Genomic DNA, 57,671 nt, shown 5'->3' with positions numbered 1-57,671 from the left:
GCAGTGCGCCGTGGTTGCTGCCCTGCAAGCAGGGCGGCAGCGTGGCTGGCTGCGGGCGCGGGCTGTGCCGGGTGCTGGCACAAACCGCCACCGGCTGACGGGGCCTTGCCTTGCGGTTGCGTCCAAAAACGCCACCTTGGGGCAACTCCCCGCGTTCGGCGGGTGGTCTTTCGACCGGTACTTCCAAGTGCTGGCCTTGCGGCCATGGGCAGGAATCGAACCTGCGACAACCCCTTTCGGGGGGCTCTACCAGACTGAGCTACCAGTGGTGGCAAGCCGGGAGTCGAACCCGGCACGTCCTCTTGCGAGGCGTCACCCGACCTTGCCGTTACCCAGCGTTTGCGGTGTGCGGCATGCGGGGAATCGACAAGGCCTTGATGGCCCGGATTCCCTGCACCGGCGGGGCGAACGTTGGTCCTAACCCCGGCCTGTGAGCGGTCACCGCTTGCACTGGATGTCTTCCTTATTGCCAGATGTGTGCCAGCCAGTGTGTTGTGAGTGAAAAATTTTTAAGCTGTTGATTTGTATGGAGAAATTCTCGAAGGCATTGGATGGGTTTTGTTTGTAGATTTGAATTAACTAGAATGAAAGCTAGCTAAATAGACAAATAGAATGCGCAAACACAAGGTCGTGATCGGTTTCCTGGGCACCCAGCTCGACTCCGGCAGGGGCGCAGGGCGGTGGGAGAAATGGCGCCCCACGGTGTCGCTGGTGCAGCATGAGGACGTGGTGATCGAGCGGCTGGAGCTGCTGTACACCCCGCCGCACCGCGAGCTGGCCCAGCAGGTGCGCGCGGACATGGCCACCGCTTCGCCCGAGACCACGGTCAACCTGGTGCCCCTGCCCATTGCCGACCCGTGGGACTTTGGCGAGGTGTATGCCAAGCTGTTTGACTGGACCCAGACCTACCGCTTTGACACCGAGCGCGAGGAATACTGGACCCACATCACCACCGGCACCCACGTGGCGCAGATTTGCCTGTTTTTGCTGGTGGAGTCGCGCCGCATTCCGGGCGTGCTGGCGCAAACCTCGCCGCCCAAGCGCCAGCAGATGGGCGACCCCGGCAGCTATGCGCTGATCGACCTGGACCTGTCGCGCTACGACGTGATCGCCCAGCGCTTCGGCGCCGAGCAGCGCGATGCAGTGCAATTCCTCAAGAGCGGCATTGCCACGCGCAATGCGCGCTTCAACGCGCTGATCGACGAAGTGGAGCGCGTGGCGGTGCGCTCGCGTGCGCCCATTCTGTTCACCGGGCCCACGGGTGCGGGCAAGTCGCACCTGGCGCGGCGCATGTTCGAGCTGAAAAAGTCGCGCCACCAGGTGGAGGGCGAGTTCGTGGAAGTGAACTGCGCAACGCTGCATGGCGACGGCGCAGCGTCCACGCTGTTCGGCCACAAAAAGGGCGCCTTCACCGGCGCGGCGGCCGACCGTGCGGGCCTGCTGCGCACGGCACACAAGGGCGTGCTGTTCCTCGACGAGATTGGCGAACTGGGCCTGGACGAGCAGGCCATGCTGCTCAAGGCGGTGGAGGAAAAGCGCTTCTACCCCATGGGCAGCGACCGGGAAGTGGCCAGCGACTTCGAGCTGATCGCCGGCACCAACCGCGACCTGCGCACCGAGGTGGCGGCAGGGCGCTTTCGTGAAGACCTGTACGCGCGCATCAACCTCTGGAGCTATGTGCTGCCGGGCCTGGCGCAGCGGCCTGAAGACATCGAGCCCAATGTAGACCACCAGCTGGCCCGCGCAGGCGCCGAGCTGGGCCGCAGCGTGCGCTTTTCCAATGAGGCGCGCGCCGCCTACCTGCGCTATGCCCAGTCGCCCGAGGCCCTGTGGACCGGCAACTTCCGCGACCTCTCGGCCAGCGTGACACGCCTGGCCACACTGGCCGACAGCGGCCGCATTGGCCTGCCCCTGGTCGAGGCCGAAATGGCCCGACTGCGCTGGTTGTGGCAGCCCGCCAGCGACGCGCGCAACGGTTTGGCGCCCACGCACGGCGCATTGGGTCGCAACGATCTTGCGGTCCTGCTGGGCGAAGAAACGGTGGAAGCCATGGACCTGTTCGACCAGCTGCAACTGGCGGCCGTGCTGCAGGTGTGCCGCAAGGCCCGCACCCTGTCCGACGCGGGGCGCCAGCTGTTCCAGGCCTCGCGCGCGCAGCGCACGGTGGTCAACGATGCGGACCGGCTGCGCAAGTACCTGGCACGGTTTGGGCTGGACTGGGATCGTGTCGCTGCCGCTGCCGCTGCCGCTGCCGCTGCCGCTGGGCGATAATCCCGCCCGTGAAGCGCGCCAGACCGCCGCTGGTGCAATCTGGGAAACCAGGCACTGGAGGAACGTCCGGACTGCACAGGACAGCGTAGCAGCTAACGGCTGCCCACCGTGAGGTGAGGATCAGAGCAACAGAGACGAGTCGGAGCAGGCAGCAGCCACCGAAGGTGTTCTATCGGTCACCCGCGCAAGCGGGTACGGCTGGCGCAAGCCAGACGGTTTGTGGCGCAAGCCGCAAAGACCCTAGCCACCCGAAGCGGGCGGCGCCCGCTTCGGGTGAAACGGGCAATCTCTACGCGCAGCAATACCAAGTAGGCCAACGTTGATGTGGTTCCGCAGAGTTGGCGGGTAGGTAGCACCGAGCCGTGGTGGCGACACCCGGCCCAGATTAATGGCGGTCACACTGCGGGCAACCGTGGTGCACAGAATCCGGCTTATCGGCGCGCTTCACACTTTATTTTCTTCTCCCCGCCTGGAGCGGGCGCCGGCGGTGTTGGCCATGCCCAGCGCGGAGCACGCCACGGCTGTTCAGCTTTTCGCGCAGTGGGGCGCGTGTCCCTTTTCCAGCTCCGTGGCCCGCTCCACGGTGTCGGGGTGGCTGCTCAGCAGTGACCAGACAGGGTGCGAAGCCATGTCTTCCGCCATCTTGCGCTTGCGCGAGCGTTCGGGGCTGCTCGCGCCGGGCGCGGCCGCTGGTGCCGCCGCCTTGTCCTGGCTTTCTTTCTCTTCTTTCTTCTTTTTGTTGTCTTCTTCCTCTTCATCCTGCGCAATGGCCAGCAGCAGCTTGCCCATGGGCGCCGTGGGCAGGGCTGCCTGGCCCATCACGGCGATGGCGTAGCAGTCGGCTTCGCGTTCGTGGCTGCGGCTGTAGGCCAGGCCGGTGAGCACCGAGGCACCGGTGGACACAATCGCCGATACGTCTCCGAGCGCAAGGCCCAGCCCCATGTTGAGCACCCCTTGCTCCACCACCATGCGGGTAGTGTGGCGGTACACCACGTGGCCGATCTCGTGGGCCAGCACGCCCACCAGCGCGTCATCGGGCAGGCCCTTGTCGGTGGCTGCTTTAACGATGCCGTCGGTCATCACGATCTTGCCGCCGGGCAGGGCAAAGGCATTGGCACCCATGCCGGAGCGGAACTCCAGGCTCAAAGGGGGCTGGTAGCCGGGGTAGCGCTGCAGGGCGGGGGGCGTGTGCTGCACCAGGGCGTCAAAGCGCGCCTTGAGCTGATCCTGCCGCTCCTTGGGCAGCTTGCTGGGCTTGAGCGTGCCATCGTCCATCTGGCGCAGCACGTTCTCGGCCACGCTGGTTTCCCAGCCCAGGGGCACAAAGCGGGTGAGTTGGGTGGCTGCCCAGGGCGTGCCATAGCGGTAGAACAGCGTGAGGCCGATGACGGCTGCAGCCGTCACACCCAGCAGCACGGGCCAGCGGGTCTGCATGCGCTGGGCCAGGCCCGGGCGTTCACCAGCGGCGGCCAGGGCGGCGCGCCATTCGCTGACGGCATCGATCTCCAGGCTACCGTGGTCCCGCAGGTCCACGACCACCCGGGGTTGGGGCTTGTGTTCGTTCCAGGCCTCCGGCCAGCCCACGTCCTTCCAGGCGAACACAACCGGCTCGGTGCCGGGCTGGGATAGCGGGTGCAGCACCAGCGACGGGCCCTGCGGCGTGGGCCGCAGGCTCACCATCACGGGGCGGGCTCTGCTGCTCTGGCCGTCGAACCAGCGTCCTTGGATCAGGTCTGTGTTCACTGGGACGGGCATGCTCAACCGATGAGGTCCAGGCCCGCAGCGTCGGCCAGCGCATCGCCCAGGCCGTTTTGCTGCTGGCGCACCATCGCGCCCGCCACCTGTTCCACGCCGCCCTTGACATGCAGGGTGACGGATTCGAGTTTCATGCGGTATTCACTCACCCGCGCAAACGGGCGGTACAGCCCCAGCGTGAGCAGGGTGAACAGCATGTTCTTGATGCGCAGCCCCACGTAGCGGCCACTCTTCAGGTGGCACTTGAACCGCGCCACGTGGCTCACGCCGATGTTGTTCCACATCAGCTGGAACATGCGTGCCTCGCGGTACGCCCGGGCGGGGGCCGATGCCAGGATCAGCATGAAGATGCCCGCCACGATGGACACGATGATCACCACAAACATCCACAGGCCCAGGCGGTCGCTCTGGCTGGCCACCAGGGCGATGGAGCTGCCTGCCAGGATGCCGATCAGCGCCGCGAAGCCCACCACACACAGGATGAACACGGCCACCGTGGCCAGCCACACCTTGACGAAATCCATGTACACCGGCTTCCAGCGGCCTTTTTCGGCGCCCACCTGGGCCTTGAGCACCAGCAGGCTCTTGTAGTTGTATTCAAGGCGGATGAAACACAACACCGTCAGCACCAGGCCCAGCAGCAGCAGGCCGCCCATGGCAGGGGTGAACGATGGCATCTTGGGGTTGGCTGCTTCATCTTCGACCTCCTGCAAGACGTCGGCCAGTTCGGGCGACAGGATCTGCATGCCGAAGAACACCCCAAACCACACCAGCGCCAGCGCAAAAAGAGGCCAGCTGGCGAGGTAGACCTCTTTCCAGTGGGCAGTGAACTGCAGGCGCAGGCCGCGCCAGCGCGTGGCGCCCAGGCGAAAACGCATGGCACTGCCCCAGATCAGGGGCGAGAGCACGGCGCCGGTCAGCAGCAAGACACCCACGGCGGCATCCTGCCCCGTGTTGGCCGCGATGTTGTAGGCCAGGGTGATCAGCATCAGCAGCACAAAACCCATCACCATCTTGCGCTGCTGCGCCGTGAATTCGAGCGGGCTGCCCGCCACCAGCGTGTGGCTGTAGAAATACTGCGCGGTGCGGCGCCGGGCCCAGGGGGTGTAGATGCCCAGGGTGACGATGGACAGCAGCACGTTGACGATCCACACCCGGAAATATTCGCCCCCGCTGCCTGTGAATTCAAGCGGATGCGCGTCGATGTTCTGCGGCATGAACGTGGACATCGGCCCCGTTGTGCTGTCTGATGGTGGTTGGCTCATGAACTCCCTCCTGTTTGCCGCGCAGTGTAGCAGCGGTCTGTGGAAGAAAAGTTTAGGCTGAATTGGCCTCTGGCGCTTATCTGTTAAGCGCTGATAGCTATGTTTTTGGTAGCAATCGTTGTGGCAATGGTTCTGCACGCCCCGCCGTTAGCAGCTGGCGCGCCTCTGCCAGCGCACCCGTGGAACTGGCTTTGCCAGGCCACCGGGTGCGTCCCCCTCAGGGGGATGGCGCCGAAGGCGACTCAGGGGGAGTCAGAACCTCTCCCACGGCTGCAAATACCGCCACTGCCCCTCGGGCACCTTGGCCAGCGGCACGCGGCCGATGCGGATGCGCTTCAAGGCGACCACGGCCAGGCCCACGGCATCGCACATGGCCGGGATCTGGCCGGGGCGGATGCCCTTGAGTGCAAACCGCAGCTTGGTCTCGCTTTGCCAGCTCACCTTGATGGGCGGCAGCGGGCGGCCATTGAACGAGAGGCCGTGGCACAGGCGCTGCAGTCCGTTCGATGCGATGTCGCCCTTCACCTCCACGATGCATTCCTGCTCCAGCGACTCAATGTCTTCGGCCAGCTTGCGCGCGATGCGCTTGTCCTGGGTGTAAACCACCAGCCCGCTGGCCTCGGTGGGCAGCGGCGTGAAACATTCCAGCTGCTTGAAATGGCGCTGCAGCACGCGGATGCCCGAGGCGTCTTCGGCCAGGTGGGATGCAGGCCCCAGCAGCGTGGCGGCTGCAGCGGCACCCTGGCTGCGGCTGGCGTGGGCCGCTTGCCCGGCGGGCAGACCCAGGCCCGCTTCAAACCCCACTGGCTTGTGCAGCAGCAAGGTCACCGGGGTCAGCTCCAGCAGGCTGGCGTCTTTTGCCACCGTCACGGCCTGGTCGGGGCGTACGCGCGCGCCGGGGGCTTCCACCACTTGGCCGTCCACGCTCACGAAGCCGCCTTCGATGAACTGCTCGGCCGTGCTGCGCGAGCAGTTCAGTTGGTCGGCCACGCGTTTGGCCAGGCGGATGTGGGTGGGATCAGGGTTCTTGTCGGTCATGGGGTGAGGAGGGTCGGCATGCGCCTGTGGGAATCGAAGGGGCAAATGCGTGATTGTCGGCGGTGCCTTCAAAACGGGCGCTGCCGCATGCCAGTGCCACCGTGGAACCGGCTTTGCCGGGCCACCGGTGGCGTCCCCTGAGGGGGAAGGCGCTTAGCGCCTCAGGGGGCATCAATCATTCCCGGGCTGCTGCGAACGGATGCGTTCTACATGGGCCAGCAGCGAGCGTTGGGCCACGGGCCACATGCGCGGGGGCACGTCGTCATACGCGTGCCGTACCCAGTCGTCCATGCTGCCCTGGGGCAGCGCCTGCATGGCGGCCAGCACCTTGGCCTCGCGGGCCAGTCGGTGGGCCTTCAGCTTGGCAATCGCGCCGCGTGCATCACCCAGAACATAGCCGTGCGCGGGCAGGATGAATTCCACGCCGTGTTCGGCGCACACCGCGTCGAGCCGGTCCAGCGAATCGAGGTAGTCGGCCATGTTGCCGTCGGGCGGGTCCACCACCGTGGTGCTGCCGTTCAGGATGTGGTCGCCGCTGAAGAGCAGGGCATCTTCCACCAGCAGCAGGCACAGGTGGTTGGCCGCGTGGCCGGGGGTGTGAATCACCCGCAGGGTATGGGTTGTTTTGCCCTCTGGCGCTTTTCCATCAAGCGTGAGCAGCTCATTATTTTGTAGCGATCTGTCGGGTGTGAACGCGCTGGCCGCGCGGGCAGTGGGCGCTGAGGGCAGGCCCAGGATGGGGGGGCGGGCTTTGCCCGCCTGCACACACAGTGCCTGCAGCGGCGCGGCGCCGGGCGAGTGGTCGGGGTGCGAATGGGTGCACAAGATCATGCGGATGTTGCCCCCGGCGGCGCGCCAGAGCTTGTCCAGGTGTTCGGTATCTGCCGGGCCCGGGTCGATGGCGATGAAGCCCGTGGCCGGGTCGCCCACCAGGTAGCTGTTGGTGCCGGGGCCGGTCATCACGCCGGGGTTCGGCGCGGTCAACCGCTGCACGTTGCGCAGCAGCGGCACGGGGCGCTCGGTTTGCCAGTCCAGCAGGTGCACGATCTGCCCGTCGGGGCACACCAGCGCCAGCTCGCCGTAGGGCATGTCGCTTTCCATGTAGCGCGCCTCCTTGCCGGCCAAGGTGCCCGCGCGCGGGCAGCTGGTCCACAGGGGCAACTCGTCGGCCAGAGCGTCGAACACGGCCTGCGTGGTGGCAAAAGATGCCAGCCGCTGCAACGTGCGGATGGTCGGGAAGATCATGAAGAATTGCCCCGCCTCATGCCGCGCCAGCGCATCTGCCGGGCGCACCCACACGGGCTCGAATTGCTCGGCTTCGTCGGCCACGGGCTCCTGGCCCTCGGGCATGCGCGCCACGAGAAAAGGCACCTCGAAGCGGCGTGGCAGGTCGCGGTCGGTGGTCCAGTGGGCCAGCAGGAAAACGCTGTCGGCCGCCAGGCGCAGGCCTCGGGCCTGGCACTGCGCGGCAAAAGGCTGGTGGCGGTCGATGCCGGCGATGTCCTGCGCATCGGCCATCCAACCCTTGCGGGGGCCATCGGCATGGCGGGCCAGCAGCACGCCCAGCTCTTCAAAACTCTCGCGGATGGCGGCGATGGCCTGGGTGAGGTGCTGGTCGCTTTGTGTGGGGCGGCGGTCGGCGCAGGCGTGCGATTGCGCATCCAGCGCATCGATGCCACCGCCCGGGAACACATAGGCGCCCGGTGCAAAGCTGGCCTTGTCGGAGCGCCGGGTCATGAGGACTTCGAACCCTCCTTCATGCGGGGTATCGCGCAGCAACAGCACGGTGGCTGCCGGGCGCGTGGCCACAGGTTCGCGGTGGGGGTGCAGTTGTTGGGAGATGCGGGGCATCGGGCCATTATCGAGGTGGCGCGCCGTTGGTGCTCGCCCGCCGCCTTGGAGAACGGCCCTGGTCCCGCCTCTGCGGCGTGGGGCGGTGCTTCAGTGCCCCACAGGCACCGGCCCGCTGCTGCGCACGGGGATGCCGCTGCGCCGGTCGAGCACGCCGCTCCATTGCGTGAGGGCGAGCGACACCAGCACCACCAGCGCACCAATCCACGGCGTGTGGTGCAGGCCCAGGTGCGTCACGATCAGGCCCCCGGCCCAGGCGGCGCCGGCGATGCCCAGGTTGAACGCTGCGATGTTCAGGCCCGAGGCCACGTCCACCGCCTGCGGCGTGAAGCGCTCGGCCTGCTTGACCACATACACCTGCAGCCCCGGCACATTGCCAAACGCCACGGCGCCCCACAACAGCACGGTGCCCAGCGCCAGCCAGGGGTAGGGTGCGGTGAACTGCAGCAACAACAACACGGCCGCCAGCAGCGCAAAGATGATGCGCAGCGCCGGGATGGGCCCCAGCCGGTCGGCCAGGCGGCCGCCCCACAGGTTGCCCACGGCCACCGAAACACCGTACACCAGCATCACCCAGCCCACGGCGCCCGCGCTGAAGCCCGAGATATCCGTGAGGATGGGCGCAAGAAAGGTGAAGGGAATGAAGGTCCCGCCATAGCCGACGGCTGTCTTGGCGTACACCAGCAGCAGGCGGGGCTCGGCCAGCACGCGGGCCTGTTCCAGCAGCGACGCGGGCGGCGTGTGCGCAATGCCGCGCGGCACGAACCACGCGCTGCCGATGAAGGCGACCACGCCCAGGGCCGAGACGGCCAGGAAGGTCTCGCGCCAGCCGAAGTGCTGGCCGATGAAGGTGCCCAGTGGCACGCCGGTGACCAGCGCTACCGTGAGGCCGGTGAACATGATGGCAATCGCACTGGCCGCCTTTTCGCGCGGCACGAGGCCGGTGGCGATGGTCGAGCCGATGGAAAAGAACACGCCGTGCGCGAGGCCGGTGAGTATGCGCGCAGCCACCAGCGTCTCGTAGCTGGGCGCCTGCCAGGCCAGCAGGTTGCCAGCGGTGAACAACGCCATCAGCGACAGCAGCAGCGCCTTGCGCGGGAGCTTGCCGGTGAGTGCGGTGAGCACCGGGGCGCCCACGGCGACCCCCAGGGCATACAGGCTCACCAGCAGACCCGCCGAGGGGATGCTGATGGCCAGATCGGCCGCCACGGTGGGCAGCAAGCCAACGATCACGAACTCGGTCGTGCCGATGGCGAAAGCGCTGAGCGTCAGCGCGAGCAAGGCAATGGGCATGGGAACACTCCTGTGGAATGGGACGGAGTGTGGGGTTTTCAGTCTTGCAGAAAAAGACGGTTACGCTCGATAGATAGTTGACTGTGAATCAACAATCAAGGATGGAAAAATCCATGAAAACCACGCTGGAAGAACTGCAGGCCTTTGTCGCCGTGGTGGATGGCGGGTCGATCACTGCCGCCGCCGACCAGCTGGGTCAGACGGTCTCGGGCATCAGCCGGGCGCTGGCGCGGCTGGAGAAAAAGCTCGACACCACGCTGCTGCGCCGCACCACCCGCCGCACCGAGCTGACCGAGGAGGGGCAGGCCTTCCTGCTGCGCACGCGCGCCATCCTGGCCTCCATTGAGGATGCCGAAGAAAGCATGGCTGCGCGCCGCCAGCAGCCCGCAGGCCGCCTGCGCGTGAACGCGGCCACACCCTTCATGCTGCACGCCGTGGTGCCGCTGGTGCCAGCGTTTCGCAAGGCCTACCCGCAGATCACGCTGCAACTGGACACAGACGAGGCGTACATCGACCTGCTGGAGCGGCGCACGGACGTGGCGATCCGCATCGGCCCGCTGCAGGACTCGACCCTGCACGCCCGCCCCCTGTGCACCAGCCGCCTGCGCGTGCTGGCCAGCCCGGATTACCTGGCGCGTGCGGGCAAGCCCAAAAGCGTGGTCGACCTGGCCAGCCACACGCTGCTGGGGTTTAACCAGCCAGAGTCGCTTAACCACTGGCCGCTGCGGGGCGTGCATGGGGACGCGTGGCCTATCGTGCCCAGCCTCACGGCGTCGAGCGGTGAAACGTTGCGGCAGCTGGCGCTCGCGCATGTGGGGCTGGTATGCCTGTCGGACTTCATGACCGCAGGCGACCGCGAGGCTGGCCGCCTGGTGCAGGTGCTGGCGCGCGACACGGTGGACGTGCGCCAGCCCATCAACGCGGTGTACTACCGCAACACGCAGTTGGCCGCGCGCATTGCGTGTTTTCTGGATTTTTTGCAGGAGCGCATGGGCTAGCCGCGTGCCGGGATGTTCAGACCCTTGATCACTGCCGGGCGGGCCACAAAGACGTCCAGCACGCGCTGCACTTCGGTGAATTGACTGAATTCCACCAGGTCACCCGCGCCGTAGAAACCGATCAGGTTGCGCACCCAGGGCAGGATGGTGATGTCGGCAATGGTGTATGCATCCCCCATCACCCACTGGCGGCCCGCCAGGCGCTGGTTCAGCACGCCCAGCAGGCGTTTCGATTCGGCCACATAGCGGTCACGCGGGCGCTTGTCTTCATAGTCCTTGCCCGCAAACTTGTGGAAGAACCCGAGCTGGCCAAACATGGGGCCGACGCCGCCCATCTGCCACATCACCCACTGGATGGTTTCGTAGCGCGCGGCGGCGTCCTGCGGGATCAGCTGGCCGGTCTTGTCGGCAAGGTACAGCAGGATGGCGCCCGACTCGAACAACGCCAGCGGCTGGCCGCCGGGCCCGTGAGGGTCGAGGATGGCCGGAATCTTGTTGTTGGGGTTGAGCGACAGGAACTCGGGCGAGGTCTGGTCGTTGGTTTCAAAGCTCACCAGGTGCGGCTCGTAGGGCAGGCCCAACTCTTCGAGTGCAATCGATACCTTCACGCCGTTGGGCGTGGGCAACGAATACAGCTGGAGGCGATCCGGGTGCTGTGCGGGCCATTTGTGGGTGATGGCGAAGGTGGAAAGTTCGGGCATGGAGGGGTCCTTGGCTGGTGGCGGCCACAGCGGCGCCAAAAGAGCGCAAGCCTAATGGGGTGGTGAAACCGGCGCAGTCCGAGGTTATTCAGGCACCAACGACGATAATCCGGCGGATGCAGATTCGTTTCACCAAAATGCAGGGCGCGGGCAACGATTTCGTGGTGCTCGACGAAACCCAGGGCCGTCTGGGGCTCAGCACCGCCCAATACCGTTTTCTGGCCGACCGCCACTTCGGCGTGGGGGCCGACCAGATCCTCACCGTGCGGCCGTCGCCAGCGGACGGCATCGACTTTGAATACGTGATCCACAACGCCGACGGCGGCGAGGTGGAGCAGTGCGGCAACGGCGCCCGCTGCTTTGCGCGCTTTGTGCACGACAAGGGCCTGTCGGGTAAAGACACCTTGCGGGTGCAGACCAAAAGTGGCGTGATCGCCCCCCGCCTCACGCCCGATGGCCGTGTCACTGTGGACATGGGTCGCCCGTTGTTCGAGCCTGCCCAGGTGCCGTTTGATGCCAGCGGTTTGACCGCCGTGGCACAAGGTTCAGGACAAAAATGGCCTCTGGCGCTGGATGGTAAATCGCTGACAGCTACTGTTTTAGTAGCGGTGGTCTCCATGGGCAACCCGCACGCCGTGCAACTGGTGGACAACGTGGACACCGCCCCTGTGCTGGAAGCCGGCCCGTTGGTCGAGCGCCATGCGCGTTTTCCGCAGCGCGTGAATGCGGGTTTTTTACAGATCGTGGACCGCACCCATGTGCGGCTGCGTGTGTTCGAGCGCGGCGTGGGCGAAACCCTGGCCTGCGGCTCAGGCGCCTGCGCGGCCGTGGCGGCTGGCATCCGCCTGGGCCTGCTTGATAAAGAGGTGCATGTGGACACGCGCGGCGGCCGCCTCACCATTGCGTGGAGCGGTGCCGGCACCGATTCCGTTTTCATGACCGGCCCCGCCACCACGGTGTTCGAAGGCCAGATCGACATTCCTGACACCCCCCTATGACGTCCCACATCCCACCGATCACCGAAGACGACATCGCCCAGTTCCTCACCAACACGCCGGGCTTTTTCGAGCGCCATGCCGAGGTGCTGGCCAGTGTGCAGATCACCAGCCCCCACGGCGCGCGCGCCGTGAGCTTGCAGGAGCGCCAGGCCGAAATGCTGCGCGAAAAGATCAAGGGCCTGGAGCAGCGCATCATGGAAATGGTGCGCAACAGCACCGAAAACGCGGCGATCGCCAACAAGGTGCACCAGTGGACGAGCGCGCTGCTGCAAGTGCGCGACCCGTTCGACCTGCCCCAGGCCGTGGTCGATGGCGTGCGCACCCTGTTCGACGTGCCCCAGGCTGCGGTGCGTGTGTGGGAGGTGGCCGCGCCGTACATCGACGCCGACTTCACCCAGGGCGCCAGTGATGACGCCCGCGCGTTTGCCTCATCGCTGACCATGCCGTTCTGCGGCCCCAACCTGGGTTTTGAGCCCGCAGCCTGGCTGGCCAACGAGGCGGGCGAGCCGGCCCAGTCGCTGGCCCTGCTGCCGCTGCGCGAAGGCGCCATCGACAGCGCCACGCCCGCCTTTGGCCTGCTGGTGCTGGGCTCGCAAGATCCGCAGCGTTTTGATGCCACCATGGGCACGGAATTTCTGTCGCGCATGGCAGAACTCGCCAGTGCTGCGCTGCTGCGGCTGAAGTAACCCGCGAGCCCGGCACAAACACGGCGGCGGCTCGGCCACGGCAAATGTCTGACATGCCCACCGCGCTCGACCCGCACGTCCTGCGCTACCTGGAGCATGTGCGCGTCGAAAAGCGGCTGGCCGCGCGCACGCTCACGCTCTACACCCTGGACCTTGAAAAGCTCGCGCAGTTTGCGGCGGGGGTCAGCGTGCCGCTGCTGCAGCTGCAGACCGCGCACATCCGCCGTTTTGTGGCGCAGATGCACAGCGGCGGGCGCAGCGGGCGGGGCATTGCGCTCATCCTCTCGGGCTGGCGCGGGTTCTTCATCTGGGCGGGGCGGCAGGGGCTGATTCCGCACAACCCGGTGCAGGACGTGCGTGCCCCCAAGGCGCCCAAGCCTCTGCCCAAGGCGCTGGGTGTGGACGACGCCGTGCGGCTGGCCGAATTCGACAACACCGGCGCCGACCCCTGGCTGGAGGCGCGCGACGCGGCCATGGTCGAGCTGCTGTACGGCTGCGGCCTGCGCGTGGGCGAGTTGGCTGGGCTCGACGCCATCCCCAATGCCGACACCCAGCGCCAGGGCCGTGGCTGGGTCGATCTGCAGGCGGGGGAGGCCCATGTGTTCGGCAAGGGCAGCAAGCGCCGCAGCGTGCCCGTGGGGCGCGCGGCCGCCGAGGCGCTGCAGACCTGGCTGCAGCTCCGGGCCACACCGTTCGGCGGCGAGGGGTCTGCGCGGCTCGACACGGCATTGTTTGTGGGCCAGCGTGGCAAGCGGCTCGCTGCGCAGTCGATCTGGCTGCGCCTGCGCCAGCGCAGCCAGCAGGCGGGGCTGACCACGCCGGTGCATCCGCACATGCTGCGCCACTCGTTCGCCAGCCACCTGCTGCAAAGCAGCGGCGACCTGCGCGCGGTGCAGGAGCTGCTGGGCCACGCCAACATCACCACCACGCAGGTCTACACGCGGCTCGATTTTCAGCACCTGGCCAAGGTGTATGACGCGGCGCATCCTCGCGCTAGAAAGAAGCCCCCCTGAGGCGCTTCACGCCTTCCCCCGGAGGGGGCCGCACCCGGTGGCCTGGCAGAGCCAGTTCCACGGGAAGGATTGGCACTCCCCCTGAGCGGCTGCGCCGCTTCCCCCAAGGGGGACGCACCCGGTGGCCTGGCAAAGCCAGTTCCACGGGTGCACTGGTGGGGCTGCGGGCACTGTCACGGAACCAAGACGCAAGTTGAGGCCTCCGAGCAGGGGGCGCTTGCTGTAGGGCGCTTTGGAGTGTGTTGCCATGCTGCTGAACTGGATCAAATCAAACCGTGGGTTCATCGTGCTGCTGTTGTGCTTCGGCATCTTTCGCACGGCGGTGGCCGACTGGAATCCCATCCCTTCGGGCTCCATGCGGCCCACGCTGCTCGAAGGCGATGTGGTGTTCGTCAACCGCCTGGCCTACGACCTGAAACTGCCGCTGACCGATGTGGTGCTCGCCCGCCTGGGCGAGCCCGAGCGGGGCGATGTGGTCACCTTCTCGTCACCGCGCGATGGCACGCGGCTGATCAAGCGCATTGCGGCGCTGCCCGGCGACACCGTGGAGATGCGCGACGAGGTGCTGTACCTCAACGGCGAGGCCGCACGCTATGACGCACCCGAGGCCGTGACCGAACACCTGGCCGAGTTGGGCGCGCAGGTGCCTGCCACCCGCTGGACGGAGCATGTGCAGGGCCACGAGCGGCGCGTGCAGTGGCTGCAGGGCGTGACGGCGCACCGCAGCTTCGGCCCGGTGACGGTGCCCGAGGGCGAGTACCTGGTGCTGGGCGACAACCGCGACAACAGCGCTGACTCGCGCTACATCGGTTTTGTGCCGCGCCACCTGCTCATCGGGCAGGCGCGCCGGGTGCTGGTGTCGGCCGACATCCTTGCGAACTGGGCGCCGCGCCTGGGCCGCATCGGGCATTCCCTCTGACGGCGGCATTCAGTGCGCGCGGCGTAGGGCAGGGTCGCACTTGCAGGGTCAGCGTGGGGCGCATTCACGCGACAATCGCTCCATCATGAAAACCCTTCGCCTTCGCCCTGGCAAAGAGCGCTCGCTCTTGCGCCGCCACCCCTGGATCTTTGAATCGGCCATCGCCAAGGGCGGTGGCGACAGCGGCGAGACCGTGCGTGTGGAGTCGCACGAAGGCCAGTTCCTGGCCTGGGCCGCTTACAGCCCTAGCTCGCGCATCCGCGCGCGGGTGTGGAGCTTTGACGAGGCGCAGCGCATTGATGCTCCGTTTTTCATAGCTGCTTGCGCACGTTCCATCATCGCCAGAGCCCGTTTTGATGTGCAAAGTGATGGCGTGCGCCTGGTGCACGGCGAATCCGACGGCCTGCCCGGGCTTATCGTGGACCGTTATGGCGATACCTTGGTGGCTCAGTTCACCAGCGCGGGCACCGAGCGCTGGAAGGATGTGATCGCCGACGCCCTGTTGCGCGAAACGGGTCTGACCAAGCTGTATGAACGCTCGGACGCCAGCGTGCGCACCCTCGAAGGCCTGGAGCCCGCCACCGGCTGGCTGCGCGGCGGGCCCATGGGCGCGGGCGGCGACAGCGAGGGGCCACCGCTCGAACTCGCCATCCACGAACACCAGTGGCGCCTGACGCTGAACATCGCCGAGGGCCACAAGACCGGCTTCTATTTAGACCAGCGCGACAGCCGCAAGCGTTTTGCCGACTACGCGCAGCGACTGGGCTTCAAGCATGTGCTCAACTGCTTTTGCTACACCGGCGGCTTCAGCGTGGCCGCACTGGCGGGCATGCGGGCGGCGGGCGCATCTGCGGAAGGGCATGTGACCTCTATCGACTCGTCCGGCCCTGCGCTGGAGCGCGCCCGTGCCCACGTGGCGCTCAACGGCTTCGACCCGCATCGCGCGAGCTTCATAGACGCGGACGTGAACGCCTCGCTGCGTCAGTTCCTCAAGGAAGGCCAGCGGTTTGATGCCATCGTGCTCGACCCGCCCAAGTTTGCGCCGACCGCAGCGCACGCCGAACGCGCGGCCCGCGCCTACAAGGACATCAACCGGCTGGCGCTGCAACTGCTGACCCCGGGCGGGGTGCTGTTTACCTTCTCGTGTTCGGGCGGCATCAGCGCCGACCTGTTCCACAAGATCGTGGCGTCGGCGGGCGCGGATGCGGGCGTGGACGGTTTCATCCTGGAGCGCCTGGGCGGCGCGCCCGACCACCCCATGACGCTGGAGTTCCCGGAGGGCGAGTACCTCAAGGGACTGGTGGTGATGCGAAAATCCTGATGATTTTGGCCATCAGCGCTTATCCATCATGCGCTGATAGCTATCAAATTGGTAGTTTTTGCGGTGCATCGCGTGCCAGGTAATCTGCGGCGAACTGCACAAACCAGTCGATGCTCTCGGGCTGCGCCAGCGCGTCGCGGTGGAGCACCCGCCCGGCCGGGTGGCCCAGCAGCAGCTTCTTGATCGGTAGCTCGAGCTTCTTGCCCGTCACGGTCTTGGGGATCACAGGCACCTGCAGGATCTCGTCGGGCACGTGGCGCACCGACAGCGCGCTGCGCAGCGCCTGGCGAACGCGCTGGCGCAGCGGCTCGTCGAGCATGGCGCCTGCGCGCAGCTGCACGAACAGCGCCAGGTACGACGGCCGGCCCAGGTATTCCAGATCCACCACCAGGCTGTCGAGCACGTCATCCAGCCCCTCGACCACGCGGTACAGCTCGGCCGTGCCCATGCGCACGCCCTGGCGGTTGATGGTGGCGTCCGAGCGGCCGTAGATGATGCCGCCCACGGCCTCGGGCCGGGCCACCAGCCGCAGCCAGTCGCCCTGGCGCCACACGGGGCGCTGTTCGGCGTCGTGAAAGGTGTCGAAGTAGCTCTCCTTGTAGCGCGTGCCGCCGGTGTCGCCCCAGAAGTACAGCGGCATCGATGGGATGGGCCGGGTGCAGACCAGCTCGCCCACTGCGTCCAAGACCGGCTGGCCCGCGTCGTTCCAGGCCTGCACGCTGGCGCCCAGCGCGCGGCACTGCATCTCGCCCAGGCGCACGGGCAGTGTGGGCAGGCCCACGATGAAACCGCCTGCGATGTCGGTGCCGCCGGAAACCACGTTGAGCCAGAAGTCGTTCTTGACCTCGCGGTAGAGCCAGCGGTAGGCCTCGGGCGACAGCGGTGATCCGGTGGAGCACACGGTGTGCAGTGCCGACAGGTCGGCCACCTGCCGGGGCACCACGCCCGCCTTGAGGCAGGCGTGGTGGATGGCGGCCCCTACGCCGAAGGTGGTGACGCGCAGGCGGCCTACCAGGCGCCACAGGAAAGCCCAGTCGGGTTCGGCGCCGGCGCTGCCCGCGCCGGTCACGCAGCCGTCGTAGAGCACGATGGTGGCGCCGCCCAGCAGTCCCATCACATGCGCGTTCCACACCATCCACGAGGTGTTGACCGCCCACAGCACCCGGTCTTCGGGATGCAGGTCGTTGTGCAGCACCATCGCCACCAGGCTGTTGGCCAGCACGCCGCCATGGCCGTGCACGATGGCCTTAGGCAGGCCCGTGGTGCCGGACGAGTACAGCGTCCACAGCGGGTGGTCGGGCGCAAGCGCGACCGGCTCAAGCGGGGCATTGCCCGCCACGGCCGCGGCCCAGGGCACCACGGTGCGGGCCTGTGCCTGCGCGGGGGGGGCCGCCGCCGGGTCGAGGCAGGGCACCCAGACCACATGGCTCACGGTGGGCAGCTGGTCCAGGATGTCGCCCAGCGCGGCGCGGCGGTCAAACGGCTTGCCCGCGTAACGGTAGCCATCCACCGCGACCAGCACCTTGGGCTCGATCTGGCGGTAGCGGTCGCCCACGCTCACGGGGCCCATGTCGGGCGCGCACAGCGCCCACACCGCACCGATGCTGGCGGCCGCAAGGAAGGTCACCACCGCTTGCGGGATGTTGGGCAGGTAGCCCACCACACGGTCGCCCGGCTGCACGCCCAGCGTGCGCAGCGTGTGCGCCAGCGCGCCCACCTGGCGGCGCAGTTCGGGCCACGATATTTCTCCTGCACCGCCGGACTCGTCCTCGAGCACGATGGCCGGTGTCTGTGGCTGCGTGCCTCCGGGCGTGTGGCGCAAAAGGGTGTCCACCAGGTTCAGGCGCGCGCCTTCGAACCATTGGGTGGCGGGCATGGGGTCGTCCGAGCGCATGCGGCGCGGGGCTTGCGCCATGGGCACGTCGAAGAAGGCCAGCAGGGCGCTCCAGAACGCTTCGGGTTCGTCCACCGACCACTGCCACAGGGCTTCATAGCCGTCAAAGCGCAGGCCACGCTTGTGCACGAGCCAGGCCTCAAAGGCGGTGATGAGGGCGCGCTCGCGGCGTGCGGTATTGGGTTGCCAGAGCGGGGTGTCCGGGGTTTCGTTGGGGGCCGAGGCTGTTGGGGGCAGGGCTGTCAGGGTGGTCATGGGACGGTTCTTTCGCCTTCTCAGGTGTCCGCAGTGAAACCGATGTTTTTCACGTGCACCCGCCATTGCTCGGCCTCGGCGCGCAGCCGCGTGACCAGCTCTTGCGGCGTGGACGAGCGTGCCGTCATGCCGAATTCCGCCAGGCCGCGCACGAAGTCCGGCTGGGCCACGGCAGCGCGCATGGCGTCGGCAACGCGCTGCACCGTGGCGGCGGGCGTGCGCGCGGGCACAAACACGCCAAACCACTCGGTCATGTCCAGTGCAAAGCCCTGTTCGCGGTAAGTGGGCAGGTCGGGGGCGAAGCTGCTGCGCTCGGTGCCCGAGACGGCCAGCAAGCGCAGCCGGCCGGATTTGAGGTGCGGCAGGTAGCTGCCCAGCACCGTCGAATAGGCCGGCACCTGGCCCCCCATCAGGTCCTGCAGCCCGGGCGCATCGCCGCGGTAGGCAATGTGGGTGAAGTCGATGCCCGCCATCTTGCCCAGCACGCTGCCCACCAGATGCGGCGTGGAGCCCGACGCGGGCGAGCCGAAGCTGGCCTTGCCGGGGTTGGCCTTGGCCCAGGCGACAAAGTCCTGCAGCGTGCGCACGCTGTCGGGCACGGCCGGCCCCACCGCCAGCGCAAACGGGAAGGTGCAGGCCATCGACACGGGCGCCACATCTTCCAGCGCATAGGGCAGCTTGCGGTAGGTGTAGGGGTAGACGGTGAACGGGGAGGGCGGCGACAGCAGCAGCGTGGTGCCGTCAGGCACGGCGTCCTTGAGCGCGCTCACGGCGATCTGGGTGCCCGCGCCGGGCTTGTTGTCCACAAGCACGTTGGCGGCATAGGTGCCGCGCAGCTTCTCGGCCAGGCGCCGGGCCACGTTGTCGGTGCTGCCCCCAGGCGGAAAGCCCACCAGCAGGCGGGCCAGGTCGGAATGTTGCTGTGCCTGTGCGGCCGGGACGATGCCCGTGCCCAGCGCGGCCAGGCTGGCGAGTTGGACAGCGAACTGTCGGCGGGTAGTCATGGTTTGTCTCCTGGTTTTTGGTGTGCCACTGCGGTGGCGCGGTGCGACTGTGCCGCAAGGGCGCAGGGGCTGCTTTCCAATTACTGCGGTGGGTATCGCAAAGCTGCGGACCTAGGGGAAAACCTGGGCGTCGCGCGCGGTGGGGTGAGACCCCCGGGGCGACTGGGCACGCTACGAGCGGCGGTAGTCCGAAGGCGTCACGCCCCAGTGGCGGCGAAACGCATGGCTGAAGTGGGCCGCCGAGGGGTGGCCGGTGAGCAAGGCGATCTCCAGCAGGGGCTTGCGCGAATCGCGCACCAGCCGTGCGGCCAGCTCCATGCGCTGAAAGTGCACCCAGGCGTGGGGTGTGGCGCCAAACGACACCTTGAAGGCGCGCGCAAAGTGAAACGGGCTGAGCCCCGCGATGTCCGCCAGGCGGGCCACCGGCCAGGGTTCGTGCAGGCCGGCCATCACGGCCTCGGTCAGCTGGCGCATCTGCCGCGAGGTGAGTGTGGCGCCGGTGCGCGGGCGCTCGCCGGGCAGTGCGTAGTTTTCGACGAGGTGGATGGCAATGCCCATCGCGATGTGTTCGCCAAACGTGGGTTGCAGTGAGGCGTTGTTGTCCAGCGATGCCAGCAGCAGGTCGGCAAAGGCTGCGAGCACCGGGTCCTTGCGGCCAAAACACTGGCCCAGCGCCACATCGCCGCCTGCGGCACGCTGCAGCCAGGCGGGGGCCAGGTCGATGTGGATGTTGTCGCGCACGGCCGAGCTGCGCCAGAAGCTCGGGGTGTCGCCGGGCAGGATCACGGCCTCGCCACGCTGCCAGAGCCTCTCTCCCACCAGCTCTCCATGGCGTTGCAACAGCTGCGTGGGGTTGCCCCGGCGCACCAGGATGACGCAGTTGCTGTGGGCGGGCACGTACAGGTCGCCCACGGGGCCCACCTGGTGCCACACCGCGAGGCCCTGCCAGGGGCGCCCGGCGCTGGAGCGGTGGACGTGGTCCGGCAGCGCCTGCCAGGGGTGGTCCAAGCGCTTGTCGGCCAGCGCCCGCCAGTGCGCCGTGTCGAAACCTTCGATGGAGGGTGGCGTGTGGCGGGTAGGGGTGGGCGGTGTCATGGTGGAAGAGGCCCAAAAAGCGCCTCCAGGGGCCTATCGTAGAACGTTCCGGCCCACTGCTGCCCCGCGTTTCCCGGGGTGGAGCGGGGGGGCAGGGGGCGTGACCGGGCGCGAACAGGGGCTTGATTCCGCCGCTAAACTCCCCACCTTTGCGGCTCCGGCCCGGGCTGTCTTGCCTGCGGTGCCCTTTGCAATCCACAAGGCCTTCTTCCATGTCCCTCATCCCCGTCACCATCCTCACCGGCTTTCTGGGCGCTGGCAAAACGACCTTGCTCAAACGCCTGCTGAGCGAAGCCCATGGCCAGAAGATCGCCGTGATCGAGAACGAATTCGGCGAAGAGAACATCGACAACGACATCCTCGTGACCGAGTCCAAGGAGCAGATCGTGCAGATGAGCAATGGCTGCATCTGCTGCACCATCCGCGAAGACCTGCGCGAGACGCTGCAATTGCTGGGCGCCAAGCGGCGCAAGGGGCTGCTGGACTTCGAGCGCATCGTGATCGAAACCACCGGCGTGGCCGACCCTGGCCCCGTCGCGCAAACCTTCTTCATGGACGAAGAGATCGCCGAGACCTACCTGATCGACTCCATCATCACGCTGGTCGACGCCAAGCATGCGCCGCAGCAGCTCAACGACCGCCAGGAGGCGCGCCGCCAGGTGGGTTTTGCCGACCAGATCTTCCTGTCCAAGACCGACCTCGTCAGCGCCGAGGAAACCGATGCGCTGATCCACCGCCTCAAGCACATGAACCCGCGCGCACCCATCAAGGCCGTGCACTTTGGCGAGGTGCCGCTCCAGGAAGTGCTGGACCTGCGGGGCTTCAACCTCAATGCCAAGCTCGACATCGACCCGGACTTCCTCAAGGAGGAAGAGGCGCACGGCCATGAGCACCACGACCACGATCACGCGCATGGCGAGCATTGCGACCACCCCTCGCACCAGCATGACCATGGGCATGGCCACCACCATCACCATGACGACGATGTGAAGAGTTTTGTCTACCGCTCCGACCGGCCGTTCGACCCGGCCAAGCTGGAGGACTTCCTGGGGGCCATCGTGAATATTTACGGCCCGCGCATGCTGCGCTACAAAGGGGTGCTTAATATGAAGGGCACCGAACGCAAGGTGATTTTCCAGGGGGTGCACCAGCTCATGGGCAGCGATCTGGGGCCACAGTGGGCGGAAGGCGAGCCGCGCACCAGCAAGATGGTCTTTATTGGCATTGACCTGCCCAAGGACATCTTTCTGCAGGGACTGGAACAAAGCCTGGTGTGATGCGGGAAGGTGCTGGAGAGGCCGGAAGGCTGCCGGTTTGTGTTGTATCTGCAACGTTTCCGTTTGCGTCAGCCCAGGTCGATACAATCGCGCCCCGGTAAAACCCCGGAAGGCTTGCCACCCGCCCTTGGCTGTGAATGCAGCTAGGGCCCGCCCGTATTGCGAGGAGACCAGGAAGTGAAAGCCGACACCAGCAAATCCAAGGGGGCCACCAAGGCAACCCCTGCCGCGGCGAAAAGCGCCGCCGCCCCAGCGGCACCTAAAGTTGCTGCGAAGGCCCCTGCCAAGGCTGCTGCGGCGCCCAAAATGGCCGCGCCTCCCGCAGTGGCAGCACCTGCTCCAGCCCCCGTGCTGCAAGCCGGTTCGCAGGTACCCGTGCGCACGACCCGGCCTTCTTCCCGATTGGCCCAATTGACCGTACCATCCATGGCACAGACAGTGGCGTCGACCGCTGCCAAAGCCAGTTATTTACACACCATGCCCACGACCGCGCAAGCGCAGCCCACCTACACGGCTGCCAAAAAAGACCCCAAGCTGGCGAACAACTGGAAAACCAAGTCCGCCGCTGAGTTGACCGACGCAGAAGTCATGGCCATGCCTGACAGCGAGTACATGAACGACAAGCAGATGGCGTTCTTCCGCCTCAAGCTGGTGCAACTCAAGCAGGACATCCACAACAGCGCCGGTGAAACCACCGAACACCTGCGGGAAGACACCGTGGTGGTGCCCGATCCCGCCGACCGCGCGACGATCGAAGAAGAACACGCCCTGGAACTGCGCACCCGTGACCGCGAGCGCAAGCTGCTCAAGAAGATCGAGCAGTCCATCGCCCGCATCGACGCGGGTGACTATGGCTACTGCGACGAAACCGGCGAACCCATCGGTGTGGGCCGCCTGATCGCTCGCCCCACTGCCACGTTGTCCCTGGAAGCCCAACAACGCCGCGAACTCAAGCAGAAGATGTTTGGTGATTGACCGGGCCACCGGGCCTGATCCATCCCCAAGCGCACCCTGAGCCATGAGCAAGGAAGAAACCACCCCCGGCGGCCTGCTATCGAAGGTGGTTCGGTTTGTGAAGAACCCGACGGTGAACTGGACCGAGCTCGACTCCATCCAGGACGACCGGGAGAGCCAGTACAGCAAGCAGATGCTCAAGGAGATGATCGAGCGCAAGCGCCGTAACGATTTTGTGCGGCGCCGAGAGTTCGATCAGCTGCGCAAGCTGCGCCAGCGCGAGGTGCTGCAGGGCCAGCGCGTGGAAGATGCGGCGGGGCGCCCATCGTTCTTTCAAAGCAGCATGGCTTCGCCCGACGACCGCGCGGTCACGCTCAAGAAGATCGACGAGATCGAAGCGCAGATGTCGCAGCAGTGGTGGAAGAGCAAGCAAGGTGCTGAGGCGCCCACCCAGCCCGGTGCGATGCCGGCTGCTGCCAGCGGCGCCGCGACGTCCGACTCCGAGCATGCGCGGGCGTATGCACCCACGGCGCCCGGCAGCCTGCCCGCACCTCTCGAAAACAAGCCCGGTGTCCAGCCGCTGTTTGCCGATGACAGCATGGCCATTGGCCGGTTTGGCGGCACCGATGCGCAAATGCTCCCGGGCGAAGGCCCTGGCGAAGCGTCCTTCAGCCCTGCGGCAGCTACTGCGGCAACGCCAGCGCCCGCATCCGAACCGGAGGAATTCGTGCACGAACCCGATCTAGAAGAAGCCGCCATCCGGTTTGCCAATGGCGACCATGCCGGGGCTGAGTCCGGCCTGCTTGATGTGCTGGCGCAGCACCAGCAGGACGCGCCCGACGACCAGCTTGAAATCTGGATGACGCTGTTCGACCTGTACCGTGCGACCGGCCAGCACGACCGGTTTGACACCCTGGCCATCGACTTTGCGGCCCAGTACAGCCGTTCGGCACCACTGTGGTTCTCCATGCTGGAGCAGTTGGGCATGGCGCCACCGCCCGCTGCGGCGGCACCCGGCGCCCCAGCGGCCGCACCGGTGGGCGCGGTGCGCCGTGATTTCAGCTGGAATGCTCCGCCCACCCTGGCCGTGTCTTCGGTGGCCGCGCTCCAGGCCTCCTTGGCACGTTCCGCGTCGCCCTGGACCTTGTCCTGGGCACGCCTGGGGGCCATCGACGAAGCTGCAGTGCCTTTGCTGGCGGAGCAGTTCACGCGGTGGGCCGAGCGTGATGGGCAACTGGTGTTTTCGGGGGTTGAAAAGCTCAATGCCCTGCTCGACGCCAAAACCCAGTCCGGAGACCGCTCCACCAGCCCAGAGTGGTGGAGCCTGCGCATGGCGGCGCTGCGGCTCATGGGCAAACCGGATGAGTTCGAGCTGGTTGCGCTTGACTACTGCGTGACCTATGAAGTCTCGCCGCCTTCTTGGGTGTCTCCGCGCTGCGGGTATTCGGACAACGAGGGGGCGTCCTCGGGTTCGGCGCCGCTGGCGGCAGACAGCGATTTCATGGCCTCCGATCTGGGGGATGCATCGGCCCCAGCTCCGCTGGAGACGGGCCCCGTGGCCCAGCTCAGCGGGCACATCGATGGTGATGCCACGCCGCTGCTGGAGGCTTTCCAGGCCTTCCTGCGCCCAGGGGTGCCCCTGACGATCGCCTGCGACAAGCTGATCCGTGTGGACTTTGCCGCTGCGGGCTCGGTGCTCAACTGGGCGGCCGAGCAGCAGGGCCACGGCCATGTGATCCAGTTCCACAACCTGCAGCGGCTGGTGGCGATTTTCTTCAACGTGATCGGTATCAACGAGCACGCCTGGGTGGTGCCCCGGAAGAATTGACTCCCCCGGAGTCGCTTTGCGCCTCGGCGCCTCCGACAGAGGCGGTGGCCCTTGGAGTTGCGCCTCTCCGTGCCTCTCTCGCTGCGTGGTAGGGGGGGCAGTGCACGCAAGCGAAGCGCCTCATGCGCGGCTTGGCGGCCCCTGCGCGGCGGTGCTGGCCTGGGCCGCTTCGGTTTCATGGCCTGCGTGCAGTGGTGTGGATGTGCTGGTAACACGCAGCGCAGCTCCGCTTTGGCTTGAAAGCGGTGCACGCGCCCTCAACTGCCGCAGCTATGGACTCATCAAACGACAACCACCCGGTGTTCCACGGCACCACCATCCTGAGCGTACGCCGCCAGACGCCCCAGGGCGTGCAAGTGGCGATTGGCGGGGACGGCCAGGTCACCTTGGGCAACATCGTGGTCAAGGGCACGGCGCGCAAGGTGCGCAAGCTGTACCACGGCAAGGTGCTGGCGGGTTTTGCAGGCGCCACGGCCGATGCATTCACCCTGTTCGAGCGCTTTGAAGCCAAGCTCGAAAAACACCAGGGCCACCTGGTGCGGGCCGCCATTGAACTCACCAAGGACTGGCGCACCGACCGCGTGCTGCGCCGCCTCGAAGCCATGCTCGCCGTGGCCGATCTCGAAGCCTCGCTCATCATCACCGGCAACGGCGACGTGCTGGAGCCCGAGCAGGGCATCGTGGCGATTGGATCGGGCGGTGCCTACGCGCACTCGGCCGCCAAGGCGCTGCTCAACCACACCGACCTCTCTGCGCAGGACATCGTCAAAAAGTCGCTGGAGATTGCGGGCGAGTTGTGCATCTACACCAACATGAACCACACCATCGAGACCTTGTAGGTCGGTTGGTTTGCAAGGCGGTTTTCACCGCATTTGATACGTTTTTGATAGCTGCTAGCGCTTGATAGATAAGCGATAGAGCCCAATTTGACTGGAATTTTCGCCATGTCGTCCATGACCCCCCAGGAAATCGTCTCCGAACTGGACCACCATATCGTGGGCCAGGCCAGCGCCAAGCGTGCCGTGGCCATTGCACTGCGCAACCGCTGGCGCCGCCAGCAGGTCGAAGGCAGCCTGCGCCAGGAGATCACGCCCAAGAACATCCTCATGATCGGCCCCACCGGTGTGGGCAAGACGGAGATTGCGCGCCGCTTGGCCAAGTTGGCGGACGCGCCCTTCATCAAGGTCGAGGCCACTAAGTTCACCGAGGTGGGCTATGTGGGCAAGGATGTGGATTCCATCATCCGTGACCTGGCGGAGATGGCCGTGAAGCAGACCCGCGAGTCCGAGATGAAGAAAGTGCGTGCCCGTGCCGAAGATGCCGCAGAAGAGCGGATCCTCGACGTGCTGATTCCCCCGGCCCGGGCGGCGGCAGGCACCGAGCCCGCCGCCGACAACACGGCCCGGCAGGTGTTTCGCAAGAAGCTGCGCGAAGGGCTGCTGGCCGACAAGGAGATCGAGATCGACGTGGCCGAAGGCCGCCCGTCGCTGGAAATCATGGGGCCCCAGGGCATGGAAGAGATGACCGAGCAGCTGCGTGGCATGTTCAGCCAGATGGGGCAGGACAAACGCAAGACCCGCAAGCTCAAGATTGCCGAGGCCCTGAAGCTCCTCGCCGACGAGGAGGCCGGAAAACTCGTCAACGAGGAAGAGATCAAGGCCCGGGCCATCGCCAATGCCGAGCAGAACGGCATCGTCTTCATCGACGAGATCGACAAGGTGGCTGCGCGCCAGGAAACCAGCGGCGCCGATGTGTCCCGCCAGGGCGTGCAGCGCGACCTGCTGCCGCTGGTGGAGGGCACCACGGTGTCCACCAAATACGGCATGATCAAAACAGACCACATCCTGTTCATTGCGTCGGGGGCGTTCCACCTGTCCAAGCCCAGCGACCTGATCCCGGAGCTCCAGGGGCGGTTCCCCATCCGGGTCGAGCTGGAATCCCTGTCCGTCAAGGACTTCGAGGCCATCCTCACGCAGACCCACGCATCACTGGTCAAGCAGTACCAGGCCCTGCTCGCCACCGAGGGTGTCACGCTCGAATTTGCTCCCGAGGGCATCACGCGCCTGGCGCACATCGCCTTCGAGGTGAATGAACGCACCGAAAACATTGGTGCGCGCCGCCTGTCCACCGTCATGGAGCGCTTGCTGGATGAGGTGAGTTTTGATGCGACCCGCCTATCGGGTCAGACCATCACCATTGACGCTGCCTATGTGGACGCCCGCCTGCAGACACTGAGCCAGGACGAGGATCTTTCGCGCTACATCCTGTGACCACTCGGTCAAGCCTTGAGAGGTCACTTTCATAGGCCTCTCTAAGTGCTTATTTTTCAACGACTTTTGGCTTTTTGGTGGCTGCAAAGTCGCGTCTAAGTTGTTGATTTCATTGCAAAAGTTTGTTGGACACCCCCTTGTTCGGTGTGCTTTTCCTGCTACAGTGCAAAAAAGTGCAATTAAGTGGTGAAAAGTGCCCTCAAGGTCCATTGCACGGACCCGCGAGGCGCAAAACCGAATTGGGAATCTGTCCGTGTTTCAAGGTGCCTCGTCGCTGAGTCTCGATGCGAAGGGTCGGCTGTCTGTGCCGACCCGGCATCGTGACGTCCTCGCGGCCACGGCATCCGGTCAGCTCACCATCACCAAGCACCCCCACGGTTGTCTCATGGTCTTCCCCCGCCCCGAGTGGGAGAAATTCCGTGAGCGTATCGCCCAGTTGCCCATGTCCGCCCAGTGGTGGAAGCGCATCTTTTTGGGCAATGCCATGGATGTGGACATGGACGCCACGGGCCGCGTGCTGGTTTCTCCCGAGCTGCGTGAAGCGGCCGGTATCTCCAAGGACACCATGCTTTTGGGCATGGGCAATCATTTCGAACTTTGGGACAAGGCCACCTACGACGAGCAGGAGGCCAAGGCCATGCAGGGCGATATGCCGGATGTCTTCAAGGACTTCTCCTTTTAAGGCGCACCGTGACATCTTCCTTGCAACACACCACCGTCCTGCTCAACGAGGCTGTGGACTCTCTCCTGGGCGGCGCAGGCCCTGAGCCTGCAGGCACCTGGGTCGATGCGACGTTTGGCCGTGGCGGGCACTCTCGTCTCATCCTGCTCAGGCTGGGGCCACAGGGGCGCCTTGTGGCCTTCGACAAGGACCCCGAAGCCATCGCCGAAGCAACGCGCATCACCGATGCGCGTTTTTCCATTCGGCACGAAGGTTTTCGCCATTTGGCCGATCTGCCTGCTGGCAGCGCTGCTGGCGTGTTGATGGACCTGGGGGTGAGCTCGCCCCAGATCGACAGCCCCGAGCGGGGCTTCAGTTTCCGTTTTGACGGCCCGCTGGACATGCGCATGGACACCACGCGCGGCGAAAGCGTGGCCGATTGGTTGGCCACGGCCGAAGTCGGTCAGATTGCGGAGGTGATACGTGACTACGGTGAAGAACGGTTTGCTGGCCCCATTGCAAAGGCGATTGTTGCTCGGCGCGAAGAACGGGGTCCTCTTTCAACCACCTCAGAACTGGCCGATCTCGTGGCTGGCACGGTCAAAACCCGCGAGCCGGGCCAGAACCCTGCAACGCGCACATTTCAAGCTCTTCGGATTTTCATCAACGCCGAGCTTGAAGAGCTGCAACAGGCGCTAGAGGCCAGCCTCTCGGTGCTGCAGCCGGGCGGGCGCCTGGTGGTGATCAGCTTTCATTCGCTGGAAGACCGCATCGTCAAGCAGTTCATCGCCAAACACTCCAAGGAGGTCTACGACCGCCGCGCGCCCTTTGCCGCCCCCCAGGCCATGAAACTGGTGGCGCTGGACCGCATCAAGCCCAGCGCCACCGAGGTGGCCGGCAACCCCCGCTCGCGCAGCGCGATCATGCGCGTGGCTGAGCGCACGGCGGTGGTCTGACATGACGCGGCTCAACGTGGTCCTGCTGCTGGCGGTACTGGCCAGCGCGATCTATCTGGTTCACACCCAGTACGAGTCGCGCCGCCTGTTCACCGAGCTGGACCGTGCCATTGCCGAGGCCCGCCGCCTGGAGACCGAGCACCAGCGCCTGCAGGTGGAAAAGCGCGCGCAGGCCACGCCACTGCGGGTGGAGAAGATCGCCCGCGCTCAACTCAACATGCGCACGGCCACGCCGGCCATCACGCAGTATGTGTCTGACCCACAGGGGGTGGCGGCCGCAGCGGCTGCCAGCGGTGTTCCGCCCCGGTCCGAGGGGGCGCAGCCATGAGCCGCAGTGTGCTCTACACCTCCAGCCCGCTGCTGGCCAGCAAGACGCCAGTCTGGCGCAGCAAGTTCATCGTGGCCGTGATTGCGTTGGGCTTTCTGGGGCTTGCGGGGCGCGCCGCCTATGTGCAGGTGTTTGGCAACGCGTTTTTTCAGCGCCAGGGTGAAGTGCGTTTTGCGCGCACGCTGGAGCTGCCCGCAAACCGCGGCAAGATTGTGGACCGCAATGGGTTGATCCTCGCATCCAGCGTGCCGGCCTCCAGCATCTGGGCCATTCCGGAAGACGTGGACCAGGACAAGCCAGAAGTGCGCGCCAAGCTCAAGCAGCTGGCCAAGCTGCTCGACATGCCCCAGGCGGAGCTGCAGAAAAAGCTGGCCGATGAGGACAAGACCTTTGTCTGGATCAAGCGCCAGCTCGACTGGGATGTGGGCCAGCAGATTGCGGCCCTGGACATCAAGGGCATCTACCAGCGCAAGGAATACAAGCGCCAGTACCCCGAGGGTGAGGCGGCGGCGCACGTGGTGGGATTCACCAACGTGGAAGACCATGGCCAGGAGGGCATGGAGCTGGCCTTCGACAAGGATCTGGCAGGAAAGCCGGGCTCGCGCCGTGTGATCAAGGACCGCCTGGGCCGGGTGGTCGAAGGTGTGGGGGAAACCGTGCCACCCGTGGATGGCAAGGACATGCAGCTTTCCATCGACAGCAAGGTGCAGTTTTTTGCCTACCAGAAGCTGCGCGACCAGGTGGCCGCGCACAAGGCCAAGGCGGGCAGTGTGGTGGTGCTTGATGCGCACACGGGCGAGCTGTTGGCGCTGGCCAATTACCCGAGCTATGTGCCCGACAAGCGCCAGAACCTGACCGGCGAACAACTGCGCAACCGCGCGTTGACCGACGTGTTCGAGCCCGGTTCCACCATGAAGCCGTTCACCATCGGCCTGGCGCTGGAGACGGGCCGCGTGCGCCCGGACACCATCGTGGACACGAACCCTGGCCGGATCAACATCACGGGCTCCACCATCTCCGACACGAGCAACCATGGGGTGCTGACGGTGGAAGGTGTGATCCAGAAATCCAGCAACGTGGGCACCACCAAGATCGCCATGCAGATGCCTGCGCGCGAGATGTGGGAAACCTTCTCGGCTGCGGGTTTTGGACAGAAGCCGCAGCTGCATTTCCCCGGTGTGGTCACCGGCCGATTGCGCCCGTACAAGACCTGGCGCCCGGTGGAGCAGGCCACCATGTCCTACGGCTATGGCCTGTCGGCCAGCCTGTTCCAGATGGCGCGGTCGTACACGGTGTTTGCCAATGGCGGCCGGGTGATTCCGGCCACGATGCTCAAGACCGCGGAGCCCGCAGTGGGCGTGCCCGTGTTTTCGGAGCGCACGGCCGACCAGGTGCGCAAGATGCTGCAGATGGCCGCAGGCCCGGGCGGTACGGGCCAGAAGGCGCAGACGCTGGGCTACTCGGTGGGCGGCAAGTCCGGCACCGCGCGCAAGCAGGTGGGCAAAAGCTACGCCTCGGGTAAATACCGCGCATGGTTCACGGGCATGGCACCCATCGACAAGCCGCGCATCATCGTGGCCGTGATGATCGACGAGCCCAACAACGGGGTGTATTACGGTGGCGCGGTGGCTGCTCCGGTGTTCAGCGAAGTCGTGCAACAGACCTTGCGAATGATGGGCGTGCAGCCGGACATGGCGGTCAAGCCGCAAATTGTGGCCAAAGAGGTGGAGGAATCGCTATGACAACGGCATTGCCTTTGCTCGCCTCGGTGCGCGACGCCGTGACCTGGCTGCGCGAACGGGTGACCGGCACGCTGCAGACCGACAGCCGCCAGATTCGCCCCGGCGATGGTTTCATCGCCTGGCCGGGTGCTGCCACCGACGGCCGCGCGCACGTCGGCGATGCGTTTGCGCGGGGGGCTGTGGCTTGCCTGGTGGAGCACGAGGGCGCCGACGCGTTTGTGCTTGAAGGCTTGCCTGTGGCGGCGCTCCATGGGCTGAAAGCCGCCACCGGCCCCATTGCGGCCGACTGGTTCGAGCAACCCACGCAGCATCTGGATGTGTTGGCCGTGACGGGTACCAATGGCAAGACCAGCACGAGCTGGTGGCTGGCCGAGGCACTTAATGTGCTATCAGAAAATGAGCTTATTCCGCAAGGTGGATGTGCGCTGGTAGGCACTTTGGGGATGGGGACACCGCCCGCACTCACCAGCACGGGCATGACCACGCCCGACCCGGTGCGGCTGCAGCGTGCGTTCCAGCAGTTCACCGATGCCGGCCGCACGGCCTGCGCCATTGAGGCCTCGTCCATTGGCTTGGCCGAGCACCGCATGGCGGGCACGCGCATCCGTGTCGCGTTGTTCACCAACTTCACGCAGGACCATCTGGACTACCACTCCGGCATGGCGGCCTACTGGCAGGCCAAGAGCATGCTCTTCGACTGGCCTGGCCTGCAGGCTGCCGTGGTCAACATCGACGATGCGCGCGGCGCGGAGTTGCATGCCACGCTGGCGGACCGTCCGCTGGATCTGTGGAGTGTTTCCATCACCGGCCCGGCCCGCCTGGCGGCGCGCGACATCTGCATGGGGGACGGTGGGCTGCGCTTCACGGTGGCCGAAGGCGTGCACACGCATGTGCTGCAGACGCGCGTGATCGGGCAGTACAACGTCTCCAACCTGCTGGGTGTGCTGGCCGGGTTGCGTGCGCTGGGCGTGCCGCTCCAGCACGCGCTGTATGCCTGCGCCCAGCTCACACCCGTGCCGGGCCGCATGGAGCAGATCCACAGCCCTGGCCAACCCCTGGTGGTGGTGGACTACGCGCACACGCCCGACGCACTGGAGAAGGCGTTGCAGGCCCTGCGCCCGATCGCGCAGGAACGTGGCGGCGAGCTGTGGTGTGTGTTCGGCTGCGGTGGCGACCGCGATGCAGGCAAGCGCCCGCTGATGGGTGCTGTGGCGCAGCACCAGGCCGACCGTGTGGTGGTGACCAGCGACAACCCGCGCAGCGAAGACCCCGCGGCCATCCTGCACCAGATTTTGCAAGGCACCATCGCCAGCAGCGTGGTGCGCGCCGAGCCCGACCGTGCCGCTGCCATTGCCTTGGTCGTGGCCGAGGCTGCGCCCGCCGATGTGGTGCTGATCGCTGGCAAGGGCCACGAAGACACCCAGGAGACGGCTGGTGTGCGCCTGCCGTTCTCCGACATGGCCCACGCGCAGGGCGCGTTGCAGGCCCGAGGAGCCCGCACATGACCGCCACCCCAGGTGTGATGATGACCTTGCAGCAAGCGTTTGCGCTGCTTGCCTCGCGCATTCCTTCGGCACGCTTGGTGGGGGATGGCGCCACGCCGCTGGTGCGTATGCATACCGACACGCGGACGCTGCAGGCGGGGGATCTTTTTGTGGCGCTCAAGGGCGAGCGTTTTGACGCCAACGCTTTCCTGTCCGACGCCCGCTCCGGTGGCGCAGCCGCTGCCATCGCCCACGGTGGCCTTGAAGCCGCAGGCCTGCCGGGCATTGAGGTGCCAGACAGCCTCGCAGCGTTGGGCGCGCTGGCTGCGGGGTGGCGTGCGCAGTTGGGTCTTCCGTTGATCGGCGTGACCGGCAGCAATGGCAAGACCACGGTGACGCAGATGATCGCGTCCATCCTGCGCGCGTGGAAGGGCGAAGCTGCCTTTGCCACGCAGGGCAATTTCAACAACGACATCGGTGTGCCGCTGATGCTGCTGCGCCTGCGCGCCAGCCATGCCGTCGCCGTGATCGAAATGGGTATGAACCACCCGGGCGAGATCGCCCTGCTGGCTGCCATGGCGCAGCCCACGGTGGCGCTGGTCAACAACGCACAGCGCGAGCACCTGGAGTTCATGCACACGGTGGAAGCTGTGGCCCGCGAGAACGGCTCGGTGTTTGCCAGCCTTCCCGCCGACGGCGTGGCCGTGTTCCCTGCGGGCGATGCCTACACAGCCCTCTGGCGCTCGCTGGCAGCGGGGCGCCGCACCGTCACCTTTGGCGATGGCGGCGATGTGGCCTGCGCACAGGCTGCGTGGGGCCAGGGCGCCTGGGCGGTGACGCTGGCCACGCCACAAGGCGAAGTGGCCACCCACCTGCATATTGCAGGGCGCCACAACGTGACCAACGCACTGGCGGCTGCGGCCTGTACGCTGACAGCGGGCGCGCCCCTGGCCGCCATTGCGCAAGGGCTGAACGATTTTGTGCCGGTCAAGGGCCGCTCGCGTGCTTTCAGCGTGCACAGCGCTGGCCGGGAGATCACCGTGGTGGACGACACCTACAACGCCAACCCCGACTCCATGCGTGCCGCCATCGACGTGCTGGCCGAGCTGCCCGGCCCGCAACTGCTGGTGCTGGGCGACATGGGCGAGGTGGGCGATCAGGGCCCGCAGTTTCACGCCGAGGCGGGTGCCCATGCCCGTGCTGCGGGCATCCCCCTGCTGTTCGCGCTCGGCACGCAGTCGGTGCATGCCGCCACGGCCTACGGCGGTGCCCGGCATTTCAACGATATGAGCGCACTGCTGACGGCCGTGCGCGATGCCCTGTCCACCGTGGGCAGTGTGCTGGTCAAAGGGTCTCGATTCATGAAGATGGAACAGGTGGTGGAGGCCATTTCCGCCACAGCGACCGCCGCAGCGCAGCCGCAAGAACAACAACAAAAGCAGAACCGGGCACTGGAGGGACACCATGGCGCAACACATTGAGACCGCTCGCGCGGCGACATCGCAGGTTGGGCAAGCCGGGGAGGCACCATGCTGCTGATGCTGTCGCAATGGCTGCAGGGCCTGTCGCCCGAGTTCGGCTTCTTCCGCGTGTTCCAGTACCTCACCTTCCGTGCGGTGATGGCGGCGATGACGGCGTTGCTCATTGGCCTGATCGCAGGCCCCAAGGTGATCCGCGTGCTCACCTCGCTCAAGATCGGACAGCCGATCCGTGGCTACGCCATGCAATCGCACCTGTCCAAGAGCGGCACGCCCACCATGGGCGGCGTGCTGATCCTGCTGTCGATTGCGATTTCGACGCTGCTGTGGTTTGACCTGTCCAACCGATTCGTGTGGATCGTGCTCATCGTCACGCTGGGCTTTGGTGCCATCGGCTGGGTGGACGACTGGCGCAAGGTGGTCAACAAGGACCCCGAGGGCATGCGTTCGCGCGAGAAGTATTTCTGGCAATCGGTCATCGGCCTGATTGCCGCGCTGTACCTGGTGTTCAGCATCTCTGAGAGCTCCAACGCCAAGGTGTGGGAGCTGTTCGTGGGCTGGGTGCAGTCGGGTTTCTCGCTCGACCTGCCGCCCAAGGCCGGGTTGCAATTGCCGTTCTTCAAGGAAGTGAGCTACCCATTGGGCGTGCTGGGCTTCGTGATCCTCACCTACCTCGTCATCGTGGGTTCCAGCAACGCCGTGAACCTGACCGACGGGCTCGACGGCCTAGCCATCATGCCGGTGGTGATGGTGGGCTCGGCCCTGGGCGTGTTCGCCTATGTCACCGGCAGCTCGGTGTATTCCAAGTACCTATTCTTCCCGCACATCCCCGGCTCGGGCGAGCTGCTGATCTTCTGCGCGGCCATGGCGGGCGCGGGCCTGGCCTTCCTGTGGTTCAACGCGCACCCCGCCCAGGTCTTCATGGGCGACGTGGGGGCGCTGGCGCTGGGCGCGGCCCTGGGCACCATCGCCATCATCGTGCGCCAGGAAATCGTGCTGGCCATCATGGGCGGCATCTTCGTGGTTGAAGCGCTGTCGGTGATGCTGCAGGTGACCTGGTTCAAGTTCACCAAGAAACGCTACGGCGAAGGCCGCCGTCTGCTCAAGATGGCGCCGCTGCACCACCACTTTGAAAAGAGCGGCTGGAAGGAAACGCAGGTGGTCGTGCGCTTCTGGATCATCACCATGCTGCTGTGCCTTGTCGGCCTGTCCACGCTGAAACTGCGATGAACCCGGACGATCCTCTCATCCCCGCTGCGCCACCCGCTCCCCCGGTGGCAGAGCCTTCCGTTGCGGCGGCGGGTGGGGAGCCGCCTGCCGGGCAGCCGGATGTGGACATGCCACCAGCGCAGTCGATGGAGGACGTGGTGCCTGACGAGACTGGCGTTGCCCCTCCCGATGCGCAGTCCTTCTTCGAGCCCCAGGACGCCACGACCGACATGACGGAGTCTGCGGCCACAAGCGAGGGCACGGCGGTGGCACCCGGGCCCGCCACAGGCGCACGCGCTGGCAACGCGGCGGCGAATGCCTGGGACCCAGAAAAGCCCCCGGCCGTGTCTGCCGCCAAGGCCGCCGCTGACTTTGTGGCGCAGATTTTTGCCGAGGTGGCCGCGCCCGAAACTGCGTCGGCCCCGCTGCATGAAGCCGAAGAAGAAACCGCCGAGGCAGTAGCGACCGATGAAGCTGCCCAGCCCCTGGGCCGGCCCGGTGAAGACCTGCGTCCGATGCAGGGCCAGAACATCCTTATCCTGGGCCTGGGCGCCTCGGGCCTGGCCATGGCCCGCTGGTGTGTGCGTTGCGGTGCCGAGGTCACCGTGGCCGACACCCGCGCCGCGCCGCCACAGTTGCCCACGCTGCAGCAAGAGCTGCCCCAGGCGCGTTTTGTCGCGGGTGCCTTTGATGCCAGTCTGGTCGAAGGCAAAGACCTGCATGCGGTCTACCGCTCGCCGGGTTTGAGTCCCCAGACAATTGCTCCTGTTTTGGTAGCTGCTAGCGCATGTGGAATAAGCGCTGGAGGTGAGTTGAGCTTGTATTCCATGGCGTTGGCCGCGCTGCGCGCTTCGCACGGCTACGCACCGGCCGTGCTGGCCATCACGGGCACCAATGGCAAGACCACGGTCACATCGCTCACCGGCCAGCTGGTGGAGCGTTCGGGCCAAAGCGTGGCCGTGGCCGGCAACATAGGCCCCACGCTGCTTGATACCCTGGCGGGCCACATCGACGCTGGCACGCTGCCCGATGTGTGGGTGCTGGAGCTGTCGAGCTTCCAGCTCGATGGTGTAACGGGCTTTGAACCCACGGCGGCCACCGTGCTCAACATCACGCAGGACCACCTGGACTGGCATGGCGACATGGCCGCCTACGCGGCGGCCAAGGCACGCATCTTTGGCCAGACAGGGCTCATGGTCCTGAACCGCGAAGATGCCGAGGTCATGCGCATGCTTCCACCTCCAGTGAAGGTCAAGCTGCAAAAGCCCCAGGTGCGCGAGCACCTGACGTTTGGTGCCGACATGCCCCAGCGCCCCGGCGACTTCGGTATCGAGGTCGTCAGTGGCATGCCCTGGCTGGTGCGTGCCATGGATGCGGATGAAACCCGCAAGCGCGGCCGCAATGAAGTGGCCGAGGACCTGCACATCCAGCGCCTGATGCCGGCCGATGCCCTGCGCATCCGGGGCCGCCACAACGCGGTGAACGCGCTGGCTGCACTGGCCCTGGCCTCGGCTGCAGGCTGCACCTTGGCCCCGCTGCTGTACGGCCTGCGCGAGTACCGGGGCGAGCCACACCGGGTGGAGCCCGTGGCCATCATCCACGGGGTGGAATACTTTGACGACAGCAAGGGCACGAACGTGGGCGCCACGGTGGCGGCCCTCATCGGCCTGGGCGCAGAGCGCCGCATCGTGGTCATCCTGGGCGGCGATGGCAAAGGGCAGGACTTTTCGCCGCTCGCAGCGCCGGTGTCACGCTATGCACGTGCCGTGGTGCTCATCGGGCGCGATGCGCCGCAGATCCGCGCCGCGCTGCAGGACTGCGGCGTGGCACTGCTGGATGCCGAGACACTGCCCCAAGCGGTGGCGCTGGCCTCGCAGCGTGCCCATGCGGGCGATGCGGTGCTGATGTCGCCCGCCTGCGCCAGCTTTGACATGTTCACGGGCTACGAGCACCGCGCCCAGGTGTTCTGCGACACCGTGCGCGCCTTGGCCGACGACGCCGGGCAGTCCGTGGAAGGTATGGCATGACGGCCGACGTGCGCAATTCCACGTTGCTGCAGCGGGTGACCGGCTGGTTTGGAGGCCTGCCTGGCAAGGCTGCGGACGTATTGCCCGTGCGCGTTGGCGGCACGGAGTACCGCCAGTCGTCCAGCACGCCGGCCAGTGTGCTGGGCTTCGACCAGGCCTTGCTGTGGGTGGTGGTCGCGCTGCTGGCCTGGGGTCTGGTGATGGTGTATTCGGCCTCCATCGCCATGCCGGACAACCCGCGTTTTGCCAATTACGCGTCGACCCATTTCCTGACCCGCCACATGATGTACCTCGTGGTGGGTTTTGTCGTGGCGCTGCTGGCCTTCCAGGTGCCCATGGCGCTGTGGGAGCGCATGGCGCCCTGGCTTTTCGTGGTGGCGCTGCTGCTGTTGATTGCGGTGCTGATCCCCGGTGTGGGCAAGGTCGTCAATGGCGCGCGGCGCTGGCTGTCGATCGGGCCCATCGGTTTCCAGCCGTCCGAGGTGGCCAAGTTCGCGGTGCTCATCTATGCGGCCGACTACATGGTGCGCAAGATGGAGGTGAAGGAGCGCTTTTTCCGCGCCGTGCTGCCCATGGGCGCCGCCGTGGCCATCGTGGGCGTGCTGCTGCTGGCCGAACCCGACATGGGTGCCTTCATGGTGGTGGCAGTGATCGCCATGGGCATCCTTTTTCTGGGGGGTGTCAACGCCCGGATGTTCTTCCTGATCGCAGGGGTTCTGGTGGCAGCTTTCGGCGTCATGATCGCCAGCTCGCCCTGGCGCCGTGAACGGGTGTTTGCCTACCTCGACCCCTTCAGCGAGGAGCACGCCCTGGGCAAGGGCTACCAGCTTTCCCACTCGCTGATCGCCATCGGGCGTGGCGAGATCTTTGGCGTGGGCCTGGGCGGCAGTGTGGAAAAGCTGCACTGGCTGCCCGAGGCCCACACCGACTTCCTGCTCGCCGTGATTGGCGAGGAGTTCGGCTTGGTCGGCGTGGTCATCCTCATCGTGCTCTTCCTGTGGATGACGCGACGCATCATGCACATTGGCCGCCAGGCCATCGCGCTGGACCGCGTGTTCGCGGGGCTGGTGGCGCAGGGCGTGGCGATCTGGATCGGCTTTCAGGCCTTCATCAACATGGGCGTGAACCTGGGCGCGTTGCCGACCAAGGGGCTCACGCTCCCGCTGATGAGTTTTGGGGGATCCGCGATCCTGATGAATCTGGTGGCGCTCGCGGTGGTGCTGCGGGTGGACTATGAAAACAAACTCCTCATGCGCGGAGGCCGCGTATGAGGAGTTTGTTTCACCAAAGCAAGCTGCTGCAACGCGTCAGCGTTGGCGGGTGCGCAGCAACCGATGCGCGGAGGCCGCGTATGAGGAGGTTGTTTCACCAAAACAAGCTGCAGCAGCGTGCAACGCTGCCGAATGCGGAGCATTCGATGAGAGGAGGCCGCGTATGACGCAGAAGACGGCCCTCATCATGGCGGGTGGTACGGGCGGCCATATCTTCCCGGGCCTGGCCGTGGCCGAGGAACTGCGCGCGCGCGGCTGGCGCGTGCACTGGCTGGGCACGCCGGGCAGCATGGAGTCGCGCATCGTGCCCACACACGGCTTTGCGCTGGAGCTGATCGATTTTTCGGGCGTGCGCGGCAAGGGCCTCGTCACGCTGGCCCTGCTGCCGCTGCGCCTGTTGCGTGCCTTCTGGCAGGCGCTGGCCGTGGTGCGGCGTGTGAAACCCGACGTGGTGGTGGGCCTGGGCGGCTACATCACCTTTCCGGGCGGCATGATGGCTGTGCTGGCGGGCAAACCGCTCGTGCTGCACGAGCAGAACTCGGTGGCCGGCATGGCCAACAAGGTGCTGGCCGGTGTGGCAGACCGGGTTTTCACCGCTTTTCCCAACGTGTTCAAAAAGGGGCAGTGGGTGGGCAACCCGCTGCGCACCGCCTTCACCAGCAAGCCCGCACCGGCCGAACGCTTTGCACAACGCACCGGCCCACTACGCCTGTTGGTGGTGGGCGGCAGCCTGGGGGCGCGGGCATTGAACGAGATCGTGCCGCAAGCCGTCGCGCTGATGCCTGCCGACCAACGCCCCGTGGTCATCCACCAAAGCGGTGCGACGCAGATCGATGCACTGCGTTCCAACTACGCCGCGGCCGGCGTCGAGGCGGAATGCACTCCCTTCATCGACGACACCGCGAGTGCCTTTGCCGATGCCGACATCGTTGTTTGCCGCGCGGGCGCAAGCACCGTGACCGAGATCGCTGCCGTGGGCGCGGCGGCGGTTTTCGTGCCGTTCCCTTCGGCGGTGGACGACCACCAGACCACCAATGCGCAGTTTCTTGCGAACGCGGGCGGCGGCTGGCTGGTGCAGCAGCGCGACCTCACGCCCGAGGGTTTGGCTCAGATGCTATTGAATACAGAGCGCTCTACCTTGATGGATAAAGCGCTGAAGGCAAAAAACATGCAAAAAATCAACGCCACCCGCGAAGTGGTGACTGCCTGCGAGGAGTTGGCATGAAACACGCCATCCGCCACATCCATTTCGTCGGCCTGGGCGGCGCCGGCATGAGCGGCATCGCCGAGGTGCTGTTCAACCTGGGCTACCGCATCTCCGGTTCCGACCTGGCCGACAGCGCCACGCTGCGCCGCCTGCAGGGCCTGGGCATCAAGACCTGCCTGGGCCACGCGGCGGCGCACATCGACGGGGCCGATGCGGTGGTCACCTCCACCGCCGTGACGCCCGACAACCCCGAGGTGCTGGCTGCGCGCGAGAAGAAGATCCCCGTGGTGCCTCGCGCGCTCATGCTGGCTGAATTGATGCGCTTGAAGCAGGGCATCGCCATTGCCGGCACGCATGGCAAGACCACCACCACCAGCCTCGTGACCAGCGTGCTGGCCGAGGCGGGGCTGGACCCGACGTTTGTGATCGGGGGCAAGCTCAACAGCGCGGGCGCCAATGCCAAGCTGGGCAGCGGCGACTACATCGTGGTCGAGGCCGACGAGTCCGACGCGTCGTTCCTGAACCTGCTGCCCGTGATGGCGGTGGTGACCAACATCGATGCCGACCACATGGAGACCTATGGGCACGACTTCAGCCGGCTCAAGGGCGCATTCGTCGATTTCCTGCACCGCATGCCGTTCTACGGCACGGCGGTGTTGTGCGTGGACAGCCCGGCCGTGCGCGACATCCTGCAAAGCGTGACCTGCCCGATCACGAGCTACGGCTTCTCCGAAGACGCCCAGGTGCGCGCCATCGATGTGCGTGCCGAAGCCGGTCAGATGCGATTCACCGTGCAGCGGCGCAACGGCGTCACGCTGCCCGACATGGAAATCGTGCTCAACCTCGCGGGCGAGCACAACGTGCTCAACGCGCTGTCGGCCATTGCCGTGGCGGTGGAGCTCAACATCCCCGACGAGGCCGTGCAGCGTGCGCTGGCCGGCTTCAAGGGCGTGGGCCGGCGCTTCCAGCATTACGGTGATCTGCCCGCGAAGGACGGCGGCACGTTCACTGTCATTGATGACTACGGCCACCACCCGGTGGAGATGGCCGCCACGCTGGCGGCTGCGCGCGGCGCCTTCCCGGGCCGCCGCCTGGTGCTGGCCTTCCAGCCGCACCGCTACAGCCGCACGCGCGATTGCTTCGAGGATTTCGTGAAGGTCATTGGCAACGCCGACGCCGTGCTGCTGACCGAGGTGTATGCCGCCGGCGAAGCACCCGTGGTCGCCGCCGATGGCCGCTCGCTGGCCCGCGCACTGCGTGTGGCGGGCCGTGTGGAGCCGGTGTTCGTCGACAACGTGGCCGATCTGCCGCAAGCCATTGCCGACAACGCGCGCAACGGCGATGTGGTGATGTGCATGGGCGCAGGCTCCATTGGTGCAGTACCCGGCAAGGTGGTGGAGATGCTACAAAATAGTGAGCTAAAAGCGCTTGAAGGGAGCGCGCTATGACCATTTTTGATTCAAATATGGATGTGAAGTCACTCGGCAAAGTCGCCGTGTTGATGGGTGGCGACTCGGCCGAGCGGGAGGTCTCCCTCATGTCCGGCAGTGGCGTGCTGCAGGCCCTGCGTTCGCGGGGTGTGGACGCGCATGCGTTCGACCCTGCGCAGAACGCGCTGGGCGATCTCAAGCGCGATGGCTATGCGCGCTGCTTCATTGCACTGCATGGCCGCCATGGTGAAGACGGCACAGTGCAAGGCGCGCTGGAGCTGCTGGGCATTCCCTACACCGGCCCGGGCGTCATGGCCTCGGCCATCGCCATGGACAAGGTCATGACCAAGCGGGTGTGGCTGGCCGAGGGCTTGCCCACGCCACGCTATGTGTGGCTGGCGCCCGACCGCCAGCAGCGCGAGGTGGTGCGCACCGTGCCCGATGAGCTGGGTTTGCCACTGATCGTGAAGCCGCCCCGCGAGGGCTCGTCCATTGGCGTGACCAAGGTGCGTGGCTATTCGGACATGCAGGAGGCCGTGGCGCTCTCGGCGAAGTACGACCCCGACGTGCTCTGCGAAGAGTTCATCGACGGCGAGGAAGTGACCTGCCCGGTGCTGGGCCAGGGGGCAGACGCCCGCGCGCTGCCGGTGATCCGCATCGTGGCGCCCGATGGCGCCTACGACTACCAGAACAAGTACTTCACCGACGACGTGAAGTACCAGTGCCCGAGCGGCCTGCCCGAGGCCGAGGAACGCGAGATCCAGCGCATCGTGCTGGAGGCCTACCGCACGCTGGGTTGCCGGGGTTGGGGCCGCGCAGATCTGATGATCCGCGCCAGCGACCGCAAACCCTTCCTGCTGGAGATGAACACGTCCCCTGGCATGACCGGTCATTCGCTGGTACCCATGTCGGCACGGGCCTCGGGCATCAGCTATGAGGAACTGTGCCTGCGCATCCTGGCGGATGCAGCGTTGGACACTGCCCCAAGGCCGAAGGACGCCTGATGACCAACAGCCTGCCAACACCCCTGGACGTCAAGCTCATGAACCTGACCGCATCGGTCTTGTTCGTGGGCTGCGCCATGGCTGTGCTGGCGGCGGGTGCGTGGTGGGTGTTGCGCTACCCCGGCTTTGCCATCGCACGCATCGTGGTGCAGGGCGAGCTGGTGCACAACAACGCGGTGACCTTGCGGGCCAATGTGGCGCCGCACCTTGCAGGAAACTTTTTTACGGTGGACCTGCGGGCGGCCCGCAATGCCTTCGAGCAGGTGCCTTGGGTGCGCCGCGCCGACGTGCGGCGGGAGTACCCCGGCAGCCTGCGCGTGGAGCTGCAGGAGCATGACGCCGTGGCGTACTGGGGGCCCGAGAGCGGCTCGGCCCTGGTCAATCGCCAGGGCGAGGTGTTTGAGGCCAACGTGGGCGACGTGGAGCAGGACGGCTTGCCGCGCCTGCTGGGCCCTGTGGGCAGTTCGCCCGAGGTGCTGCTGATGCATGGGCTGCTGCAGCCGGTGTTCAAGCCGCTGGGCCTGGAAGTGGAGACGCTGGAGCTGACCGGGCGGGGCGGCTGGAGGGCCACGCTCGACAGCGACGCGGTGGTGGAACTGGGGGGCGGTACGCCGCAGGAGGTGGTGCAGCGCACGCAACGCTTCACGCGCACCCTGACGCAGGTGGCGGCGCAGTACGGGCGCCGCGTGGATGCCCTCGAGTCCGCCGATCTGCGGCATGCGGGGGGCTATGCGTTGCGCATGCGCGGTGTGAGCACCGTGGTTCCCGATGCCGCAGCGGCCGCTGGCGTCGTGCGCAGGAGGTGATGGCATGGATCAGCGGTGCATGGCGCAAAAAGCAGGTCGGTTCGTGAATGAGGCCGTGGGGCGGCGGGACAGAACAGAGAAGGGCAGAGACTGATATGGCAAGAGAATACAAAGACGTTGTGGTGGGGCTGGACATCGGCACCGCCAAGGTCATGGCCGTGGTGGCTGAGGTTCTGCCCAATGGCGAGCTCAAGCTCGCAGGTCTGGGCGTGGCCCCGAGCAACGGCTTGAAGCGTGGTGTGGTGGTCAACATCGACGCCACGGTGCAGAGCATCCAGCAGGCCCTCAAGGAGGCCGAGCTGATGGCCGACTGCAAGATCCAGCGCGTGTACACCGGTATCACTGGCAGCCACATTCGCGGCCTCAACTCCAGCGGCATGGTGGCCGTGAAGGACAAGGAAGTCACCTCGGCCGACGTGGCGCGTGTGGTGGAGACGGCCAAGGCCATCAACATCTCCAGCGACCAGCGCCTGCTGCTGGTGGAGCCGCAGGAATTCGTGATCGACGGGCAGGATGTGAAGGAGCCCATCGGCATGAGCGGCATCCGCCTGGAGGCCAAGATCCACATCGTGACCGGCGCGCAGAGTGCGGCCGAGAACATCATCAAGTGTGTGCGCCGCTGTGGCCTGGAGGTCGAGCAGCTCATGCTCAACCCCCTGGCCAGCAGCCAGGCCGTGCTGACGGATGACGAGCGCGAGCTGGGCGTGGTGGTGGTGGACATCGGTGCGGGCACCACGGACGTGGCGATCTTCACGGGCGGTGCGATCCGCCACACAGCGGTGATTCCGATTGCGGGCGACCTCATCACCAGCGACATCGCCATGGCATTGCGCACTCCCACGAAGGACGCAGAAGACATCAAGGTCGAGAGTGGCTACGCCAAGCAACTGCTGGCCGACCCCGAGAGCCAGGTCGAAGTGCCCGGCCTGGGCGACCGCAGCCCGCGCATGCTGAGCAAGCAGGCACTGGCGGGTGTGATCGAGCCGCGGGTGGAGGAGATCTTCTCGCTCGTGCAGCAGGTCATCCGCGAGTCGGGCTACGAAGAAGTGCTGTCCTCGGGCATCGTGCTTACGGGCGGCAGTTCGGTGATGCCGGGAATGATCGAACTGGGTGAGGACATCTTCCTCAAGCCCGTGCGGCGCGGCATTCCCAAGTATTCCAGTGCCCTGTCCGACATGGTGGCCCAGCCCCGAGCAGCCACTGTCATGGGCCTGCTCGAAGAAGCTCGCCTGGCACGGCTGCGCGGCTTCAAGGTGGCGCAAAAGAGCGGCTCCATGAAGACCGCGTTCGGGCGTTTCAAAGATTTCATCGTGGGGAATTTCTGACCATGAAATACCTAGGAATGAGCGCCGCCGGGCCGCCCCAAGGCGGGCAAGCCCCAATGGGGGGCAGCGCAGCACACGCAGTGGCAAGCGTGGGGGCCTTGTGGCTGGCGCGAGGGAGTCCCCACCAAACGCCGCGCGAGCGATGGCGATGTACAGGACCGCCGCGCTCTTCCCTACCAGGTACCCCAATCCCCATTTGGCAATTGCATACGAATATAGAAACAGGAGCTCCAACATGACCATCGAAATGATCGAAGCCGAAGAATTCAACCAGGGCACCCAGATCAAGGTGATCGGCGTGGGCGGCGGTGGCAGCAACGCCGTCGAGCACATGATCGCCCGCAGCGTGCAGGGCGTGGAGTTTGTCAGTGCCAACACCGACGCGCAGGCACTGACGCGCAGTTCGGCCCACCGTGTCATCCAGCTGGGCGGCAGCGGCCTGGGTGCGGGCGGCAAGCCAGAAAAGGCGCGCGATGCGGCCGAAGCTGCGGTGGACGACATCCGTGACGCCATCCAGGGCGCGCACATGCTGTTCATTACGGCCGGCATGGGCGGCGGCACCGGGACCGGGGCTGCTCCGGTGATCGCACGCGTGGCCAAGGAAATGGGAATCCTGACGGTGGGTGTGGTCACCAAGCCTTTCGATTGGGAAGGTGGCCGCCGCATGAAGAACGCCGACGATGGCCTGGCCGAGCTGGAAGCCAACGTGGACTCGCTGATCGTGGTGCTCAACGAGAAGCTGCTCGACGTGCTGGGCGACGACATCACCCAGGACGAAGCCTTTGCGCATGCCAACGACGTGCTCAAGAACGCCGTGGGTGGCATTGCTGAAATCATCAACGAGTACGGTCAGGTGAACGTCGACTTCGAAGACGTGCGCACCGTGATGGGCGAGCCTGGCAAGGCCATGATGGGCACGGCCACCGCCAGCGGCCCCGACCGCGCGCGCATCGCTGCGGAGCAGGCCATTGCCTGTCCACTGCTGGAAGGCATCGACCTGTCGGGCGCCAAGGGTGTGCTGGTGCTGGTCACGGCCAGCAAGGGCAGCCTCAAGCTGTCCGAGTCGCGCCAGGCCATGAACACCATCAACGCTTATGCCTCGACCGATGCACACGTCATCTTCGGCGCGGCCTACGACGAAACCCTGGGCGACGAGATCCGCGTGACCGTGGTGGCCACGGGGTTGTCGCGCGTCAACGCACGCCGCCAGCCTATCTCGGTGGTGCAGGGTGGCTTGCGCACGGGCACGGACAACATGGCCTATCAAATGCCCGTGGCTGGTGTCGGCACCCTGGGTGGTGCGGTGGGTGTGCAAGGCGGCCACGCTGGCAGCGCACAGGCCGACTACGGCAGCATGTCGGTGCCCAGCGTTTGGCGCACCAACCGCACGCAGGCGGCAGCCCGTGTGGACGCACTGTCGTCGGGTGGTATGGATGACCTGGAGATCCCGGCCTTCCTGCGCAAGCAAGCCGACTGATCGGAGGTCTCCGGTGGCCCACAGGGTGACTGTGGGACCCCAAGAATGAAAGAGGCCCTGCCAGCGTGAGCTGGCAGGGCCTCTTTTTTGTTGGCAGTGTGGGCTCTTGTGCTGGCTCAGGCCCTTGAGGCCCTCAGCACCCCTGGCTTAGAAGGACTCCCAATCGTCGTTGTTGTCTGCGGCAGGCTTGGGGCTGCTGGCCTTGGGGGGCAGCGCTGCTGCCGGTGCCTTGGCGGCTGGAGCGGGTGGGCGGGGGGCCGCAGCCTTGGCCAGTGCGGGGCGTGGTGCCGCGGCGCGTACGGGGGCCGGTGCCGGACGGGGTGTCGCCGAAGGCACGGGCCGGCTTGCCGGCATGGGGGCAGGTGCCGAGGCATTGCTGCCATTCACCCGGAACAACGCGACCACCTGGGTGAGTTTCATGGCCTGCTCGCGCAGGCTGTCTGCGGCGGCGGTGGATTGTTCCACCAGGGCCGAGTTCTGCTGCGTCATCTGGTCGAGCTGGTTCATGGTGGTGTTGACCTGCGCAATCCCCTGGCTTTGCTCAGAGGTGGCGGAGCGGATCTCTCCAATGATGTCGGTCACGCGCTGAACGCTGTCCACGATCTCGGTCATGGTGGCGCCCGCATTGCCCACCAGTTGCGTGCCCGATGCCACTTTTTCGACCGATGCGCCAATCAGGGTCTTGATCTCCTTGGCGGCTTCTGCACTGCGTTGGGCCAGGCTGCGCACCTCGCTGGCCACCACGGCAAAGCCCCGGCCCTGCTCGCCCGCACGGGCGGCTTCCACTGCGGCATTCAAGGCCAGGATGTTGGTCTGAAAGGCAATGCCATCGATGACACCGATGATGTCGCTGATCTTGTTGCTGCTGGCGTTGATGTCCTGCATGGTGGCCACCACCCGCGACACCACCTCGCCCCCGCGTGCCGCGACGGCAGCGGCCGACGTTGCCATCTGGTTGGCGGTCTGTGCGGATTCCGAGGTCTGCTTGACGGTGCTGGTCAGCTCTTCCATGCTGCTCGCGGTGCTCTGCAGGTTGCTGGCCGTGTCTTCGGTGCGGTGGGCGAGGTCATTGTTGCCCTGGGCAATCTCGCTGGACGCGGTGGCGATGCTGTCGGTGGCGGAGCGTACGTCGGTGACCAGCTTGCGCAGCGAGGTGACCATGTGGGCCAGGCCGTCGAGCATCGAGCCCGGGTGGGCCGTGGGGATTGGGGTATCGAGGTTGCCCTGGGCCACTTCCGACATGATGGCGATGGCGTCGGTGGGCTCTCCCCCGATCTGGCGCAATACCGACCGCGACACCATCATGCCAATGGCGCCGACGACCAGAAACACGACCACCACCATGGCCAGGCTCGACAGCAGGGCTTGGCGCAGCAGCACATCCACGTCGTCGGTGTAAAGGCCTGAGCCAACCATCCAGTTCCAGCCGTCCACCCGGACGATGTACTGCAGCTTGGGCTGGGGTGTCGTTTGACCCGGGCGGGCAAACATTGTGGGGACAAAGGCCTTGCCGTCCTTGCTGTTGCGGATGCCGTTCACGAGCAGGCCAATGATGTCCACCCCCGAACCATCCTTGACCTTGCCCAGCATGTCCTGCCCGTCCCACTCGGTCTTGAAGGGGTGCATCACCCCGACGCCCTCGGTGGTCCAGATGTAGAAGTACTCGGTTTTTCCGTCGGCACCGCCATAGCGGGCAATGCGCAGGGCGTCCTTGGCGGCCTTCTGTGCTTCTTCCTGGGGCATGGCGCCGCTGGCGGCCTTGGCCTGGTAGGCGGCGACGATGCTGTGGGCGGACTGGACGGCCGTGGTCAGCAACTCCTTGCGCGACTCGCTGATCAGCCGTCGTTCCTGCAGCAAGGACATGATGGCCATGATCAGCAGCGCAGCCAGTGCGGTGCCGATCATGAGCATGATTTTCATTTTGAAGCTGAGCTTGCTCATGGGAGTCTCCTGTGGGGCGTTTGCGGTGTGTTCATGTTGTGTCTTTTAAGGCCCGCCGACCCCAAATTGTGCGGCGAACCCTGGGGCATGTGCTGTAGGTGAAAACGCGGCGGTGGTTCCGGGGGCGGTGTTGGTGAGGCTGGCAAGACCTCAGCGTGTGCGGGGCGGGGCGCCAGAAACTAAAATGCCGAGATGCTCCAGCAACGCACCCTCAAGACACTGACCCGGGCCGTAGGCGTCGGGCTGCACAGCGGCCAGCGGGTCGAGTTGACCCTGCGGCCCGCGCAGCCGGACACGGGTATCGTGTTCCGGCGGGTTGACCTGCCCCAGCCGGTGGACATCCCGATCCGGGCCGAAGCGGTGACGGACACGCGGCTGGCGTCCACCATCGCGGTGGGCAATGCCAAGGTACACACGGTGGAGCACCTGATGTCGGCCTGTGCGGGCCTGGGCATCGACAATCTCTATGTGGACATCACTGCGGAAGAGGTGCCCATCCTTGACGGGTCTTCGGCTTCCTTCGTTTTCCTGCTGCAGAGCGCGGGGGTCGAATTGCAGAACGCGCCCAAGCGTTTCATCCGCGTCACCCGGCCTGTGGAAGTGCGCGAGGGCGAGGGCGCCAACGCCAAGTGGGCGCGCCTCACTCCCTACCACGGCTACAAGCTCAGCTTCGAGATCGACTTTGACCACCCTGCGGTGGATTCCACCGGCCAGCGTGTGGAGTTTGACCTGGGGGCGGGCAACTACAGCCGTGACATTGCCCGCGCACGCACCTTTGGCTTCACCCGCGATGTCGAAATGATGCGCTCCAACGGCCTGGCGCTGGGCGGGGGCTTGGACAACGCCATCGTGATGGACGACTACAAAGTGCTCAACAGCGACGGCCTGCGCTACGACGACGAGTTCGTGAAGCACAAGATCCTGGACGCCATGGGCGATTTGTACCTGATTGGGAAACCGCTGCTGGCTGCGTACAGCGCGTTCCGTTCGGGCCATGCCATGAACAACCTGCTGCTGCGCGAGCTGCTGGCCCAGCGCGATGCCTGGGAAGTAGTCACCTTCGAGGACGAGCGCCAGGCTCCAAGCGGCTTTGTGCAGCCTGCGCGCGCCTGGTAGCGATGAAGCACTCCCTGAGTCGCTTCGCGCCTTCCCCCTCTCTCGTTGCGGGAGGGGAACAACGCCGTCGCTGCGAGGCGCCTCTTGCTGGGCATCCCTGGCCCATGCCGCGTCAGTTTTCAAGGCGCGGGGGATTCGTGAAATGCTGATCTTCCGCTGGCTGGCCATGCTGCTGCTTCTGGCGGCTGCCGTGTCGTTTGCGTTTTATGCGGGCACCGGCCAGGCGCGCTACAAGCGTCTGGGGCTCGTCATCCTCAAATGGACGGTGATCGCAGCCGTCTTCTTCTTTGCGGTGATCCTCATCGGCCGTTTGGCCTGACCGTACGGCCGAAGTGCGGCTGGGGCCTCTTTTTCTTCTGGCCTATACTCGCGCCTGCTCCGGGGTGTGCGTAAGCGCTGAGATGCGAGGCGGCTGAAGAAATTCGGCAGGCCTCGCGAACCCGACGAACTTGATCCGGTTCATACCGGCGGAAGAAGAGCCGACCTCCTTGTCTCCGTGCCCGCAGTCCCTGCTGGCACGCGATGCCTCAGGTGCCGCCGCACCCGAGGGGCGCACAGGTCCATTCCGGAGCAGCACCTACCGCCACCGGAACCAGGAGACCTGCCCATGAACGCCCCCGACCCCCACGCCAAGCTGGCCACCCCCGAGAAGTTCGCCGAGTTGCTCGCAAGCACGCGCGAACCCTTTCCTGCATCGCGCAAGGCCTACCTGCCCGGCCACCTGCACACCGGTCTGCGCGTGCCCGTGCGCGACATTGCGCTGACCAATGGCGAACTGGTCAGCGTGTACGACACCTCCGGCCCGTATACCGACCCCGAGGCTGCGATCGATGTGCGCAAGGGCCTGTCCAGCGTGCGAGGTGGCTGGATCACCGGCCGTGGTGATGTGGAGCACTACGAAGGCCGCGCGCCTGTGGCGCTGGACGACGGCCAAAAGAGCGAAGACGCCACCCGCCTGGCCCAGCTGCGCGCCGAGGCCGCCGCGCTGCAGCGCAAGCCTCTGCGGGCCAAAAGTGGTGCTAATGTGACGCAGATGCACTACGCCCGCAAAGGCATCATCACCCCCGAGATGGAATACGTGGCCATTCGCGAAAACGGCAAGCGCGAGTGGATGGAGCAGTACATGGCCGACGCTGGCCGTGAGCAGCGCCTCATGGGTAACCCCCTGGGGGCCAGCATCCCGCGCATCATCACCCCCGAGTTCGTGCGCGACGAAGTGGCCCGGGGCCGCGCCATCATCCCCGCCAACATCAACCACCCCGAGGTGGAGCCGATGGCGATTGGCCGCAACTTCCTGGTCAAGATCAACGCCAACATCGGCAACTCGGCCGTCACGTCGAGCATTGAAGAGGAAGTGGAAAAGCTCGTGTGGGCGATCCGCTGGGGCGCTGACAACGTGATGGACCTGTCGACCGGCAAGAACATCCACACCACGCGCGACTGGATCGTGCGCAACAGCCCGGTGCCCATCGGCACCGTGCCGATCTACCAGGCGCTGGAGAAGGTGGGTGGCGTGGCCGAAGACCTGACCTGGGAAATCTTCCGCGACACGCTCATCGAGCAGGCCGAGCAGGGGGTGGACTACTTCACCATCCACGCGGGTGTGCGCCTGGCCTACATCCACCTCACGGCCAACCGCCGCACGGGCATCGTCTCGCGCGGGGGCTCCATCATGGCCAAGTGGTGCATGACGCACCACCGAGAGAGCTTCCTGTACGAGCACTTCGAGGACATCTGCGACATCATGAAGGCATACGACGTGTCGTTCAGCCTGGGTGATGGCCTGCGCCCCGGCTGCGCTTCAGACGCCAACGACGAAGCCCAGTTTGCCGAGCTGCACACGCTGGGCGAGCTCACGCAAGTGGCCTGGAAACACGACGTGCAGACCATGATCGAAGGCCCCGGCCATGTGCCCATGCACATGATCCAGGCCAACATGACCGAGCAGCTCAAGACCTGTCACGAGGCGCCTTTCTACACTCTGGGCCCGCTGACGATCGACATCGCACCGGGCTACGACCACATTGCCTCGGCCATCGGCGCGGCCATGATCGGCTGGATGGGCACGGCCATGCTGTGCTACGTGACACCCAAGGAGCACCTGGGCCTGCCCGACCGCGACGACGTGAAGCAAGGGATCATTGCGTACAAGATCGCCGCCCACGCTGCCGATGTGGCCAAGGGACACCCGGGCGCCCGCTCGCGCGACGACGCGCTGAGCCAGGCGCGCTTCGACTTCCGCTGGCAAGACCAGTTCAACCTGGGCCTGGACCCGGAGACCGCCAAGGAATACCACGACGAAACCCTGCCCAAGGACTCGGCCAAGGTGGCGCATTTCTGCTCGATGTGTGGACCGAAGTTCTGCTCGATGAAGATCACGCAGGAAGTGCGCGACTTTGCTGCGCAAAAAGGCATGGCGGAGGCGGATGCCCTGGCCCAGGGCATGGAGACCAAGGCGGTGGAATTCCAGCGCCTGGGCGGGCAGCTCTACATTCCTGTAACACCGGCTGCATAAGCCCGCCTACTACCCCCGGGGATTCCCTGCACCAGGGCCCGGGGCCGTGCTTACCCTGTGCGGCAGACGACAGCGCTCGCTCTATAGTCCCGCCCACCCCCGGTTCAGAAGATCGGGAGGATGGTGTGTGGCACTAAATTTGCTATGCTGAGTTGTCTGTTAAAAAATGTAAGGAAGAGCCATGAATGCTCTCGGCCGCTTCTCCATCCGCACGCGCCTTTACTTCGGGACCGTTTTTTCCCTGATTCTTCTCGTTGTCATTGGCGCCATGGGTTATGTGGCGCTGGACCGCACGCGCGGCACGCTGCAGGTGCTGTTCTCGCAGCGAGTGCAGACCCTCACGGACATGTCGGATCTGCGCACCACGCTGGGGGACCTGCGCCGGACCGAAAAAGACATCATCATCAATTTCAACAACTCGGTGGAGGTCTCGGCCTTGCGCGAGTCCTGGGCCAAGACCCTGGCCGCCCTGCGCAAGAGCCTGGCCGATGTGCGCCAGGTCCAGTCGGGCGACACGGAGTTCGTCGCGTCCATCGATAAATCCCTGGACGAGATCAAGCAGTACGAAACTGGCATCTCGCCGATCTTCGAGCAGATTGAGCGTGCCCAGCTCGATGGTGCAGGCGGTGGTGCCTACGCAGACCGCCTGAAAGTGCACATGGAGGCCACCGACAAGCTGTTCTCCAGCCTGTCCGCCACGGCCCGTGCGCGGATGGATGAAGCCCGCGAAGGTGTGGAGTCGCGCACCTCCACGATGTCTGCCCTCATTGGCATCGGGCTGCTGCTCGGGCTGGCGGTACTGATTCCGCTCACGTTTTTCAGCGTGCGCTCCATTACCCGGTCCCTGGGCCAGGCGCAGGAGCTGGCCGACCGCATTGCCAGTGGCGACCTCTCGCGGGACGTGGCGGCCATGAACCAGGACGAGGTCGGCCAGCTGGTTTCGGCCATGGGCCGCATGCAGGATGCCCTGCGTGGCCTGGTGCGCCAGGTGCAGGACTCGGCAGGCAACATCACCACCGCCAGCTCCGAGATCGCCAGCGGCAACCACGACCTGAGCCACCGCACCGAGCAGACAGCGGCCAACCTGGAGGAAACAGCCTCGTCCATGGAGCTGTTGACCAGCACCGTGCAGCAAAGCGCGCAGTCCTCCCGCCAGGCCAGCGACTTCGCCTCGTCGGCCGCCGAAGTGGCCGCGCGTGGTGGTGCCGTGGTGTCGCAGGTGGTCACCACCATGGACCAGATCACCACCAGCTCGCGCAAGATCGCCGACATCACGGGCGTGATCGACTCCATTGCATTCCAGACCAACATCCTCGCGCTCAACGCCGCCGTCGAGGCCGCGCGCGCCGGCGAACAGGGCCGGGGTTTTGCCGTGGTGGCGAGCGAGGTGCGCAACCTTGCGCAGCGCAGTGCCGAGGCGGCCAAGGAGATCAAGGGCCTGATCGGTTCGTCGGTGGAACGCGTCGAAGACGGCTCGCGCCTGGTCAGTCAGGCCGGGCAGACCATGACCGAGATCGTCAGCAGCGTGCGCCGGGTGTCCGACATCATTGCGGAGATCACCGCCTCGTCGGCCGAGCAAAGCGACAACATCGGCCAGATCAGCCAAGCCGTGGGCCAGCTCGACCAGATGACGCAGCAGAACGCCGCGCTGGTGGAAGAGTCCACCGCTGCTTCCGAGTCGCTGCGCGAACAGGCCCTGCACCTGAGCAGCGCGGTCAGTCAGTTCAAGCTGCAGGACGGCGGTGTTTCCACACCATCGGCCTTCAGCGCGGCAGCAGCAGCGCCCTCTGCACCAGCCGTGGCCCAGGCGCCGCGCCGGCCCGCGCTGCGGATACGGTAGTTTTAGGTATTTTTGGCAGCTGGCGCTTGTCCATCAAGCGCTGGTAGCTATCAAAATAATAGTAGATGGTGGCTTGCCATGGTTTTGCGCAACCCCACAGCGCTTGCAACTGGCGCGCCCCAGGCCAGTGCACCCGTGGAGCTGGTTTTGCCAGGCCACCGGCTACGTCCCCCTTCGGGGGAAGCCGCGCCGCGGCTCAGGGGGCATCTCAGTCCCTGGTTACCCGCAGCACTTCTTCACGGCTGGTAATGCCCGCGGCAATCAGCCGCTCGCCATCGTCGCGCATCAGGGCCATGCCACCCGCCAGCGCTGCGGTGCGAATGTCGGCTTCGGACGCCTGGTTGTGGATCTGCGCGCGGATCGCGTCCGTGGTCACCAGCAGCTCGAACACGCCGGTGCGGCCCGTATAGCCCGTCTGGCCGCAGTGATCGCACCCGCTGCCCTGGCAATGGCTGCAGTACTTGCGCACCAGGCGCTGCGCTAGCACCCCCAGCAGCGAGGACGACAGCAGGAACGGCTCCACCCCCATGTCGGTCAGGCGCGTCACGGCGCTGGCGGCGTCGTTGGTGTGCAGCGTGGCCAGCACCAGGTGGCCCGTCAGTGAGGCCTGGATGGCGATCTGCGCGGTCTCGAAGTCGCGGATTTCACCGATCATGATGATGTCCGGGTCCTGCCGCAGGATGGCGCGCAGGGCCTTCGCAAAGGTCAGCTCGATCTTGCTGTTGACCTGCGTCTGCCCCACGCCCGGCAGCTCGTATTCGATGGGGTCTTCCACCGTCATGATGTTGTTGCGCGTGGCGTCCAGGCGCCCCAGGCCCGCATACAGCGTGGTCGTCTTGCCCGAGCCCGTGGGCCCGGTCACCAGGATGATGCCGTGCGGCTGCGAGATGAGGCCTTCGAAGCGGCGCAAGGTGTCGCCCTGCATGCCCACGGCTTCCAGGCTGAGCTTGCTTTCGCTCTTGTCCAGCAGGCGCAGCACCGCACGTTCGCCGTGGGCGCTGGGCAGCGTGGACACGCGCACGTCGATGGCGCGGGTGCCCAGGCGCAGGCTGATGCGGCCGTCCTGCGGCAGCCGTTTTTCACTGATGTCGAGGTCGGCCATGATCTTCAGGCGCGAGATCAGGGCGGCGTGCAGGGCGCGGTTGGGCTGCACCACCTCGCGCAGCGTGCCGTCCACCCGAAAGCGCACGCTGGAATGGCGCTCGTAGGGTTCGATGTGGATGTCGCTTGCTCCGTCGCGCGCGGCCTGCGTGAGCAGGGCATTGAGCATGCGGATGATGGGCGCGTCGCCGGCGGACTCCAGCAAGTCCTCCACGGCGGGCAGTTCCTGCATCATGCGCGAGAGGTCGGCATCGCTCTCGACCTCGCTCACCACCGTGGCCGCACTCGATTCGCTGTGCGAATACACGGCACTGATGCGCTGGGCCAATGCCGGGGCGTCGAGTGGCAGCAGCTGCTGCACGGCGTGCTTGCGCAACACCTCCGACAGCGCCCCCGCGTCGGGGTGGGGGCCATGCCACAGCACCAGGTGGTGGCCGTCGTCCTCCAGCAGCAGCTGGGCGGTGCGGGCAAAGGCGTAGGGCAGGGGATGGCGCATGGGTGTGGGTCCCTCAGAGCGCCTGGGGCGAGACCGTGGCGTTGAGTGCCAGACTGCGCACGGTGGCGGCTGCCGCATTGGCAGCGTCTTCGGAGTTGTAGGGGCCGACCCGCACGCGGGTGAGCGTGCCACGGTTGGTGTCTACCGATTGGATGGACAGGGGCAGGGCCGCGCTGCGCAGCTTGGTCATGGCGGTGCGCGACTCCGCGTCCTTGCCGAACACGCCCACATTCACGTAGTACTGAGGTGCCGGGGCCTGTGCCTGGACCGCCGGGGCGGCGGGTGCGCTGCTTTGCGGTGCAGGTGGGGTCGGTGGTGCCACGGGGGCGAGCGGCTGCAGGGGCACCGGCACGGCGGGCTGCACGGACGCAGGACTGGGGGCCGAAGGCGCCCGCTCGGGCAGCGCGGGCAGGATGGGGGCGCCAGAGACCGTGCCCATCATCAGGCTGGGGCCAGGCTGTGTGGTGTGCTGCAAGGCACGGATGGCCTCATAACGGTCCACGACCAATGCGTCGCTGGTGGCGTTGTCACGCACTACGATGGGGCGCAGGAAGATCATCAGATTGGTTTTGCGGCGCGAGCGGTTCTCGCTCTTGAACAGGCTGCCCACCACGGGCAGGTCGCCCATCAGGGGCACCTTGTCCTCGCCCTGCGAGTAGGTGTCCTCCAGCAGGCCGCCGATGACGATGATGCTGCCGTCGTCCACCACCACGTTCGATTCGACCGCACGTTTGCTAGTGGTGGGGCCGGTGGCGTTGGACAGGGTGGAGCGGTCGATCTTGGAGATCTCCTGGTAGATCGCCATCTTCACGGTGCCGTTCTCGCCAATTTGCGGGCGCACCTTGAGCATCAGGCCCACGTCCTTGCGCTCCACGGTGTTGAACGGGTTCACGGTGCCACTGTTGCCGGTGTTCGCATACGAGCCCGTGACGAAGGGCACGTTGTCGCCGATGAGGATGCGCGCCTCCTCGTTGTCCAGCGTCATCAGGTTGGGGGTGGAGAGCACATTGGCGTCGCCGCTGTTCTGCAGGAAGTTGGCCAGCGCGCCCAGGTAGTACTGGCCGTTGACGCGCGGCGCTAGCGCCAGATTCATGCCGCCGCCCAGCCCGGTGGCTGCTGTGGCGATACTGGTGGCGCTGCCTGACGCGAGCGCGGCCGTCAACCCCAGGATGTTGGCGCCGGCCGCACCGGAGTTGGTGCCGATCACGCCCACGGTGCCATCGCCCTGCTTGCCCAGGATGCCCTGCCACTGGATGCCGAACTGGGCCACCTTGTTGGCCGACACTTCCACGATCAGGCTTTCGACCAGCACCTGCGCACGCCGCCCGTCCAGTTTGTCGATGACCGCGCGCAGCTGGCGGTACAGCGGCTCGGGTGCCGTGATGATGAGCGAATTGGTGGTGGGGTCGGCCTGGATCTGGCCGCCCGTGGAGGGCTGGTTGTTGTTGGTGCTGCTGGTGCCCATCGTGTTGCCGCCAGTGCCCAGGCCCCCTGTATTGCTGCCCGACAGCCCGCTGCCCGTGTTCAGGATGCTGCCGCTGTTGCTGCCGCCGCCCAGGCCACCGCTGGGGGCAACCGGTGCGGCGGCGCTGCCACCTGCGCTGCCGCCACCTGTGTTGCCGCCCGTGCCCATGGCGGCCATGGCCGCGCGCAGCGTGGTGGCCAGCTTGGTGGCGTCGGCGTTCTTCAGGTACACCACATGGATGTTGCCGGTGGATGCGCTGCTGCCGGGTGCGGGGGCCTGGTCGAGCTGGGCTACCAGCGCCCGCACCTGGGCCACGCGGGCCGGGTTGGCGGCCCGCAGGATCAGCGAGTTGCTGCGCGGCTCGGCAATCAGCGTGGTCTTGAACGAGGTGTCGGCCTGCCCCTGTGCTGCGACCGGTGCGGCGCCGCTGCCGCCATCGATCAGGCGCGCCACCAATGGCGCGAGGTCGGTGGCGATGGCGTTGCGCAGCGGAATCACCTCCACGTCGCTGGCGTTGGAGACATCCATGGCCGCCACGATGCGCGCCAGGCGCTGCAGGTTGTCGGCGTAGTCGGTGATCACCAGCGAGTTGTTGCCGGGGTTCACGTTGATGGTGTTGTTGGGGCTGATCAGCGGGCGCAGCACCGGCACGAGGTTGGCGGCGTTCTCGAAGTTGAGCTTGAAGATCTGCGTGACGATCTGCCCGCCACCGGGGGCGCTGCCAGAGCTGCCCTGTACCACGCTCACGCTGCCGCCCTGCAGCTTGGCGTCGGCTTCGGGCACCACCTTGTACAGGCCTGCAGCCTCCACCACCGTGAAGCCCTGCAGCCGCAGCGCTGCCAGGAACTGCTGGAAGGCGGCGGCGGGTGTCACGGCGCGTTCGGTGACTAGGTTGAGCTGGCCCTTCACGCGCGGGTCCACGACCACATTGCGGCCCGTGATGGTGGCCATGGTGCGCGCCACGGCTTCGATCTCGGCGTTGGCGAAATTCAGGGTGACGGGCTCGCCGGCGCGCACGCTGCCCGTGCCGGTATCGATGGCGGTTTGGGCAACAATTTGGCCACTGGCGCATGCCAGTAATGCGCTAGCTGCTATTGCTTTAAGAGCAAAACCCAGACGTGGTGACAACAAGGAGTTCATAGGTTCAACCCACGGTGATGATGGAGCGCGCGCCGCTGCGCCGTCCAATGATGTTCAGAAGATTCGACAGGGCTGCTTCGCGCTCGGGGGCGGCACTGGCTTCGCCCGCAAAGCGCAGGCGGTTGCCCACCCACTGGCCGGAACCATTCAACTGCAGGTGCCCGTCCAGCGTGCTCAGGGTGAGCGTGGGCACCTCGCCGCCCTGCACCGCGAGCCGGTAGCTGCCCATGGGGCGCAGGGTGGACAGGCGGGATGACATGGCCCGGGCATCCAGCTGCACCTGGCCCGCCAGGGACATGCGCCCGGCACTCCACCGAAGGGTGAAGCCGCGGGTCTGCAGCGCCAGCTGGCCCTGGGGCTGCAGGGTGTTCCAGGGCGTGCCCAGCCCGGTCAGCACGGAGGCTGGCCACAGGCTCTCGCCGTCGATCACGGTCAGGCGCGTGCCAGACCAGCCTGCACTCGCTTGCAGCTGCAGTGGTGTGGGGGTGCAGCAACTGGCATGCAGCTGCGCGTGCAGGCCACTCCAGCTGGGGCGAATTCGCCAGTCCAGGCGGCCGGGCAGGGCGGCGCTGTCCTGGCTGGCAGCGCCCCCCGTCAGCACCAGCTGTGCAGAGCCCGTCCAGACCGTACCCCGCGATTGCAGCAGCTGCACCTGCCCGCCCGTGGCGCTGGCCACGCTTTGCGCCAGCCAGTGCGCTGGCGCAAACACCACCACGGCAGGCAATACGCCCGCTACGGCGCCTGTCAGCGCCCAGGCCCATGCGCTGCGGGGCGCGCGGGTGATGGGTTTTCTGTGTCGGAGGGAGGTGGCCACTGGGAGAGGGGGTCTGGTGCCGGTGGGTCGATTCAGGGCTGGGCTGGCGGCAGGGCCAGCACCAGGGTTCCGTCCCAGCGTGGCATCGCAGCGGCCGCGCCGCCCAGGGGGACTGGGGCGTTGGGCGCGGGGCTTGCCGCGGCGGTGCTGCG

The 57,671-nt window shown here is 66.2% G+C and carries 45 protein-coding genes, 1 other RNA gene and 1 riboswitch (1 of these 47 only partly in view); of the genes, 32 read left to right on the top strand and 14 right to left on the bottom strand.

Translation table 11 applies throughout. From position 1 onward, the window contains the following. Positions 1–612 precede the first annotated feature (612 nt). Together rtcR and rnpB are read left to right on the top strand one after the other, a co-directional pair. The gene (gene rtcR / locus ASE39_RS16885; protein WP_057271912.1) at positions 613–2,271 is read left to right on the top strand and encodes an RNA repair transcriptional activator RtcR; all 1,659 of its coding nucleotides are present in this window, start codon (positions 613–615) and stop codon (positions 2,269–2,271) included. A 10-nt stretch (positions 2,272–2,281) separates the two neighbouring features. Then, positions 2,282–2,721: RNase P RNA component class A (gene rnpB, locus ASE39_RS18695), an RNA gene on the top strand. Between the two features lie 75 nt (positions 2,722–2,796). On the opposite strand, the gene ASE39_RS16880 is transcribed toward rnpB, so the two are convergent. The 5 genes from ASE39_RS16880 to ASE39_RS16860 form a co-directional block, all read right to left on the bottom strand. Next, the gene (locus ASE39_RS16880; RefSeq protein WP_035197019.1) at positions 2,797–4,026 is read right to left on the bottom strand and encodes a M48 family metallopeptidase; all 1,230 of its coding nucleotides are present in this window, start codon (positions 4,024–4,026) and stop codon (positions 2,797–2,799) included. Positions 4,027–4,028: 2 nt separating this feature from the next. Further along, the gene (locus ASE39_RS16875) at positions 4,029–5,291 is read right to left on the bottom strand and encodes a YjgN family protein (RefSeq protein WP_057271911.1); all 1,263 of its coding nucleotides are present in this window, start codon (positions 5,289–5,291) and stop codon (positions 4,029–4,031) included. 252 nt (positions 5,292–5,543) lie between these two features. Continuing rightward, entirely contained in the window at positions 5,544–6,329 is a 786-nt protein-coding gene (locus ASE39_RS16870; RefSeq protein WP_057271910.1) for an rRNA pseudouridine synthase, read from the bottom strand. A gap of 171 nt (positions 6,330–6,500) precedes the next feature. Next, positions 6,501–8,180, bottom strand: a complete 1,680-nt coding sequence (locus ASE39_RS16865) for an MBL fold metallo-hydrolase (RefSeq protein ID WP_057271909.1) — start codon at positions 8,178–8,180, stop codon at positions 6,501–6,503. 90 nt (positions 8,181–8,270) lie between these two features. Next, on the bottom strand, positions 8,271–9,473 hold the full coding sequence (locus ASE39_RS16860) for an MFS transporter (protein WP_057271908.1): 1,203 nt from the start codon (positions 9,471–9,473) through the stop codon (positions 8,271–8,273). Positions 9,474–9,586: 113 nt separating this feature from the next. On the opposite strand from ASE39_RS16860, the gene ASE39_RS16855 reads away from it, so the two are divergent. Continuing rightward, entirely contained in the window at positions 9,587–10,471 is an 885-nt protein-coding gene (locus tag ASE39_RS16855) for a LysR family transcriptional regulator (RefSeq protein WP_057272110.1), read from the top strand. Here ASE39_RS16855 and ASE39_RS16850 read toward each other — a convergent pair. After that, the gene (locus ASE39_RS16850) at positions 10,468–11,172 is read right to left on the bottom strand and encodes a glutathione S-transferase N-terminal domain-containing protein (RefSeq protein ID WP_057272109.1); all 705 of its coding nucleotides are present in this window, start codon (positions 11,170–11,172) and stop codon (positions 10,468–10,470) included. The two genes, ASE39_RS16855 and ASE39_RS16850, sit on opposite strands and share 4 nt — an antisense overlap. A gap of 116 nt (positions 11,173–11,288) precedes the next feature. Between ASE39_RS16850 and dapF the strand changes: the two genes are divergently transcribed. The 5 genes from dapF (at position 11,289) to ASE39_RS16825 (ending at position 16,109) form a co-directional block, all read left to right on the top strand. After that, positions 11,289–12,170, top strand: coding sequence for a diaminopimelate epimerase (dapF, locus tag ASE39_RS16845; protein ID WP_057271907.1), 882 nt, complete (start codon positions 11,289–11,291; stop codon positions 12,168–12,170). Continuing rightward, positions 12,167–12,856, top strand: a complete 690-nt coding sequence (locus ASE39_RS16840; RefSeq protein ID WP_010462386.1) for a DUF484 family protein — start codon at positions 12,167–12,169, stop codon at positions 12,854–12,856. Before dapF ends, ASE39_RS16840 begins: the two co-directional genes overlap by 4 nt. A gap of 44 nt (positions 12,857–12,900) precedes the next feature. Continuing rightward, positions 12,901–13,869, top strand: a complete 969-nt coding sequence (locus ASE39_RS16835; protein ID WP_057271906.1) for a tyrosine recombinase XerC — start codon at positions 12,901–12,903, stop codon at positions 13,867–13,869. Positions 13,870–14,116: 247 nt separating this feature from the next. Beyond that, positions 14,117–14,788: a signal peptidase I gene (lepB, locus tag ASE39_RS16830; RefSeq protein ID WP_057271905.1), complete on the top strand. Its 672-nt coding sequence runs from the start codon at positions 14,117–14,119 to the stop codon at positions 14,786–14,788. Positions 14,789–14,873: 85 nt separating this feature from the next. Next, on the top strand, positions 14,874–16,109 hold the full coding sequence (locus tag ASE39_RS16825; RefSeq protein WP_057271904.1) for a class I SAM-dependent methyltransferase: 1,236 nt from the start codon (positions 14,874–14,876) through the stop codon (positions 16,107–16,109). Between the two features lie 43 nt (positions 16,110–16,152). On the opposite strand, the gene ASE39_RS16820 is transcribed toward ASE39_RS16825, so the two are convergent. From ASE39_RS16820 to ASE39_RS16810, 3 genes are all read right to left on the bottom strand, one after another. Next, positions 16,153–18,258, bottom strand: a complete 2,106-nt coding sequence (locus tag ASE39_RS16820; RefSeq protein WP_057271903.1) for an acetoacetate--CoA ligase — start codon at positions 18,256–18,258, stop codon at positions 16,153–16,155. A gap of 20 nt (positions 18,259–18,278) precedes the next feature. Further along, entirely contained in the window at positions 18,279–19,262 is a 984-nt protein-coding gene (locus ASE39_RS16815) for a Bug family tripartite tricarboxylate transporter substrate binding protein (protein ID WP_057271902.1), read from the bottom strand. 171 nt (positions 19,263–19,433) lie between these two features. After that, complete coding sequence (locus tag ASE39_RS16810; RefSeq protein WP_057229095.1) at positions 19,434–20,357, bottom strand: AraC family transcriptional regulator; 924 nt, start codon at positions 20,355–20,357, stop codon at positions 19,434–19,436. A 212-nt stretch (positions 20,358–20,569) separates the two neighbouring features. Between ASE39_RS16810 and ASE39_RS16805 the strand changes: the two genes are divergently transcribed. The 20 genes from ASE39_RS16805 (at position 20,570) to ftsZ (ending at position 45,091) form a co-directional block, all read left to right on the top strand. Further along, on the top strand, positions 20,570–21,634 hold the full coding sequence (locus tag ASE39_RS16805; RefSeq protein ID WP_057229093.1) for a GTP-binding protein: 1,065 nt from the start codon (positions 20,570–20,572) through the stop codon (positions 21,632–21,634). 477 nt (positions 21,635–22,111) lie between these two features. After that, positions 22,112–22,609 carry an RNA polymerase-binding protein DksA gene (gene dksA, locus ASE39_RS27165; protein ID WP_035197138.1) on the top strand — a complete coding sequence of 166 codons (498 nt, stop codon included), beginning with the start codon at positions 22,112–22,114 and terminating at the stop codon, positions 22,607–22,609. A gap of 43 nt (positions 22,610–22,652) precedes the next feature. Beyond that, on the top strand, positions 22,653–24,416 hold the full coding sequence (locus ASE39_RS16795; RefSeq protein WP_010462366.1) for an STAS domain-containing protein: 1,764 nt from the start codon (positions 22,653–22,655) through the stop codon (positions 24,414–24,416). A 272-nt stretch (positions 24,417–24,688) separates the two neighbouring features. Beyond that, the gene (gene hslV, locus ASE39_RS16790) at positions 24,689–25,255 is read left to right on the top strand and encodes an ATP-dependent protease subunit HslV (RefSeq protein WP_057271901.1); all 567 of its coding nucleotides are present in this window, start codon (positions 24,689–24,691) and stop codon (positions 25,253–25,255) included. A gap of 105 nt (positions 25,256–25,360) precedes the next feature. Further along, a complete protein-coding gene (hslU, locus tag ASE39_RS16785) occupies positions 25,361–26,686 on the top strand; it encodes an ATP-dependent protease ATPase subunit HslU (RefSeq protein WP_010462361.1) in 1,326 nt (441 codons plus the stop codon). Between the two features lie 253 nt (positions 26,687–26,939). Continuing rightward, positions 26,940–27,368 (top strand): division/cell wall cluster transcriptional repressor MraZ, encoded by a 429-nt coding sequence (mraZ, locus tag ASE39_RS16780; RefSeq protein ID WP_057271900.1) that lies wholly within the window; start codon positions 26,940–26,942, stop codon positions 27,366–27,368. Between the two features lie 8 nt (positions 27,369–27,376). Further along, complete coding sequence (gene rsmH / locus ASE39_RS16775) at positions 27,377–28,303, top strand: 16S rRNA (cytosine(1402)-N(4))-methyltransferase RsmH (protein WP_010462357.1); 927 nt, start codon at positions 27,377–27,379, stop codon at positions 28,301–28,303. A 1-nt stretch (position 28,304) separates the two neighbouring features. After that, entirely contained in the window at positions 28,305–28,631 is a 327-nt protein-coding gene (gene ftsL / locus ASE39_RS16770; protein WP_057229089.1) for a cell division protein FtsL, read from the top strand. Continuing rightward, positions 28,628–30,373, top strand: a complete 1,746-nt coding sequence (locus ASE39_RS16765) for a penicillin-binding protein 2 (protein ID WP_010462353.1) — start codon at positions 28,628–28,630, stop codon at positions 30,371–30,373. Before ftsL ends, ASE39_RS16765 begins: the two co-directional genes overlap by 4 nt. Continuing rightward, positions 30,370–31,878 carry a UDP-N-acetylmuramoyl-L-alanyl-D-glutamate--2,6-diaminopimelate ligase gene (locus tag ASE39_RS16760; RefSeq protein ID WP_057271899.1) on the top strand — a complete coding sequence of 503 codons (1,509 nt, stop codon included), beginning with the start codon at positions 30,370–30,372 and terminating at the stop codon, positions 31,876–31,878. The genes ASE39_RS16765 and ASE39_RS16760 overlap by 4 nt, the downstream gene beginning before the upstream one ends. Next, entirely contained in the window at positions 31,875–33,338 is a 1,464-nt protein-coding gene (gene murF / locus ASE39_RS16755) for a UDP-N-acetylmuramoyl-tripeptide--D-alanyl-D-alanine ligase (RefSeq protein WP_057271898.1), read from the top strand. The genes ASE39_RS16760 and murF overlap by 4 nt, the downstream gene beginning before the upstream one ends. A 48-nt stretch (positions 33,339–33,386) precedes the next feature. After that, the gene (mraY, locus tag ASE39_RS16750) at positions 33,387–34,565 is read left to right on the top strand and encodes a phospho-N-acetylmuramoyl-pentapeptide-transferase (RefSeq protein WP_010462345.1); all 1,179 of its coding nucleotides are present in this window, start codon (positions 33,387–33,389) and stop codon (positions 34,563–34,565) included. After that, positions 34,562–36,571 (top strand): UDP-N-acetylmuramoyl-L-alanine--D-glutamate ligase, encoded by a 2,010-nt coding sequence (gene murD, locus ASE39_RS16745; RefSeq protein WP_242421474.1) that lies wholly within the window; start codon positions 34,562–34,564, stop codon positions 36,569–36,571. Before mraY ends, murD begins: the two co-directional genes overlap by 4 nt. Beyond that, on the top strand, positions 36,568–37,842 hold the full coding sequence (ftsW, locus tag ASE39_RS16740; RefSeq protein WP_010462341.1) for a putative lipid II flippase FtsW: 1,275 nt from the start codon (positions 36,568–36,570) through the stop codon (positions 37,840–37,842). The genes murD and ftsW overlap by 4 nt, the downstream gene beginning before the upstream one ends. Positions 37,843–38,005: 163 nt before the next feature. Next, on the top strand, positions 38,006–39,067 hold the full coding sequence (murG, locus tag ASE39_RS16735; RefSeq protein ID WP_057271897.1) for an undecaprenyldiphospho-muramoylpentapeptide beta-N-acetylglucosaminyltransferase: 1,062 nt from the start codon (positions 38,006–38,008) through the stop codon (positions 39,065–39,067). Next, on the top strand, positions 39,064–40,497 hold the full coding sequence (gene murC / locus ASE39_RS16730; RefSeq protein WP_057229080.1) for a UDP-N-acetylmuramate--L-alanine ligase: 1,434 nt from the start codon (positions 39,064–39,066) through the stop codon (positions 40,495–40,497). Before murG ends, murC begins: the two co-directional genes overlap by 4 nt. Beyond that, the gene (locus ASE39_RS16725; protein ID WP_198928143.1) at positions 40,494–41,483 is read left to right on the top strand and encodes a D-alanine--D-alanine ligase; all 990 of its coding nucleotides are present in this window, start codon (positions 40,494–40,496) and stop codon (positions 41,481–41,483) included. Before murC ends, ASE39_RS16725 begins: the two co-directional genes overlap by 4 nt. Continuing rightward, entirely contained in the window at positions 41,483–42,289 is an 807-nt protein-coding gene (locus tag ASE39_RS16720; RefSeq protein ID WP_057271896.1) for a cell division protein FtsQ/DivIB, read from the top strand. The genes ASE39_RS16725 and ASE39_RS16720 overlap by 1 nt, the downstream gene beginning before the upstream one ends. Before the next feature lie 95 nt (positions 42,290–42,384). After that, entirely contained in the window at positions 42,385–43,614 is a 1,230-nt protein-coding gene (gene ftsA, locus ASE39_RS16715) for a cell division protein FtsA (RefSeq protein WP_010462329.1), read from the top strand. 235 nt (positions 43,615–43,849) lie between these two features. Beyond that, entirely contained in the window at positions 43,850–45,091 is a 1,242-nt protein-coding gene (gene ftsZ, locus ASE39_RS16710) for a cell division protein FtsZ (protein WP_010462327.1), read from the top strand. 147 nt (positions 45,092–45,238) lie between these two features. Here ftsZ and ASE39_RS16705 read toward each other — a convergent pair whose 3' ends face one another. Continuing rightward, the gene (locus tag ASE39_RS16705; protein WP_057271895.1) at positions 45,239–47,032 is read right to left on the bottom strand and encodes a methyl-accepting chemotaxis protein; all 1,794 of its coding nucleotides are present in this window, start codon (positions 47,030–47,032) and stop codon (positions 45,239–45,241) included. A gap of 192 nt (positions 47,033–47,224) precedes the next feature. Between ASE39_RS16705 and lpxC the strand changes: the two genes are divergently transcribed. From lpxC to ASE39_RS16690, 4 genes are all read left to right on the top strand, one after another. Beyond that, positions 47,225–48,148 carry a UDP-3-O-acyl-N-acetylglucosamine deacetylase gene (gene lpxC, locus ASE39_RS16700; protein ID WP_010462323.1) on the top strand — a complete coding sequence of 308 codons (924 nt, stop codon included), beginning with the start codon at positions 47,225–47,227 and terminating at the stop codon, positions 48,146–48,148. 142 nt (positions 48,149–48,290) lie between these two features. Next, positions 48,291–48,467: a hypothetical protein gene (locus ASE39_RS26920; protein ID WP_010462321.1), complete on the top strand. Its 177-nt coding sequence runs from the start codon at positions 48,291–48,293 to the stop codon at positions 48,465–48,467. A 50-nt stretch (positions 48,468–48,517) separates the two neighbouring features. Next, positions 48,518–48,641, top strand: a riboswitch (TPP riboswitch). Between the two features lie 141 nt (positions 48,642–48,782). Next, on the top strand, positions 48,783–50,663 hold the full coding sequence (thiC, locus tag ASE39_RS16695) for a phosphomethylpyrimidine synthase ThiC (RefSeq protein WP_140426829.1): 1,881 nt from the start codon (positions 48,783–48,785) through the stop codon (positions 50,661–50,663). 181 nt (positions 50,664–50,844) lie between these two features. Continuing rightward, positions 50,845–52,503, top strand: coding sequence for a methyl-accepting chemotaxis protein (locus ASE39_RS16690; RefSeq protein ID WP_057229072.1), 1,659 nt, complete (start codon positions 50,845–50,847; stop codon positions 52,501–52,503). Positions 52,504–52,711: 208 nt separating this feature from the next. On the opposite strand, the gene ASE39_RS16685 is transcribed toward ASE39_RS16690, so the two are convergent. The 4 genes in view from ASE39_RS16685 to gspM are tightly spaced (at most 32 nt apart) and all read right to left on the bottom strand, a layout consistent with a single transcriptional unit that may run on beyond the window. After that, on the bottom strand, positions 52,712–54,100 hold the full coding sequence (locus ASE39_RS16685; protein ID WP_010462317.1) for an ATPase, T2SS/T4P/T4SS family: 1,389 nt from the start codon (positions 54,098–54,100) through the stop codon (positions 52,712–52,714). A 13-nt stretch (positions 54,101–54,113) separates the two neighbouring features. Beyond that, the gene (gspD, locus tag ASE39_RS16680; protein ID WP_082615488.1) at positions 54,114–56,705 is read right to left on the bottom strand and encodes a type II secretion system secretin GspD; all 2,592 of its coding nucleotides are present in this window, start codon (positions 56,703–56,705) and stop codon (positions 54,114–54,116) included. A 4-nt stretch (positions 56,706–56,709) separates the two neighbouring features. After that, complete coding sequence (gene gspN, locus ASE39_RS16675) at positions 56,710–57,519, bottom strand: type II secretion system protein N (RefSeq protein WP_057271892.1); 810 nt, start codon at positions 57,517–57,519, stop codon at positions 56,710–56,712. A gap of 32 nt (positions 57,520–57,551) precedes the next feature. Next, positions 57,552–57,671, bottom strand: partial view of a type II secretion system protein GspM gene (gene gspM, locus ASE39_RS16670; protein WP_057271891.1) — the final stretch only. It continues 432 nt past the right edge of the window; 120 of the gene's 552 nt are visible here — the last part of the coding sequence; its start codon lies off the right edge, out of view; the stop codon is at positions 57,552–57,554.

The sequence above is a fragment of the Acidovorax sp. Root267 genome, assembly GCF_001429215.1.
Taxonomy (GTDB): domain Bacteria; phylum Pseudomonadota; class Gammaproteobacteria; order Burkholderiales; family Burkholderiaceae_C; genus Acidovorax; species Acidovorax radicis.
Note: the sequence above shows the minus strand (reverse complement) of the source record. Positions and strands in the feature narration are given on the sequence as shown.

Excerpts from the sequence above, each read along its gene's own strand:
- ASE39_RS16860 (WP_057271908.1), bottom strand. The coding sequence starts at position 9,473 with ATGCCCATTGCCTTGCTCGCGCTGACGCTCAGCGCTTTCGCCATCGGC.
- murC (WP_057229080.1), top strand. The coding sequence starts at position 39,064 with ATGAAACACGCCATCCGCCACATCCATTTCGTCGGCCTGGGCGGCGCC.
- dksA (WP_035197138.1), top strand. The coding sequence starts at position 22,112 with ATGCCCACGACCGCGCAAGCGCAGCCCACCTACACGGCTGCCAAAAAA.
- lpxC (WP_010462323.1), top strand. The coding sequence starts at position 47,225 with ATGCTCCAGCAACGCACCCTCAAGACACTGACCCGGGCCGTAGGCGTC.
- ASE39_RS16820 (WP_057271903.1), bottom strand. The coding sequence starts at position 18,258 with ATGACCACCCTGACAGCCCTGCCCCCAACAGCCTCGGCCCCCAACGAA.
- ASE39_RS16850 (WP_057272109.1), bottom strand. The coding sequence starts at position 11,172 with ATGCCCGAACTTTCCACCTTCGCCATCACCCACAAATGGCCCGCACAG.
- lepB (WP_057271905.1), top strand. The coding sequence starts at position 14,117 with ATGCTGCTGAACTGGATCAAATCAAACCGTGGGTTCATCGTGCTGCTG.
- ftsA (WP_010462329.1), top strand. The coding sequence starts at position 42,385 with ATGGCAAGAGAATACAAAGACGTTGTGGTGGGGCTGGACATCGGCACC.
- mraY (WP_010462345.1), top strand. The coding sequence starts at position 33,387 with ATGCTGCTGATGCTGTCGCAATGGCTGCAGGGCCTGTCGCCCGAGTTC.
- murF (WP_057271898.1), top strand. The coding sequence starts at position 31,875 with ATGACCGCCACCCCAGGTGTGATGATGACCTTGCAGCAAGCGTTTGCG.
- ASE39_RS16705 (WP_057271895.1), bottom strand. The coding sequence starts at position 47,032 with ATGAGCAAGCTCAGCTTCAAAATGAAAATCATGCTCATGATCGGCACC.
- ASE39_RS16825 (WP_057271904.1), top strand. The coding sequence starts at position 14,874 with ATGAAAACCCTTCGCCTTCGCCCTGGCAAAGAGCGCTCGCTCTTGCGC.
- ASE39_RS16795 (WP_010462366.1), top strand. The coding sequence starts at position 22,653 with ATGAGCAAGGAAGAAACCACCCCCGGCGGCCTGCTATCGAAGGTGGTT.
- ASE39_RS16690 (WP_057229072.1), top strand. The coding sequence starts at position 50,845 with ATGAATGCTCTCGGCCGCTTCTCCATCCGCACGCGCCTTTACTTCGGG.
- ASE39_RS16805 (WP_057229093.1), top strand. The coding sequence starts at position 20,570 with ATGTCCCTCATCCCCGTCACCATCCTCACCGGCTTTCTGGGCGCTGGC.
- ASE39_RS16880 (WP_035197019.1), bottom strand. The coding sequence starts at position 4,026 with ATGCCCGTCCCAGTGAACACAGACCTGATCCAAGGACGCTGGTTCGAC.
- ASE39_RS16685 (WP_010462317.1), bottom strand. The coding sequence starts at position 54,100 with ATGCGCCATCCCCTGCCCTACGCCTTTGCCCGCACCGCCCAGCTGCTG.
- ASE39_RS16835 (WP_057271906.1), top strand. The coding sequence starts at position 12,901 with ATGTCTGACATGCCCACCGCGCTCGACCCGCACGTCCTGCGCTACCTG.
- ASE39_RS16760 (WP_057271899.1), top strand. The coding sequence starts at position 30,370 with ATGACAACGGCATTGCCTTTGCTCGCCTCGGTGCGCGACGCCGTGACC.
- murG (WP_057271897.1), top strand. The coding sequence starts at position 38,006 with ATGACGCAGAAGACGGCCCTCATCATGGCGGGTGGTACGGGCGGCCAT.
- ASE39_RS16870 (WP_057271910.1), bottom strand. The coding sequence starts at position 6,329 with ATGACCGACAAGAACCCTGATCCCACCCACATCCGCCTGGCCAAACGC.
- ASE39_RS16765 (WP_010462353.1), top strand. The coding sequence starts at position 28,628 with ATGAGCCGCAGTGTGCTCTACACCTCCAGCCCGCTGCTGGCCAGCAAG.
- hslU (WP_010462361.1), top strand. The coding sequence starts at position 25,361 with ATGTCGTCCATGACCCCCCAGGAAATCGTCTCCGAACTGGACCACCAT.
- dapF (WP_057271907.1), top strand. The coding sequence starts at position 11,289 with ATGCAGATTCGTTTCACCAAAATGCAGGGCGCGGGCAACGATTTCGTG.
- ftsW (WP_010462341.1), top strand. The coding sequence starts at position 36,568 with ATGACGGCCGACGTGCGCAATTCCACGTTGCTGCAGCGGGTGACCGGC.
- ftsZ (WP_010462327.1), top strand. The coding sequence starts at position 43,850 with ATGACCATCGAAATGATCGAAGCCGAAGAATTCAACCAGGGCACCCAG.
- ASE39_RS16815 (WP_057271902.1), bottom strand. The coding sequence starts at position 19,262 with ATGACTACCCGCCGACAGTTCGCTGTCCAACTCGCCAGCCTGGCCGCG.
- rtcR (WP_057271912.1), top strand. The coding sequence starts at position 613 with ATGCGCAAACACAAGGTCGTGATCGGTTTCCTGGGCACCCAGCTCGAC.
- ftsL (WP_057229089.1), top strand. The coding sequence starts at position 28,305 with ATGACGCGGCTCAACGTGGTCCTGCTGCTGGCGGTACTGGCCAGCGCG.
- gspD (WP_082615488.1), bottom strand. The coding sequence starts at position 56,705 with ATGAACTCCTTGTTGTCACCACGTCTGGGTTTTGCTCTTAAAGCAATA.
- ASE39_RS16840 (WP_010462386.1), top strand. The coding sequence starts at position 12,167 with ATGACGTCCCACATCCCACCGATCACCGAAGACGACATCGCCCAGTTC.
- ASE39_RS16720 (WP_057271896.1), top strand. The coding sequence starts at position 41,483 with ATGACCAACAGCCTGCCAACACCCCTGGACGTCAAGCTCATGAACCTG.
- ASE39_RS16810 (WP_057229095.1), bottom strand. The coding sequence starts at position 20,357 with ATGACACCGCCCACCCCTACCCGCCACACGCCACCCTCCATCGAAGGT.
- ASE39_RS26920 (WP_010462321.1), top strand. The coding sequence starts at position 48,291 with ATGCTGATCTTCCGCTGGCTGGCCATGCTGCTGCTTCTGGCGGCTGCC.
- murD (WP_242421474.1), top strand. The coding sequence starts at position 34,562 with ATGAACCCGGACGATCCTCTCATCCCCGCTGCGCCACCCGCTCCCCCG.
- ASE39_RS16865 (WP_057271909.1), bottom strand. The coding sequence starts at position 8,180 with ATGCCCCGCATCTCCCAACAACTGCACCCCCACCGCGAACCTGTGGCC.
- hslV (WP_057271901.1), top strand. The coding sequence starts at position 24,689 with ATGGACTCATCAAACGACAACCACCCGGTGTTCCACGGCACCACCATC.
- ASE39_RS16725 (WP_198928143.1), top strand. The coding sequence starts at position 40,494 with ATGACCATTTTTGATTCAAATATGGATGTGAAGTCACTCGGCAAAGTC.
- ASE39_RS16875 (WP_057271911.1), bottom strand. The coding sequence starts at position 5,291 with ATGAGCCAACCACCATCAGACAGCACAACGGGGCCGATGTCCACGTTC.
- ASE39_RS16855 (WP_057272110.1), top strand. The coding sequence starts at position 9,587 with ATGAAAACCACGCTGGAAGAACTGCAGGCCTTTGTCGCCGTGGTGGAT.